We start from the raw sequence: 57671 nt of genomic DNA, 5'->3' as shown, positions 1-57671 counted from the left end.
AAATATGTGGATTATATAGATTCTGCTAAAAAGGAAGAAACACGAAAAAAACGAGTAGAGGATTCGATAAATAAGTTAATTAATAAAGAGAAGCTATAAATAAAGTCCCCAAATCCTATGTAGTACAAAGATTATTGATGAATAGTCTGTATAATAAAATCCCTGCAATACTATATTACAGGGATTTTAATAAGTTTTGGGTTGTATAAACTCTAGTTTCATTCCTTTAAAAGTACCTGGGGGGGACAAATTGTAAAAGGGAATCTTATGAAGCTAGAGTATGTATAGAGAATATTATTTAAACTACAACCTGGAATTTACTAGGTTGTAGTTATTCTATTTTAAGTTAAATAACTTTATATATTATCTTTTGTGGTTACAAAGAGTTGGTGATTCAATTAAAGTCGCAAACATATATTTATGAGTATGGTCATCTTCATCAGAAGTTCTTCCTTTTACAAAGTGAACATGTCTTCCATTGCCAACCGGAATAGCTGGTCCAGTTGTATCACAAATTTCATGAAAGTGATCATAGAAATCAGTATTTGTTTGAAGCTTATGGACGTGTGAGTTACGGTAAGGAATAGCTTCACCAGTTACCCCAGCAAATCGATGGTTATGAACTGAACAATCTTCAGAAGCTATTATTGTACTACCAGTATATTCATGAACATGGGTTTGCTCTTTGTGTCTACAAGAGTCATTAGAATTATTACTACAGTTATTGTGGTTCATATAGTTATCATTGGCATCATATTCATAATTAGAATAGTTAGGATAACATTCATAATTCTCATAGTCTTCATAAGCATCATTATAATTATTATAGTTACTATACATATTACTCATTTATTTCCCTCCAATACCTTAGAGGCATACTACATATTATGATTATTCTAATATATTGGTGACACCTTTATTATGATTTTTAAAAATATATTTTATTAAAAGATATATTTTTCTTATAAAACCTTTTAGATAATATTTTAGAGTGAAATGTAGCATAATTAAGATATATATTTTATTTCATTACTACTTTTAAAGTTTTGTTTAATATCAATTGAAGTAGATATTAGTTAAGTGAGAGGAGGAGTAGGTTTGAGTTCAATAATATATATACAGATTATAGGATTAATAATATTAATAATACTATCTAGCTTTTTCTCTGCATCAGAAACTGCCTTAATGTCTATTAGCAAGATAAGGGTTAGACATATGGTAGAGGAAAACATAAAGGGATCTAATAGAGTTAAGGAATTAACTGATAATCCTAGTAGCTTATTAGCATCAATTTTAGTTGGGAATAATGTTGTGAATATAGCATCATCTTCTTTAGCAACGGTTTTAGCTATTAATCTTATTGGAAGTAGAGGTGTGGCTATAAGTACTATAATAATGACTATAGTAGTACTTATTTTTGGTGAGATTACCCCAAAAACTTTAGCTTCACAAAATTCTGAGCAAATATCACTAAGAGTTGCAAATCCAATATTTATTGTAAGTAAGATGCTTAAACCAGTAGTTATCATAACTACTACAATATCAAAGTTCTTTATAAAATTACTTGGAGGGAAAAGTGATAGTAATAAACCATTTATAACAGAAGATGAATTAAAAACTATGGTGGACGTTAGTGAAGAGGAAGGTATACTAAAGTCAGAGGAAAAGGATATGATTCATAATGTATTTCAATTTGGAGACCTTTATGCAAAGGATGTTATGGTTCAAAGGGTAGACATAATAGCTTTAGATATAGAGGAAAGTTTGGATAAGATTATTTCAGTTATAAAGGAAGAAGGGTTTTCAAGAATACCGATATATTCAAATACTATAGATAATATAGTGGGGATATTAAATGTTAAGGATATTATATTTATGGAAGATACTAAGGGATTTAGTTTGAAAAACTATATGAGGGAAATAACCTATACCTATGAGTTTAGAAAGGTTACAGAGCTATTTAAAGATATGAATAAAAATAGGCAGCATATGGTAGTAGTCCTTGATGAATATGGTGGAACCGTTGGAATTGTAACTATTGAAGATTTAATAGAGGAGATAGTTGGGGATATAAGTGATGAATATGATGATGAAGAACCAGAAATATATGTGGTAAAGGAAGATGAGTATATAGTTGAAGGAAGTGTTAGAATAGAGGATATAAATGAACTTATAGGAACAAAAATTGAGTCCGAGGAATTTGATTCCATAGGTGGATTTATAATAGGTGTGCTAGGAAGATTCCCTAATATAAGCGAAGAAATAATTTATAGTAATTATAGATTTATAATTGAAGATATAGATAGGAATAGGATAAAGAAAATTAGAATATATACATAGGTTGGAGCAAATAAAGAATAGATATTAATAAAACTATACTAATATCTATTTTTTATTTATAGAATTTATACTGCTTATGTTGTAAAGCTGTTATAGAGCTAAACTAAGAGCTATAAGACCTTGTCCTACATAGTAACATAACAAGTTCAATGCTGTCATGTAAGATGGTGATTTTTTATGAAAGTATATAAAACACAAAATTAAATCAGATAAAAAGAAGAGACATGCACCTATAATTATAAGTATAGTACTTAAAAAGTTTTCATGGATTAAGGGAGTTAATGATAATGCCCTTGTAACCATAAAACTAATTATAATTGAATAAGTAACAACTAGTTTATAGGCTCCCTTAAAATCAAAGCCTTTTATTAGATTTAAAAATAGAATAGAGATTATTGAAATTAGAATAAATAATAGAACATGCCAAATTAGCACAGGGGTAAGAGTAGCAAAGGCTAAAGAAAAGAATATATGAGCAATAGAAAAACTAATTAATCCATATACAAACATTTTGCTTACTTCATCATCTTTATTAGTATTAAAGGCAAGGAATACATCTCCAATTAAAGATGTTATTAATGCAAAAAGTATAAATATGAAGTATTGGGTATTGAAGTAAAGAATTTTATAGCTAGATACGCATATAGCAATAAATAATAGACTAGTAATAGTCTTAACTATAGGCATTTTATAGCCATGAGGATGATAATTAAAGTATATTAGAAATCCTAGTGATATTAGCATAAATATAAAAAATGTAAGTGATAACATACTTAACCCTCCTTCAATAAAATACAAGTAATAAAATTATTATAGCATATGTTACATATAAGTAAAACAATGGAAAAGAAAATATTTTATTAATGGATATATTTGATTTAAAAAATGTATTGATTTTTTATAAATAATGCTTTAACATTAAGTTACATAGATTTCGAAAATGAGAGAGAGGTATTTTTGTGAGTGTCTAGTATTTAAAATAGTAATTAAATATTAATCTTAAAAATTTGGGTAGTATATACCTTTATTTGTTGTGGGATTAATTAAAACTATTAAAGATACAAGTCCACGAAATTTACCTTAGGATAGCTATAGCTATCTCTGTTAATGGCAAGTTTAAAGCTGTGGGAGTATCCATGGCTTTTTTTATTTTGGAAATCTATGAAGGATTTCATGGACTTAATAATAAGTAAAGGAATCGTGAAAATGAATATTAGTACATTGGAAAAATTACATTATAATAAAATAAAAGAAATTATTAAATCTTATTGTGTAAGTGGATTAGGAAGAGAGTTACTAGATAAACTTCAACCTAGTAATAATATTAAGCAAGTGAAAAGAATGTTAGAGGAAACATCTGAAGGTAGAAACCTTATTGATGCTTCTTATCACATGCCATTAAAGGGAATATTTAATATTGCTCCTTTGATAGATAAGATTGAAAAAGGCTCAGTGCTTGAACCATCAGAGCTAACAACAATAGATAATTTTTTGCGTGGATGCAGAAAGGTTAAAATTTTTATAGAAGATAAAGAAGGATATGCGCCAACTTTAAGTGCTTATGGTAAAAGTATCACAGAATTAAAATATATTGAAGAGGAAATAGAGACTTCAATTAAAGGAAGCATAGTGGATTCTAATGCTAGTAAAGAACTTAAGAGAATTAGACGACATATAGAAAGTTGTGAAGAAAAGATAAAAGAAAGGTTAGATAAGTTTATAAGAAGTAGTGCCAATAAAGAATATATTCAAGAATTTTTTATAAGTCAAAGGAATGGTAGATATACAATTCCTATAAAAGCTTCCTATAAGAATCAAGTTCAAGGATCTATTGTAGAAGTGTCTTCTAAAGGGACTACTGTATTTATAGAGCCAAGTTCTGTATCAAAGTATACTACGGAGTTAACTACACTAAAATCAGAAGAGGCCATGGAAGAGTATAGAATACTTGCAACATTAACTGATATGATATTTGAGAGGATTAAAGAGTTAAAGATAAATATAGAAGTCATTGCAGAATATGATATGATTATAGCAAAAGCAAAATATAGTAAAGATATAGATGGAATACAGCCAATTCTAAATAATCATGGATATATAAATATAATTAAGGGTAGATATCCATTAATTAAAAATGCCGTTCCGCTAGATTTTAATATAGGGGATGATTATAGAACCTTGATTATAACTGGACCTAATGCAGGGGGGAAGACAGTGGTGTTAAAGACAGTGGGACTTCTTACATTAGCTACGCAAAGTGGATTTCATATAGGTGCTGAATCAGGAAGCCAAATAGCCATATTTGAGAAAATATTTGTGGATATTGGAGACGATCAAAGTGTGGAAAACGCTTTAAGTACATTTTCATCTCATGTTAAGAATCTTAGTGGAATTTTAAAGGAGAGTAATAAAAATACCCTTCTTCTTTTGGATGAGATAGGAAGTGGTACAGAACCTAATGAAGGAGCAGCACTTGCTATTGCGATACTAGAGGAGTTTTATCATAAAGGATGCATTACCATAGCATCTACTCATTATGGAGAGATTAAGAACTTTTCTCAGAATCATCCTGATTTTGAAAATGCAGCCATGGAATTCCAAAGAGAGACCTTAGATCCACTATATAAGCTTTCTATTGGGAAGAGTGGAAATAGTAATGCCCTTTATATTTCAAAAAAAATGGGTATAGCTGACAAAATAATAGATAGAACAAGAAAATATATTGAAACTAAAAGTTATAACTATGAATTGTTAAGAGATAGCAAGATTAATAGAAATAAAGAAGTTGATAATTATAGTGAAGAATCCTATAACTATGAAAAAGGTGATAGGGTTATTGTTCTAGATAAGAAGTTACCAGGGGTTGTATATAAAGAAAAAGATGAATTTAATAATATAATTGTATTTTTAGATGGTGATTTTATTGAAGTGAATTATAAGAGGTTAAAGCTAGAGGTTAGTGCTACAGAGTTATATCCTGAAGGTTATGACTTAAATCAGATTTTTATAGCTTATAAGGAAAGAAAGTTAGAACATGATATAGAAAGAGGTTCTAAAAAAGCACTTAAAAAAATTAAAAAGGAATCCCAAAAGGGAATTTGTGAACAATAAGTAACCTTTGTATTCTTATAGAAAATATTGTCCATAATATAAAAAGATTTTGTTAATTAGTGGAGGAAATTATGGCAATAGAAAAAAGTTTAATTGAAGGATTTTTAAAACAGTTTGATACAGTTCCTTTTTCGGTAAAATATAAGGACGAAGGGAAATTTATTATAGGTGAAGGTGAACCTAAGTTTAAGATAGTTATAAGAAAATTACCTAATAAAACTGATTTGCTAAAAAGTACTTCTCTCGCTTTAGGAGAAGCTTATATGAATGGAGATATAGATTTAATAGAAGGAGATCTATACTATGCTCTTGATACGCTATTAAGTAACATAGATAAGTTTACCTTAGATATAAAAGGTCTTAAAAAGCTACTGCATACTTCTACTTCTTTAAAGCATCAAAAGGAGGAGGTATGTTCTCATTATGATATAGGAAACGATTTTTATAAGTTATGGCTTGATAAAACCATGAGTTACTCTTGCGCTTACTTTAAAAATGATAATGATACATTAGAAGAAGCTCAGATGAATAAAATATATCATATACTTAATAAGCTTAATTTAAAGGAAGGTATGAGCTTATTAGATATTGGATGTGGTTGGGGGTATTTATTAGTAGAAGCTGCTAAAAAATATAAAATCCATGGCGTTGGTATAACCCTTAGTGAAGAACAATATAAGGGGTTTTCAGAGCTAATTGAGAAGGAAAACCTAAGGGAGTATCTACAAGTTAAGCTTTTAGACTATAGAAAATTAAAGGATTCAGGTATGACCTTTGATAGAGTAGTTAGTGTTGGTATGATTGAGCATGTTGGAAGAGAAAATTACAGTTTATTCTTTGATAATGTAAGTAAAGTATTAAATCCTAAAGGTGAGTTTTTATTACACTATATAAGTAGTATCCATGAATCTCAAGGAGACCCATGGATTAAAAAATACATCTTTCCAGGCGGTGTAATTCCTAGTATAAGAGAAATAATGGATACTGCTTGTGAGCATAAGTTTTGTACTATAGATGTAGAAAGTTTAAGACTTCATTACAAGAAAACATTGCTTTATTGGTATAAAAATTTTCAAGATAATATAGATGAAATTAAAAAATTGGTAGATGAAAGATTTATAAGAATGTGGGAAATATATTTATGTTCTTGTGCGGCTTCATTTAATAATGGAGTTGTAGATTTACATCAAATGCTATTTACTAAAGGAGCTAAAAACGATCTACCACCTACAAGAGAATATATGGATAAATAATTTTAAAGAATAAAACGGCCAAGTATATCCTGGTCGTTTTGTTTTTAAAAATTTTAATAATACTATGAATAATTTGATTTCTTTTAGAGAAAGATTTAATTTTTTATAATGTGAGTTTCTATAATTTGAAGTTCTTTAATCAATTCTTGTCTAACAAAACCCTTTGTATTTACTGTGTCAGAGGTTATAAGGCGTACCTCGTACCATAAGGTTTCTAAAGCTTCAACTCCATCAAGAATTGCTACCCTTGAGTTAGATGGGATGGAGCGGAGTATAGGACTATTACTGAGAGGTGAGATATAAAGAGAGCACCGTTTTATTGTTTCACCAGTATTAAATCTAATAGGTCTAGAGTAAACTTTTAAAGTTTCATTTGGCTTATTAATAGTGTTTAATTGAGATGTTAAACTATTATTTTGTTTTGTTAGAACTCTTACTTGAATATTTTGTTTGTTATATTTATCATTTAAAAGATAATATAAAATTCCTAATCCACCAGAGGTAAGAAGTAGGACATAAATGAAAAAAGTTTTTATCACGAATGTACCTCCATAAAAGAGTTTGGTAGTATAAATATATTCCTTTTATTTATGAAATAGACTTAGTAAAATTAATAAGTAATATTAATAAAACTAGTAAAAGTTTAGTGATATAATTCTATGTGAGGAGTTGATGAATAAATGGCTAATACTAAAACTAATGTGATGAGGATACTAGATAATAGTAATATAAATTATAATATATATACATATGAGGTTAAGGATAGTGCTGTAGATGGAATATCAGTAGCCAATAAACTTGGAGTAGCAGTAGAGAATGTATTTAAGACTCTTGTTACAAAAGGCCATAGTGGAGATTTTTATGTATTCGTAGTTCCTGTGGCAAAGGAACTGAATCTTAAGGCGGCGGCAAAGCGTGTAGGAGAAAAGTCAGTAGAAATGATAAAAGTTAGTGATATGCTTAAGATAACGGGATATATTAGAGGTGGATGCTCGCCTATAGGTATGAAGAAAAATTATAATACTGTAATTGATGATTCATCCCTGAATCTAGATAAAATCATTGTAAGTGGTGGTAAAATTGGATTTCAAGTAGAAATAGCACCAAGGGATTTAATTCAGCTGATAAATGCTGAAACCAGTCCTATTGTGAATTAAAATATACATAAAAGAAATAAAGGTTGTCCTAGAAGATAATTTAATTCTTACTAAGACTACCTTTAATTATTACATAGCTAAAGAAAAACTAACATAATCTAATATAAAATCATCAGCTAAAGCTTTCATGTCATTGTGCTGCTCTAGGGAATGTTCATCATATACGCCTATAACCTTCATACCAGCTTTTTTAGCACCTTGAATGGCTGGAAGTAAGTCTTCAAAAACCATGCACTTATCAGGAGAAACACCTAATTTATTTGCTGCTAGAAGATATACATCTGGAAAATCTTTTCCCCTTTTTACCTCATTAGTTAAGGCTATTGTATCAAAATATTCATATATTCCATTAGCTTTTAAGCAAGCTTCTAAAAGTAAAGTGTTATTGCTAGTAGCCAATGCAATTTTTATATTATTTTCTTTAAGTAGGTTAAAAAATTCTTTAACACCAGGCTTTAGTTTCACTTTATTACAGTAAGCTTCATAAGCCATGTCATTCCAATGCTCTTTAATTTCTTCTAAGGTATAGGGTAAATTAAAGGAATTCTTAAAGTAAATAGCTACTTCATTAAAGCTAAGATGAGCAATGTCATTATTTAATGATGGAGGAACATCTAAATTATGTTTAGCTAGGTATTCCGTATCGATTTTATTCCATACCCACATAGAATCAACTATAGTACCATCCATATCAAAAATTGCAGCGTCTATATTTTTAAACATATATTATCACCCCCGCATATTAACATAACAAATAAAACTTTTAATGTAAAGAGTAATGAATATAATGTGGAAACTACCTTTTACTACTAATAAAAAAGTAATAAGAAAGAATGTAATAAAATTAAAAACATATAATGTATTAGTAAAATAAAGGGGGGAAACTATGGATCTTTTAGGTAAGTTTTGGGGGGTTATTTCGGTTATATTTACTTTAGGAGCATTGTCAAGAGTAGTATCTTTAGGGTTTTATAATAAGTTTATTAAAGGTTTGTCAAAGAAAAAACATAGAGGCATAATAAATAAAACTATTAACATAAATAATGTTTTAGAAGAAAACCATGGGGTGTTTGGAGTGGGTGCATTTATTTCTTCAATAATTCATATGTTAATAATGAATTATAAGGAAAGTTTTTCTTTTTGGGGAATTGCAACCTTTGTGTGTGTTTTAATAATGGTAGCTACTGGAATTATAAATAAATTTATTTATAGAGATAAGAGGGGCCAAATAAGAAAGTTTCATACAACTATAATATTAATATATATTGTTTCTTTAGTAATGCATATAATTTTCACCAAATGATATATTATTAAAAAAAGACATTGTTCTTATAGCAGATTTAAGGTCTAGTTACAAAACACTATCTTCCTATAGTAAATAAAAACATATATAGTAAAATAAAAAGGAACATGACATTCATGTTCCTTTTGGTCGGGGTGACAGGGATTGAACCTGCGACCTCATGGTCCCAAACCACGCGCGCTCCCATCTGCGCCACACCCCGCCGACAAAAATTATTATATGATATATTTAATAGGTTGTCAACATATTTTATGCAAAAAGTTTTGCGATATTATATATTATTTTTAAAAGGCCAATAAAAGGTATTATAAAATCAGTATATTGTAAATAATAAAAGATGTTACTGAATACAAAAAGTTTAATATATATTTACATAATATTATTGTCATTAAAAAAAGGAGGAGTACAAAAGATGAAGGAATATAGGTTTAGTAAGGCTTCTAAAAGATATATGAGAAAGCAATTGTCTAATAGTATACTTTTATCGAGTCTTTTACTCATAATTACAATAGGATTATTTATAAGGAACAATCTTTTTTATGGGAGATTTTTATTAGTGTTTTTTATAGTAGGATTAATAGTTACAGGTCTTGTTACTAAAAAAGTAAGAAGCATTGATGAGCTTAAATATATAAAAGTATATAAAGATAAATTTTGTATAAATAACAATATGAATGAAAAACCAAAAACTCTTTATTTTAGAGATGTAAATAAAGCAATGAGGGATAATAAAGGGATTATATTTTACGTGGGGAAAAGGGATTATAGAATATTATCTAGTTTTTTAGAGCAAAGTGAAGTTGATGAACTTTGGAAGAAGTTTTCCAGGTATAAATAGATATATTTACTATAATTAAATTCTATAGATTAGATTATGAGCATAGGTATATATTATTCTTAAATTAAGGGGGAGCATAAATGAATAAAATGAATCTTGCTACTTTAGGAGTAATTATATTAGTTATTTTGGGATTAGTGTGGATTATATGCTTTGATAATATTGATAATAGTAGCCATGAAATAATTAATAAAGAAAGAGAAATTATAAATTATGATGAGATAAAGGGAATTTGGTTATCTTATTTAGATTTATCAGCTATGCTTAAGGGGAAAAATGAAAATGAATTTAGAAAAAATATATCACAAGCAATAGATAATGTAGAATCTATGGGGTTGAATACTTTAATTGTACATGTAAGACCTTTTTCTGATGCCTTATATCAATCTAAATATTATCCATGGTCTATATATTGTTCGGGCATAGAAGGTAATGCTCCGGGATATGATCCTCTTCAAGTTATTATAGAGGAAGCTCATTTAAGAAATATAAGAGTAGAGGCTTGGATTAATCCCTATAGAGTTAGAAGTGATAGTGTTAAGTTGCCACTGTCTTTGGAGAATCCTGCTAGCAAATGGATAAAAGATGGTAGTGATAATATAATAAAATGTAATGGTGGAATATATTATAATCCTGCCAAAGAAGAAGTTAGGCAACTTATAGTGAATGGAGTAAAAGAAATAGTGGAGAACTATGAAGTTGATGGAATACATTTTGATGATTATTTTTATCCATCTAGTGATGTGTCTATAGATAGTAAAGCTTATGGCGAGTATACAAGTTCAGGAGGAGATTTAGATTTAGAGAGTTGGAGACGTGAAAATGTTAATATTCTCGTAAGGCAGGTTTATTCAATTGTTAAAGAGATAAGCCCAGAGGTAGTCTTTGGAATAAGTCCACAAGGCTCTATGGATAATAACTATAATAGCCAATTTATTGATGTGAAGAAGTGGATTCAAAACCCTGGATATATTGATTATATTTGTCCACAAATATATTATGGCTTTTTAAATGATAATAGCAATTTTCAACAAGTTATTGAAGAGTTTGATAGTCTTGTTGCTGAATCTACAGTAAATTTATATATAGGTTTATCTGTATATAAAGTTGGTAGTGAAGATACTTGGGCAGGTAATGGAAAGGATGAGTGGAGAAATAGTACAGATATATTAAAAAGACAGGTGGAAGCTTCAAGAAAGTTAAAGAAGTACAAAGGAATATTACTATTTAGGTATGACTCTTTGTTTAATCCATCATCAAATGTAAAAAGTCAGATACAACAGGAGAGATCAAATTTAAAATCTTTATTTAAGTAAAAAAAGAAAGGGGTGACTATTTATAAGTCACCTCTATAGTTTTTTCTATACTTCCTATGCCACCAACTTTTATTAAATAGTCATTATTAATAGCTTCACCCGTGCAGATGATTTCACTTGGATTATTCATGTAATAACCTTGTTCGCAACATATGGTTAGTTTATCTTTAAAATCAAGTATGTTATGTTTCATTATGTATGCACATAATGCGCCATTAGATGTGCCAGTAGCACTTTCTTCATCGATACCTACACTAGGACCGAAATTTCTAGTTGCAACAGTGCTTTTAGAATTTTCAGTTTCTAAAGAGAAGGCATGAAGACCTACTAAATTTAAGTTATCTGTGTATTCTTTTAGGCCTTGAAAATCTGGATTTATTCTTTTTAGAGCATTTAGAGATTTAACTGGGAACATTATATCTTTAAGCCCTGTAGAAATTATCATAGGTCTTAATGCATGACCTTGGATTCCAGCATCTTCTAAGGTTATTCCTAATATATCACAAAGTTCTTTTACATCATCAATATATGAATAGAACTTAGGATTAGTTTGAGTCATAAGCACATAGGCAATTTTTTCATTATCAAAATAAATTTCTATGTCTAAAATACCGGCAAGAGTTTTTTGTTTTAATTTTACTGGACTTGTACTTGGTTTGATAAAGCCTAATTTAGCTAAGGTATAGAAAGTGGCGATGGTAGCATGACCACATAAATCAACTTCTGTTGAAGGGGTAAAAAATCTAACCTCATAGTCATAATCGTCACATTTTGATTTTATCACAAAGGCAGTTTCGGAAAGTTTTACTTCTTTTGCGATAGCTGCCATGTCATTAGAGGATAAGTCATCACAATCAATAACTACACCAGCCTTGTTTCCACCCATATCATTGTGAGTAAAGGCATTAACTATGTACACAGTTTTATTAAAGTTTGATTTCATTTTGTCACCTCGTTTATATATTAAAAATATAGCTATCTTAATTAAAGGATAGCTATATTAATTGGTATAAGATAAAATTAATTAGCTAGATACATTTCACCAACAACATTTATATCTCCAGCACCTACGGTAATAATAAGATCACCATCCTTGGCCTTTGATTTTAAGTGATTAACTATTTCTTCAAAGCTATGATAGTTTATTGCATCAACTCCTGTAAGTCTTATAGCATCGCCTAACTTTACTGAGTTAACAATTCCAGTATCTTTTTCACGAGCAGCGTATATATCTGCTAATAATAAATGCTTTACTCCATTGAAGGTTCTTACAAAGTCATCAAAAAGAGTTATAGTTCGAGTGTAGGTATGAGGTTGAAATACCACATATAAATCTTTATGAGGATAATTTTTACAAGCACTAAGAGTAGCTTGAATTTCTGTTGGATGATGAGCATAATCATCTATTACAGTAACACCATTTTTAGAACCCTTAAATTCAAATCTTCTATGAGTTCCTCCAAAATTAGATAATCCTTTAATTATAGATTCATTAGAAATGTTAAGAGCTAAGGATGTACATATAGCAGCTAAAGAGTTAAGCACATTATGTTCTCCAGGCACATTTAAGGCTATAGGAAATAACATATGGTCATTTTTATATAAATCATAAGAACCACAACCAAGAGAATTATAAGTTATATTTTTAGCTTTATACTCACCATTATTTATTCCGTAAGTCATTATAGTACATTTATGATTATTTAATATATCAGAAACGTTACTATCATCACTATTGCATACAAGGAAACCATCATCTGGTATGATATCTATAAATTTATTAAAAGTATCTTTTATGTGATTTATATCCTTATAAAAATCTAAATGGTCTGCATCTACATTTAATATAATTCCTATATAAGGATGAAATTTTAAGAAAGATCCTTTATACTCACAAGCTTCAGTAACAAAGTAATCACTATTTCCAGCAAGAACATTACCCTCTATAACATCTAATTCTCCACCTACTAATATGGTAGGATCCACTTGTTCTTCAATTACAATGTGGGCAAGCATTGAAGTTGTGGTTGTTTTGCCATGAGTACCAGCAACAGCTACATTATATTTATGGCCAAGCATAATTCTGCCTAAGAATTCAGCTCTATCCATCATAGGAAGGTTTAGTTCAATTGCCTTTTGAAACTCAGGATTATCATCACTGATAGCAGCAGTGTATACTACTAAATCTGAATCCTGTATGTTATCTGCACTGTGTCCTATATATATATATGCACCTTTATTTCTAAGTTTTTCAACCATATTTGAATTTTTCATATCTGAACCAGATACAGTATATCCGTTTTTAAGTAGAATCTCAGCAAGACCACTCATACTAATGCCACCAATACCAATAAAGTGAACTTTTTTATTTTTATCTTGTAAAAAATCAAAACTCATATAATAACAACTCCTATATAAAATATAATACTACATTCATGAATTTGTATATTAAAACATAGTTATAGATCAACCTAATAACCATTGTATGTGTATAAAAATAAATGAATACCTAATATAAATTATATACAAAAATCTATATAAAAAACACATATATTTTAGAAAGCTTCGTAAATTATATATCTATAGGAAAAATGAATGAAAATATCCAAAAAATTTAAAAGAAAATTCAGAAAAAGGCTTTTCGGATAGAAATAAATATGTTAAAATAAAAACAAAGTTAGAGATGGTTTTTAAGTATAATAACTAATTATATTTATTAAGTATCTAAGTGGAAATAATAGATGTTTTCTAAGTGTATGTATATTTAATATCAATTACAATAACTACTAGGCCATAAGGCTAGTAGAAATTTTCTGGAGGAGTGTGTTAAAATGTTAACAATTGGTCTGAGAGAATATGTAAATTGGCAACTGAATATTAATGGTGAAGAAGAGGATAAAATGCTCAATACTTGTGAAGAGAATGATATCATGGGTATGGAGTTTGAATATTTATTGTGGCAATTTAGCTTGTAAATTGCCAAATCTATTTTAAAGTCCCTATAATAATCGTGAAAAAGTCCTTAGTTTAGACTAAGGACTTTTTTATTATGTAATTATGTTAAAAAGTTGTGCTGTAAGTTTTGTAATTTGCAAAGAGTATTAACAATGGAGAAGATGATTACTCCAGCTAAGTTAGAAGTGATATTATCTTTATCAAATCTAGGTGCCACTTCACATATATCAAAGGTTATAACCCTATTTGACTTTAAAATATGTTTAAGTAGTTTTATAACTATTTCTGGGTTTAGACCTAAGGTTTGCGTAGAACTAACCCCTGGTGCAAAAGAGGCAGAAAATACATCTGAGCAAATAGTTACATATATATAATCTTGGTTTCTCATAAAGGTATTTAGCTCTCTTAAAAGTTGCCAACCATCACTATATAGGATGTCTTTCGCAAGGGTGTATTGAACACCTAGTTTTTTAGCGGTTTTAAATAGATCCACTGTATTGCTGTGCTGTTGTATCCCAATACAGAAATAGGAGAAATCCATGTTTTTATCATGACAAATATCAGAGATTTGTTTAAACATAGTTCCAGAACTTCCCTCGTTATTATATGGTCTAAGATCGAAGTGAGCATCAAAATTTATAATTCCGATTCGAGGTTTACAAGATATTTTATCCAGATGAGATAGAGCCCCATTATAGTTCCCAAAGGCTGTCTCATGTCCTCCTCCTAGAACTATAGGAAAAATATTCAGATCTAGTAACTTAGACACGCAGTCGCTTAAAAGCTTTTGCCCTTCAGCAAGAGAAATGTCCTCAACTATGATATCTCCGGCATCAAAAATTTTTACCGATTGATTAAAAGTACAAGGTAGATTTGAAAGCTCTTTTCTGATGGATATAGGACCATTCATGGCACCTATACGACCTTTATTTTTTTTTACACCTTCATGGCAACAAAAGCCTAAAAGTGCAAAATTTAGTCCATCAAGAGGCTCAAGATCATCTCTTCGAAGATCAAGAGGTGTTATCCATTGATGCCATCTAAAAGCATCAAAATTATCGTCACTGTCTATTCTTCCTTGCCATAAGTTTTCGTTCATAGGTTCATAGTTTTTAATAAACATAAAATCACCCCACAAGTAACTTCTTAGTAGTATTATACGTTTTCAGTATAAGTCAAAGGAGAGATATTATCAATGTTATATGTAAAATAGTAGTTATATTTTATTTGTTTTTGAATATACATATTTAAAGATAAAGAGATATGCAGTGAATTAAAAGGTATTGATAATAATTTTTAGTAATGAAATAAAATAATATTGACAATTGAACGTATGTTCGATATCATGTAAATATGAGAACAGATATGGGGGTTAAAGAATGGGAAACAAAGATTTATTCATTGAGTTAAAGTATAAGGCAGATGGGCAAGGACTTGAAGGTATAAATTTTTTAGAAGATGATAAAGAAATAGGTGGTCAGAAATACATGCTTTGTGGTGGAGTTTTAAATAAGAATGGAGGAAAACTTTTATTTAAAGCTAGAAATATACAAGAAGCTAATGAATTTACAAAAAGGAATCCTTTGACTTCGAAAATGGTGGCATGTAGTTGATAGATATTATAAAATAATATTGAAATTAAAGGCTATTTCAAAATGAAGATTTATTTAATCTTTATTTTGAAGTAGCTCTTTTTATTTACAATGAGGATATTTTTTTGCTAATTAATCTGTGATTAACATAAAAGATGAATTTATATTGTTTTAAATAGTATATTAAAGAAAATAAAAAAAGTAATTGTAATATAGTAATAAAACAGATAGAATAAAGGTGAATAATAAAGGCAAAAATAAAGATAAAATTCGGAAAGGTATAGTTTGTATGGAGAAAATTAAGCATAAATTTAATAGAAACCAAAGGGTTATTGGTATAACAAAAGTTTTAACAGAAAATCCTAATAAGGTTATAACTTTAAATTTATTTACAGAGAAATTCAATGCAGCAAAATCTACTATTAGTGAAGATATTGTTATAGTTAGAGAAGTAATAGAAGGTTTATCCATGGGAAAGATAGAAACAGTAGCAGGTGCTGCAGGTGGAATAAGATTTATAAATGAAAAATCAAATGAAGATAGAAAACAGTTTTTAGAAGATTTGTGTGAAGCACTAAGACAGCAATCTAGAGTTGTTCCGGGTAATTTTCTATATATAACAGATATAGCATATAATCCAAGTATTATTCAAAATTCAGCAATAATATTAGCTAGTAAATTTAAAGATATGAACGTGGATTATGTAGTTACAATAGAAACTAAAGGTATTCCATTAGGTTATGAGGTTGCAAAACAATTAGGAGTTCAGCTTGTTACAGTACGTCATGATACTAAGTATACAGAAGGTACTACAGTAAGCATAAATTATGCTTCTGGTTCAAGCAATAGACTTCAAACTATGACATTATCAACAAAGTCTATGAAGAGAAGTAGCAGATGTGTATTTGTAGATGACTTTATGAGAGGTGGAGGAACTGCAAAGGGAATTAAAGAGCTTTTAAGTGAATTTGATAGTGAATTATTAGGTAGTGGTTTTTTAATAGATAATGTAGAAGTTAAGGATAAGCTGGTAGATGATTATATTTCATTAGTAAATTTTTATGGTATTGGAGAAGATGGAATTGCGATTGTTAGTCCATCTAGTGAAAAAAACGAATAAGTTACAAAAAAATATGGAAAATGTTTCGACAAATAGAAGGATTTACAATGCATTAGTAGAATAATACATGAAAGCACATCTTGGAGGTGGAATTTCATGATAATTACAGACGTTAGAATTAGAAAAATTACCACAGAAGGAAAAATGAAAGCTATAGTATCTATAACTTTAGATAATGAATTCGTGGTTCATGACATCAAGATAATTGAGGGTCAAAGTGGTAATTTTATAGCTATGCCTAGTAGAAGAACTCCTGATGGAGAATTTAAGGATATAGCTCACCCAATTAATACAGAAACAAGAGAGAAAATTCAAAAATCTATACTTGACGAGTATGAAAAAGTAAAAAATGAAGAGCAAGTAGAAGATGAAATAGTCTAATTATAAAAAGGAGCGTAGCACTCCTTTTTATTTTGTGTATCGTTAATAGTATATCGTTAATATATATTTTCATGTAAAAAATATACTTTGGTTGAAAAAGTGTAACAGTTTCAATATAATAGTATAGAAGTAGTATATAAAAATAATAAATATGATAGATTAATATTGAAAATTTAATAAATATTAGTTTTAAATTATTATAGAATAATTTATCAGGAAAGACTAATTACATTTTAAATGAAGAGGTGTATGAATTGTATAAATGTGCTATAATCCTTGCTGCTGGCGAAGGTAAAAGAATGAAATCTAATACTCCTAAGGTTCTACACAAAGTTTGTGGAAAAGAAATGATAAACCATGTTATAGATAATATAAGAAAGTCCGGAGTAGAAGAAGTAAGTGTGGTTATTGGAAAAGGTGCTGATAAAGTTAGAAAAGGCACTGAAAGTAGAAATATTTTCTACTCAGTTCAAGAAGAACAATTAGGTACTGGGCATGCAGTAATGTGTGCAGAAGAATTTTTAAAAGGTAAAAAAGGTTCAGTATCTATATTTGTTGGAGATGGGCCTCTAATAACAGAAGAAACAGTTACAAAGCTTACTAAATATCATGAAGAACAAAAATGTAGTGCTACAATATTGACATCTATAATGAGTGACCCTCTAAAGTATGGAAGAATAATTAGAAATTCTCAAGGAGAAGTAGAGAAAATTGTAGAGTTTAAGGATTGTAATGAAGAAGAAGTAAAAGTTAATGAAATTAACTCAGGGATGTATTGTTTTGATATAGACATATTATTAAATACCTTAGGTAAACTTAATAATAATAATAATCAAGGTGAGTACTATTTAACAGATGTAATAGAAATATTAAAAAATGAAGGTAAGAAAGTTGGAGCTATTGCTGTTGATGTAGAAGAAATTACAGCAGTAAATTCAAAGGTAGAGCTTTCTGTTGCTAATGATATAATGAGAAGTAGAATAAATAGAAACCATATGGATAATGGTGTTATAATTATGGACCCTAGAAGCACCTATATAGAATGTGATGTAATTATAGGTCAAGATACGGTTGTATATCCAGGGAATATCATAGAAGGAACTACGGTAGTTGGTGAAAATTGCGTATTATACTCAAATAACAGAATAACTAATAGTATAATTGGTGATGATGTAACTGTAGAAAATTCTGTAGTATTAAACAGTAAGATTGGAAATAATACTACAGTTGGACCTTTTGCGTATATAAGACCAGAAACAACTATAGGTGAAAATGCAAGGATAGGCGATTTTGTTGAAATTAAAAAATCATCAATAGGTGACGGAACTAAGGTATCTCACTTAACTTACATAGGAGATGCAGAAGTGGGAGAAAAATGTAATTTTGGGTGTGGAACTGTTGTAGTAAATTATGATGGAAAAGCAAAATATAAAACTACAATTGGAAACAATGTATTTATAGGATGTAATACTAACTTAGTATCACCAGTTGAGGTAGAAGATAATACTTATATTGCAGCTGGATCAACAATAACCGAGAAAATACCAGAGGGCTCCTTAGCTATAGCAAGAGCTAGGCAAATAAATAAAGAGAACTGGGTATATGATAAAAATAAAAACAAATAAAATTTTAGGAGGACTACATAAATGATAAGCCATGGAAGAAACATTAAAATCTTTGCAGGAAACTCATATCCAGAATTAGCTGCTGATATTGCAAACCGCTTAGGGCTTTCTGTTGGAGAAAGTCAAGTTACTACTTTTAGTGATGGTGAGATTGCGGTAAATATTGGAGAAACTGTTAGAGGACTGGACGTATTTGTTATACAGCCAACTAGTGCCCCAGTAAACAATAATTTAATGGAACTTTTAATTATGATTGATGCACTTAAGAGAGCATCAGCAGGAAGAATAACGGCGGTTATTCCTTACTATGGATATGCACGTCAAGACAGAAAGGCAAAGGCAAGAGATCCAATTACAGCAAAATTAGTTGCTGATTTAATTACAGCAGCAGGAGCAGATAGAGTTTTAACTATGGACTTACATGCAGCTCAAATACAAGGATATTTCAATATTCCAGTTGATAATTTAGTGGGTTCACCAATACTAAGTGATTACTTTATAGAAAAAGGATTTAAAGATTGTGATGATGTAGTTGTAGTTTCACCAGATCTTGGTAGTGTTACAAGAGCAAGAAAGTTTGCTGATAAACTAAACGCTCCAATAGCTATTATAGATAAGAGAAGACCAAAGGCTAATGTAGCTGAAGTTATGAATATAATCGGTGAAGTAAAAGGTAAAAAGGTTATACTAATAGATGATATGATAGACACAGCTGGAACTATTTGTAATGGTGCTAATGCTTTAGTTAAAATGGGTGCTACTGAAGTATATGCTTGTTGTTCACATGCTGTACTTTCTGGTCCAGCCATAGAAAGACTAGAAGCATCGGTGATAAAAGAGCTAGTTATGCTTGATAGTATTCATCTACCACAAGAAAAAATGCTTGATAAGATAAAAATATTATCTATAGCACCGTTATTTGCAGAAGCTATTAGAAGAATATATGAAGAAGTTTCTGTAAGCAAGCTTTTTGATGAATAATATTAAATATTATATGTATTCATAATAAGTTTGGACAGTAATTTGGTTTTATTTAGGGGAGGAAGTTTTTCTTCCCCTATTTTTAGTATAAAAAGGAATGTTTTCACCATAACTTTATAAATATTTTGTTAAAAATATTAATTTTAATGAGAAAATACTTGGACTTAAAGTTATTGTTATATAATATTATAAAAGATATTATGTAGAAATTATATTCGTAAATTAAATAAAATATCTTAAGTATTTAGGAGGGATATCAATGGAAGGTAATTTAGGAAAGATATTAGTTGTTGATGATGATAAAAATATATGTGAAGTAATAAAGATGTATTTGGAGAATTCAGGATACCATGTTAAGGTGGCCAATGACGGAAGAGAGGCTCAAGAAGCATTTACTAGTTATAAACCTGATTTAGTGCTTTTAGATGTTATGTTACCATACCTGGATGGCATAGATGTGCTAAAGTGGATAAGAAGGGATAATGAAACACCAGTTATAATGATAACTGCAAAAGGAGAAACTTTTGATAAAGTTTTAGGACTTGAGCTTGGAGCAGATGATTATATAGTAAAACCCTTTGAACCTAAGGAACTTATGGCTAGAGTTAAGGCTGTTCTAAGAAGATATACTGCAGAGGGTGATAGTAAAGAAACATTAACCTTTGATAATTTAGTTATAGATATAAATTCATATAATGTAACATACATGGGACATGAAATTAAAATGCCACCTAAAGAGTTTGAATTATTACACTTCTTAGCAAGTAATAAAAACAGAGTATTTACAAGAGAACAACTGCTTTGTGAAGTGTGGGGATATGATTATCCAGGAGATTCAAGAACTGTAGATGTTCATGTGAAGAGATTAAGAGAAAAAGTATCAGGAGGAGATAATTGGCAGTTAGAAACTGTTTGGGGAGTTGGATATAAATTTGAGGTGAAATAGATGGTGAAAAATAGCTTATTTTCTAAAATGGTTGTTACTTACACCATTATAATTACAGTAAGTTTTACTATTTTAGCTGCATTTCTTTCCTTTTGGTTTCAAGATTATTTTATAAAGACGAGACAAAGTGATCTTACTAGACAGGCAGATATAATTGAAGGTATTGCAACAAAATATTTAACTGGGGCATCATCATATGAAGAATTAACTACAAATATAAAGTTTATATCAACATATATAAATGATGATATAGTTCTCGTAGATAGTAATGGATATGTTTATTCAGTTACTAACATTAAATATACTCCACTCATAGGGAAACAGATTTTTCATGATGATTTGGAAAATATAAACAATAGTGATTATATAGATGCTTTTAATGAGTATGGAGTTTATATGGATGAGAAAGTATACGTTATGATGAAAGTTGTAAAAGATGCTAAAGGGCAATCTATGGGAGCCACTTTATTTAGTGTATCAACAGATATTTTAGATAAATCACTTTCTAATGTTTATCAAATTATTTGGTTATCTGCAGTTTTCGCTGTAATTGCTTCTTGTATCGTAATTTATTATTTTTCTCAAAAGATGATAGTTAATCCGTTATCAGAAATGAGTGGGGTTGCAAGAAAAATAGCTCAAGGAGATGTAGATAAAAGAGTTGAAATTCATTCTGATGATGAAATGGAGGAGTTTGCAAATGCATTTAATGTGATGGCAGACTCGCTACAAAAGGTAGAACAAAATAGAAAAGAGTTTATTTCAAATGTTTCTCATGAGTTAAGATCTCCAATGACATCTATAAAAGGATTTATAGGTGGAATTTTAGATGGAGTAGTTCCTGATGAAAAGCATAAGTATTATCTAAATATAGCCTATGAAGAAATACAAAGATTAACAAGACTTATTAATGATTTACTTGATTTATCAGCAGTGGAATCGGGTACTTATAAGCTGGAGAAGGTACCTGTGGACATTAATGAAATAGTGAGAATATGCATATTGAGAAATGAAAATAGAATAAGAAATAAAAATTTGGATGTACAGGTATTTTTTGAAGGAAGTGAACTCTGGGTACTTACAGATGGAGATAAAATAACACAAGTTATAACTAATCTTTTAGATAATGCTATTAAATATGGAAAAGAAGATGGATTGATACAAATATCCTGTAGAAAAAAAGGTAAGAAGGCTAATATATCAATTTTTAATGAGGGATCTAATATAGATGAAGAAGATATTAAACATATCTGGGAAAGATTCTATAAAGTTGATAAATCAAGAACACAAAAAGTGAGTACAGGATTAGGGCTCTCTATAGTTAAAAAGATTGTTAGCTTACATGATGAAGAAATATGGGCGTGTAATAAAGAAAATGGAGTTGAATTTATATTTACTTTACAATTAGCAAAGAAGAGTATGTAATAATCTTAAGAAGCTAAGAGGAAGGAGGCTATTATGAGCAATTTTAATGATGATTATAAGGATGTTAAAGCAAAAATAACCTTTAACAAAATTAAGAAAAGACGTAAAGGTAAAATTGTTGCAATTACTATATTTTGCTTATTTGTAGCCTCCTTAGGTGGGGCTGTTACAGCTTTAGTGGTAAACACTGAAAACGAAAATTATTATGTTCAAGGTAATAATAAAGACGAAGAAGTTAATACCACTAATTCAAAGCTTCAATCAGCTGCTCACAAAGCAGCCCAATCTGTTGTTTCAATTATTAAGGTTATTGCAGATGATAAGTGTATAAAAGAAACTAATGTAGGAGTAGGCGTTGTCATAGAAAATGGACAATATGTTATAACTAGCTATTTAGGTATTGAGGATGCAACCAGTGTTAAAGTGAAGTTACACAATGACATTGTATATAATGCATCTATAATAGGATTTGATAGTATTTATGATATTGCTATGATTAAAATAAATGGAGATGCATTACAACCTATGACTATAGCTAAGAATTCTACTAAGATTGAAAAGGGAGATAGAGTTATTAGTGTAGGAAATCCTCTGGGTAAATCTTTTAATGAAAATATAGAGGTAAGTACGGTGTTAAATACTAGAGAAAATATAGTATTTAAAAATAGAGAAACTAAAGTAGCTGAGTCTTTAAGAATGATAAAGACTTCAGTTATTCCTAAGTTTATCAATACTGGAGCAGCTTTATGTAATTTGGATGGAGAACTTATAGGAGTAAATAATACTACTATGACATATCACAATGAATTTTTAAAAAATAGTTTTTATATTTCCGCAGAGGATCTAGAGCCTATTACCTATGGAATTTTAGATAAGCAAGATTCTCTTATTAACCATATGGGAGTTTATGGGGAAGAGGCTATTTCCCAAAGTGAAAATGGTATTGATGGAGTATATGCAAAGGAAGTTACAAGAAATGGTTTAGCTTATGAAGCTGGAATTAGGCCAACAGATATAATTGTTGAAGTGAATGGTATGAAAGTTAATACTGTCAGTGACATAAATTCTATAATGAGTAAATTTAAAAGTGGAGAGACAATAAAATATAAAGTATTCAAAAATGGTGATTATGTTGACTTTAAAATAAAGATTTCAGAGTAATATATAAAAAGTAGCATTTAGGGATGCTACTTTTATTTTATTTTAGGTAAAACTTCTAGTATAATAGTCAAAGAAGATTATTTTTATGTTAAGAGATATTATGTTATAGAATATATTGGAGGTAATTATGTATTTAGTTGTGGGATTAGGAAATCCGGGAGATAGATATGATAAAACAAGACATAATGTAGGGTTTGATGTAGTTGATATGTGTGAAAAAAAGTATAACTTTAGTATAAATAGGACAAAATTTAAAGGAGTATACGGTGAGAGTAGTATAGCCAATGAAAAGGTTATATTTTTAAAACCTCAAACTTATATGAATTTAAGTGGAGAAAGCGTTAGAAGTATAATAGACTTTTATAAAATACCAGTAGAAAATATTATAGTTATATACGATGATATTAGTCTAGAAGTTGGAAGACTTAGAATAAAGGGAAAAGGAAGTGCAGGCGGTCACAATGGTATTAAGAATATAATTTCTCATTTAGGTACTGATAGTTTTTCAAGGATTAAAGTTGGAATTGGAGAGCCAGCCTATGATTTAGTTGAGTTTGTTACAGGAAGATTCTCTAATGAAGATAGAGAGATTATTGAAAAATCTTTTGAGGCAGCAGTGGATGCAGTATCAGTGATCATAAATGAAGGAATTAATCAAGCAATGAATAAATTTAATTCTTTTAATGCAGGAAAGTAGTAAATAGTTTAAGAGGTGATATTTTGAGACTAAAAGGAGTAATGACACCTTTAAAGTTAAGTAGTGAATATAGAGATATAAAGAGATATATAAATGAGGAAAAGTATCCATTAGGCATACATGGTCTTTCGGAATCTGGTAAGAGCTACTTACTATATGGTGTTTATGAAGATATAGAAAAAAGTATGCTAGTGCTAACTCATAATGACATGGAAGCTAAAAACATATATGAAGATCTTAGCTTTTATTGTAATGATGTATATTATTTTCCTACGAGGGAGGTAACTTTTTACAATGTAGAAGCTGTATCAGGGGACTTGAGATGGGAGAGGCTGAAAGTATTAAATAAGATTCTTCATGAGGGAAAATGTATTGTTGTAACTTCTATCGAGGCTTTAGCAGCATCCTATGCTCCTGTAGAGCTATTCAAGAAATTTTCATTTGAAATTTCTTTAGAAAGTACCATAGACATAAGAGAGTTGAGCGAAAAACTTGTACAATGTGGTTACGAAAGGTGTAGTGTTGTAGAAAACATAGGTCAATTTTCAGTTAGAGGGGGGATTATAGATGTTTATCCTCCTATTAGTAGCATGCCATTTAGGATTGAGCTTTTTGATGATGAAGTTGATTCCATAAGAACTTTTAATAAAGACAATCAAAGAAGTATAGATAAAGTAGATAAAGTAGAAATATTTCCAGCTAAAGAGATAATTCTTACAGAAGGGGTTATAAATCTTGCAAAAGAAGAAATTAGAAAGGAATTAGATGGAGCTATATCAAGATTTAATAAATCTAAAGATAAGGATGCTTTAGAAAGAATAAATTCTACGGTTAAGACAAATTTGGAGAGTCTTGAAGAAACTTGGACCTTTGAAACTATTGATAGCTATATTCCTTATTTTTATAAAAATAAAACTACATTTTTAGACTACTTTAAGGATAGTTTAGTTGTAGTGGATGATGTAAATAGGGCTATGGGTAAGTTGGATAGTGTATACTTTGAATTTGAAGAGAATTATGAAAATTTTCTAAGTAGAGGTAACATTTTACCGAAACAAGGAGAACTACTAATACCTAAAGAAATGATTGGAGAAATTTTAGAAGTGAGTAAAACTATAACTTTACAGAGTTTAGGAACTGCTTCTAATGCATTAAAACCAAGAAATTTAATAGCATTTTCTCAGATTACAATTCATGATTATCATGGACAGTTAGACATGCTTATTGAAGATATAATAGAGAAAAAGAAAAAAGGATATAGAACTTTAATTTTATCTGGTACAAGAACAAGGGGAGAAAGATTAATTGACACTTTAAGAGATAGAGGGATAGAAGCTACTTATAAAGACCTAGTTTCTAGCATTCAGCAAGGGGAAGTAGTGGTGACCTTTGGAAGTTCTATTAAAGGATTTGAGTATCCTGATTTAAAGGTATGTGTTATATCAGACTCCGAAGTTTTCGGTCAATCTAAGAGGAAAGCCACAAGAAGAACTACTAAAAAAGGTGCAGGAAAAATAAAAAGCTTTACTGATTTAAAGCTTGGTGATTATGTGGTACATGTGAACCATGGAGTTGGTGTATATAAGGGTATTAATCAATTAGATGTACAGGGAAATAAAAAAGATTATTTGGTTTTAGAATATAATTCAGGAGATACTTTATATGTCCCTGTAGAGCAATTAGATTTAGTACAAAAATATATTGGCAGTGAAGGCAAATCACCCAAAATAAATAAATTAGGTGGAAGTGAATGGGCAAAGGCTAGAAGTAAAGTAAAAAAATCTGTTGAAGATATTGCTGAAGATTTGGTTAAGCTTTATGCTATCAGAAATACTTTAAAGGGGCATAAATATGCCAAGGACACCCCTTGGCAAAGTCAGTTTGAAGGAGAATTTCCATATGAGGAAACCCCGGATCAGTTAACTGCAATTGAAGATATTAAAAAAGATATGGAAAGCGATAAACCTATGGATAGGCTTCTTTGTGGGGATGTTGGATATGGGAAAACCGAGGTTGCGCTTAGAGCTGCCTTTAAGTGTGTTATGGATGGAAAACAGGTAGCTATATTAGTACCTACTACAATACTAGCAGAGCAACACTATAAAAATATGTTAAAAAGGTTTTCAGATTTTCCTATTAAAATAGGAATGATTAGCAGATTTAGAACTGCGTCTCAAGTTAAAGAAACTTTAAATGCTCTAAGAGAAGGAAATTTAGATATTATAGTAGGTACTCATAAGTTGCTTCAAAAGAGTGTGGTATTTAAGGATCTAGGTTTATTAATTGTAGACGAAGAGCAAAGATTTGGGGTTAGTCACAAGGAGAAGATTAAGGAAATAAAGAAAAACATAGATGTATTAACTTTAAGTGCTACTCCTATTCCTAGAACCCTACACATGTCTTTAACAGGAGTTAGGGATATAAGTATAATAGAAACTCCTCCTGAAGAAAGATATCCTATTCAAACTTACGTTGTAGAATTTAATGATCAACTTATAAGAGATGCAATAATTAGGGAAATGAACAGGGGAGGACAAGTATTTTTTGTATATAATAGGGTTGAAACTATAAGTGATATGGCAACATATTTGCAAAAGTTGGTCCCAGAAGCTAGAGTTGCTATAGGTCATGGTCAGATGACCGAAAGAGAATTGGAAAAGGTAATTATAGATTTTGTAGATAAAAAATACGATATACTTTTAAGTACAACTATAGTAGAGACTGGTATAGACATTCAGAATGCAAATACTATGATAATAGCAAATGCAGATAAGATGGGATTATCTCAACTATATCAATTAAGGGGAAGAGTAGGGAGAACCAATAGAATAGCATATGCTTACTTTACTTATACTAAGGATAAGGTTTTAACAGAGGTTGCAGAAAAAAGATTAAAGGCAATAAAAGACTTTACAGAATTAGGCTCAGGATTAAAGATAGCTATGAGAGATTTAGAAATAAGAGGTGCAGGGAATATAATGGGAGCAGCTCAATGTGGTCATATGTCTGCTGTTGGATATGACTTATATTGCAGAATGCTTGAAGATGCAGTAAGCATTGTAAAAGGTGAAGTAGATAAGGAACCTATTGAAACTACAGTAGATATGAAAATTGATGCATATATTCCTAGTAACTATATACAGGATGAAACTCAAAAAATTCAAGTATATAAAAAGATTGCATCTATTGAATCCTATGAGCATATGTTAGAGGTTATTGAGGAGATTGAAGATAGATACTCTAATATTCCAGAAAGTGTTTATAATTTAATGAATATAGCTTATTTAAAGGCAATTGCTAGAGAAATTGGGGTTTTAGAGATAAAGGATACTGGAATTCAAGTACAGATAACCTTTAAAGACAAGTCATACTTAACTTCTGAAATGGTAAAATATATACTAGACAATTATAAGAGACAAATCACATTTAAAATGGGAGATGTTCCAGTTCTAGTGTATAAGAGTAAGGATATTAATAAAAAGGAGCTATTAGATATACTTATAAATATTATTAAGGATTTATCAACAATGAGTAAATAGATTTAGCTACTATTTATTTAATAGTATTTTTATGGTAAAATTGAATAGCAATAATAACTAAAAAAACCGAATGGAGGATAATAAATTGATAAAATTAAAGAAGATTTTAGCTGGTCTAATGGCGTCTACACTAATGCTTTCAGCAGTGGGGTGTGGAATGATAGAAAAAACAGAGGCAGGTATTAATAAGACAGTAGTTGCTAAGGTTTATAAAGAAAAGATAACCTTAGGAGAAGTGGACAGTAGGTTAAGTACGGTTTATGAGCAAGTAAAGGCTCAGTACGGAGAAAATTATAAAGAAAATTCAGAGGCTATGGAATATATAAAGAAGCAAAGATTAAGTATACTAGATACTATGGTTAATGATATTGTCATAAAAAATAATGGTGAAAAGCTTGGAGTAGTGCCTTCTGATGAAGAAGTTCAGACTAAGGCTAAAGAGAAACTTGATGAGATAAAGAAATCCTTTAAAACTGATGAAGAGTATAAAAGTGCTCTTAAAACAGCTGGAGTTACAGAAGAGAGCTTCTTAGAAGAATTAAAACCAGCAGTAATATCTAATGCTGTATATGAAGAGGTAGTTAAAGATGTTACTGTTACAGATGATGAAATAAAGACTTATTATGATAGTAATCCAAATTCATATACTGAAAGTCCTAATAAAGTTAGGCCAGCACACATACTAGTTAAGACAGAAGAAGAAGCTAAAGACGTAATTGCAAGATTAGATAAAGGTGAAGATTTTGCTAAGCTTGCTACTGAAAAAGGTACAGATGCTACAAAGGACAAAGGTGGAGACTTAGATTGGATTGAATATACTAGCAATCAGTATGATAAAACTTTCTTAATGGCAGCTATAAGTCTTAAGAAAGGGGAATATACTAAGGCTCCTATATCAACTCAATTTGGATTTCATGTTATAAAGTGCTTAGATAAAGAAGAGTATCCTGTTAAGCCTTTAGAAGATGTTAAAGGAGCGATTAAGGATGTTCTATTAGAACAAAATAAATATAATGTGTGGGTAGAAAAAGTAACTGCTTGGCAAGAAGAAGCTAAAATAAAATTATATGAAGATAAACTAAGTTAATAATTGGTAGAAAGAGATTGATGTCATATTTGGCATTAATCTTTTTTTATTTTTTATTAATGAAAAAATTTCTAGGATGTATAAAATTTGAGTTAAGAAGGATAATAATAGCATTAATACTATTTACATAAATAAGGAGGATATTTAATGAAAGCTACAGGAATAGTAAGAAGAATAGATGACTTAGGTCGTGTTGTAATACCAAAAGAAATTAGAAGGACATTAAGAATTAGAGAAGGAGATCCGCTGGAAATATTTACAGATAGAGAAGGGGGAGTTATATTAAAAAAATATTCACCAATAGAAGAATTGAGTGAGTTTTCTAAGGAATATAGTGAAGCGCTACATCAAACTATTGGTAATATAGTGATAATCTGTGATAAAGACTCAATCATATCTGTAAGTGGTGGGACAAAGAAAGATTATTTAGATAAAAAGATTAGTAATGAAGTAGATAAAATTATGGAAATGCGTAAGGCTACTCTTCTAGATAAAAACTCTCAGGGACTAATACCTATATGTGATGGAGAGACAGCAGATGAATATACAACACAAGTTGTAGCACCAATAATTGCAGAGGGAGATACTGTAGGTACAGTAATTATAGTTTCAAAAGAAAATGTAAAGTTTGGAGAACTAGAGTTAAAGCTTGCGGAAACAGCAGCTTCATTCTTAGGAAAACAAATGGAACAGTAAATGTTAAAAAGCATAAATATCTATAAGATAAAATTAAATAAAGAGTATAATATGTAATTATTGCCATAGGATTGATATTGATCACATCTTATGGCAGATTTTTCATTGTTAAAGAAGTTAAAGTTAATTGATATTAGGTATATATTATATGCATTAAGTAATAAAATGTTTCTCATCAAAATACTTATTAACTATACAAAGTATTTTAGGAGGAAGTATGAAAAAACAATCGCTTTTAAAAGGAACTATGATTTTAGGAATAGCTACTATTTTTGCACGATTTTTAGGTTTGTTTTTTAGAATACCAATACAAGGATTAATTGGTGACCAAGGGATGGGATATTATCAGATGTCATACCCTATATATATGACTTTTGTAGCAATAGCATCAGGAGTACCTATTGCTATGTCAAAATTAATATCAGAGTATAATGCACGCAACGATACCAATGCTGTTAAACAGGTACTTAAGGATACTCTTAAAATAATGATTCCACTTGGGATAATAATATCATTTTTAATGTTGTACTTTGGAGATAATATTATAAATATCTTAAGGTGGGATAATAAATCATATCAATCCTTTATGATTATATCTTCAGCACCTATATTTGTATGTATTATGTGTACATTTAAAGGATATTTCCAGGGACTTCAGAATATGAATAATACTGCAATATCTCAAATTATAGAACAGATAGGTAGGGTAGTTTTTGGCGTTATATGTGCATATTTATTACTTCCTAAAGGAATTGAATATGCAGCAGCAGGAGCCGCATTTGGAACGGTAGCTGGAGGATTGCTGGGAAGCATTTACTTGGTAATAAAATATTTATTTGTTAGATCAAAGTCTTATAAATTAAAAGTGAAAAGGAGTAATAAAATACTATCAAACTTAGTACAAGCAGCATTTCCTATATCCGTAGGAGCTGCAGTTGGAACTATTATGGCTTTAATTGATTCTATAATAGTACCTCAAAGACTCTTGTTAGCAGGTTATACTATTCAAGAAAGTGCCATATTATATGGTCAATTTACAGGTAAGGCTATGACTCTTCAAAATATCCCACTGGCACTTTCTATTGCTCTATGTTCAGCTTTAGTACCTATAATATCAGAGGTATATTCTATGCATAATCAAAATGAATTATACAGAAGGGTAAACATGGTATTTAAGTTATCTTTTGTTATAGGTATTCCAAGTGCATTAGGGTTATTTTATCTTTCAAAACCTATTATGGGATTAGTGTTTATGGGGGATGTAGCAGGGCATGAAATACTTAAATTATTATCTTTATCAATACCATTAATTATAATAACACAGACTACTACATCGCTTTTACAAAGTTGTGGTAGATATATGAAACCGGTATATTATCTTGCTATAGGGTGTCTATTTAAGGTAGTCATTACCTATGTTTTAGTAAGTAACTCTAGATTTAATATATATGGTGCAATAATTGGAAGTATAGTTGGATATGCAGTAACTAGCATTTTAAACTTGAAAGAGGTTAAAAAATTGCTCAAAGTAAAGATAAACCTATATGAAGTAGTTATAAAACCTTTATTTGTGTCATTAATTATGATAATATCTGTTGTTTTTATATATAATAATGTCTATAATTATACACAGAGTAATGGAATATCTTGCTTAATAGCTATTTTCCTTGGTGTAGTAATATTTGGAATACTATCGATTGTATTTAAAATATTTACCATTGAAGATATAAAGGGAAAGCTCATTAAAAACTAAAAGAGGAGTAGATTCAAATGATTACAGTGGTTGGTTTAGGACCTGGTTCTAAAGATGCTTTAACCATAGGTGTACTAGAAATTTTGAAAAGTAATAAAAATATATACTTTAGAACAGAAAAACATCCTAATGTTAAATACTTAGAATCTATGGGTGTAAAGTTTAATACCTATGATAATTTTTATGAAGAATATAATAATTTTGATCATATATACAAGGCAATTGCAGAGGATCTTATAAAAATTTATCAGCAAGAAGGAGACTTAGTATATGCAGTTCCAGGTCATCCCTTAGTTGCAGAAAAATCTGTAACTATATTATTAGAACTCTGCAAGGAGAATGGAATAGAAGCTAGATTAATGCCATCAGTAAGCTTTGTAGATGCAGTTATAGAGAGCTTAAGGATTGATCCAATAGAAGGGGTAAAAATAATAGATGCCTTTGATATAAGGGAACAGGTTATGGATAAGAGATTAGGAGTAATAATAACCCAGGTGTATAACAAATTTATTGCTTCTGAAGTGAAGTTAGCTCTATGTGAATATTATAGTGATGATAGTGATATATACTTTGTAAGAGCAGCAGGCATACAAGGAGAAGAAAGTATAAGAAAAATTAAACTATATGATTTAGATAGACAAGAGGATATTGATTACTTAACTTCCATATATATTCCTAAAGATCTTAAAGGTCCTAAAGATTTTAAGGATTTAATTAATGTGATGTCTACTCTTAGGAGTGAAAATGGATGTATGTGGGACTTAGAACAAACTCATGAATCTTTAAAAAGAGGTTTAGTTGAGGAATGTTATGAAGTTATTGAAGCTATAGACGAAATGGACGATAATAAACTTATTGAGGAGTTAGGAGATGTACTTTTTCAAGTAATATTCCACGCTCAAATTGGTAAGGAGGAGGGTTATTTCAACATAAATGATGTAGTAGCAGCTATAACTGAAAAAATGATACGTAGGCATCCACATATATTTTCAGATGTAAGAGTTAAAAATACAGATGAAATATTGGAGAATTGGGATGAAATTAAAGTTAAAGAAAAGAAATTTACTAGCTATACCGATGAATTAAAACATGTTCCACGTTGTATGCCCGGACTTATTAGAGCAGAAAAGGTTCAAAAAAAGGCTGGTAAGGTAGGGTTTGACTGGGATGACGTAGAACTAGCTATGGAGAAAGTTATAGAAGAATTACAAGAGATAAAAGATGTATATAAAAATTCAGATGTGTCAAAAATACAGGAAGAGGTAGGAGATTTAATCTTTGCCACAGTAAATATTGCAAGACTTCTTGACATTGACCCAGAATTTGCAGTAAATTATACTATAGATAAATTTATAAAACGCTTCCAATTTATTGAGGAATCTGGCATTAAAAAGGGTATTGACATGAAAGAAATGACATTAGAAGAAATGGAAACCCTTTGGAGTGAATCTAAAAAGTATAATTTATCAACAAAAAGATAAATTTTTTTCAAAAAAAAGAAGGATTCTAGGTAACTTGTAAGAATATTGTAAGTATTATTTTATGTAATTAAAATATAAATTACGTAAAATTAACATTAAGGAGGTACTATTGTGAACAAATCAGAATTAATAGCAAAAATGGCTGAAAAGTCAGGACTAACAAAAAAAGATAACGAGGCGGTATTAAAAGCATTTATAGAGAGTGTTGAAGAGGCTCTTGAAGGTGGAGAGAAAGTTCAACTAGTTGGATTTGGTACTTTTGAAACTAGAGAAAGAGCTGCTAGAGTAGGAAGAAATCCAAGAACAAAAGAAGAAATACAAATACCAGCATCTAAAGTTCCTGTTTTCAAAGTTGGAAAAGAATTTAAAGACATAGTAAATAAATAATTACTTGAAAAAGCCTAGAAATGTTCTGGGTTTTTTCTTCTATTCAAAGGGATACAGGATAAAGTATAATTTCATTAAAATTTTTATATAGTTTAAGGAGGCAACTATGAGATTAGATAAATATTTAAAGGTTTCTAGAATAATTAAAAGAAGAACTGTTGCTAAAGATGTATGTGAAAATGGTAGAGTATCCATAAATGGAAAAGTAGCAAAACCAAGTACTACTATAAAAGAAGATGATATAATAGAAATTCAATTTGCTAATCAATTATTAAAAGCGAGAATTATAAATATTGCTAATCATGTTAATAAAGAAGAGGCTAAGAATATGTATGAAATAATCAGTGGGGAAGAGGATAAGGAATAAATAGAAGCATAAAATATTTTTTAATGAATATATCTTTATAGAAAGCTAATATATTTTTAGGTTTAAGGGGGATATTATGGAACCAAATAAAGATATGTCATTAGAAAATAAAAAGAGTTTTATTGCGTTAGAAAATAGAAAAAAGATGACTTTAGATGGAGTTTTAGAAATATTAAGCTTCAATGATGAACAGATACTTATAATAACTGTGTTGGGAGATATGGATATCAGAGGTGAAGAGTTAAAGATGACCAAGCTAGATGTTCAAAATGGAGATGTGGTAATAACGGGGAAAATATCTTATGTAGTATATACAAGTGAAGAAAAGAGACCAAAGAAGCGAAATAGCATTGTTTCTAAAATATTTAGGTGATTGAGTTATGATATTTGATATGGGTAGGCAAATAGCATTGTTTATATTCTCCTTACTTAGTGGAATGCTAGTTGGTATTTTCTTTGATGTATATAGAGTAATAAGAGGTTTTGAAGAGCCAGGAACCATCATAACAGCAATACAGGATATGCTATTCTGGATATTAACTGGCATTATAGTATTTATTTTTATGATGTATACAAACTATGCTTACATGAGCTTTAATGTGTTTGTATATAATTTAATTGGATTATTTATATACTTTAAACTATTTAGTAATATATTTATATTAGCATACGGAAGCATATTAAATGCCATATTAACGTTTTTTAGAGTAATATTTTATTATATATTCTATCCTATAAGAATTATTTTCAGCAAAATAACAAAAAAAATATAAAATTTATAATATTAAGGGTTGAAGAAAATAAAAATTCAAATTACAATATAGCTATAGGTTAATTTGACTACTTGAAAATAAAACCTATGACATGTTACTATTTGTAATAAGGAAGGAAAATCGATATGAAGAAATTCAGCATAAAAAAGATAGGTCTTTTACTTATAGCTCTTTACGTAGGCTTTACATTTATAAATCAACAAATAATAATGTTTAGACAACATAAAGATATTGATAACTATACTTCGGAGTTACAAGCAGCACAAGAAAAGAATCAAAAGTTACAGGATGAGATTAAACTATCACAAGATAGTCGGTATATAGAAAAACTTGCAAGGGAAAAGCTTGGGTTAATTAAAGAAGGAGAATCTCCTGTAATAGACAGTAAATAAAGTGAAAGTTACTATGACTAATTATTATTAGTTATAGTATATATAAATTTAAATTATAAATTTAAGGAGGGTCTTTTCAATATGACCTTAAAGGCTGGAAGCATTATAGAAGGTAAAGTAGTTAATATCACAAACTTTGGTGCATTTGTTGAAGTGGAAGGGAAAACAGGCTTAGTTCATATATCGGAAGTATCTGATGTATTTGTTAAGAATGTACATGATCATTTAAAAGAAAATGATGTGGTTAAAGTTAAAGTCATTTCTGTAGATGATAATGGTAAGATGAGCTTATCCATAAAGCAAGCTGGTACACCAAAAAAATCTTTTAAACCCGTAGATATAGATTGGGAAAAGGAAAAATCTAAAACTACAAGTTCAGGAAGTTTTGAAGACAGGATGTCAAAATTCTTAAAAGATAGTGAAGAAAGATTTCAAGATCTTAAAAAACACCAAGATGGTGGAAAAGGTAGAGGATATAGCAGAAAAGGATATAATTAAGCTTTATACCGAAAGGATTAAAGAGTGCTTTTTAAGCACTCTTATTTATTTTAATGTCAGTTAAATTAAACCCTAGCTTTTTTAACATTTAGTTATAATAAGTGAAGAAGAAATAAATAAAAAATATAAAAAACTATATAAATACTGTTGACATAGTTAATAATATACCATATAATAAATATTGTCGCTGAAAGGTGATGACACAAATGCTGGAGTGGCGGAACTGGCAGACGCACAGGACTTAAAATCCTGCGGTGGTTAAACACCGTACCGGTTCGATTCCGGTCTTCAGCACCAAATAACGCGGGGTGGAGCAGTTGGCAGCTCGTCGGGCTCATAACCCGAAGGTCGTAGGTTCAAGTCCTGCCCCCGCAACCATAAAAGTGGATTGAATATATATTCAATCCACTTTTTTCTTTTAAATAAGATTATTTAATTTATAATAAAGTTTAATGAATTGAATTTATAAATAGATTTCAAAAATGAATATAAATATAAGTATATTAATTAATTATATTTATATGAAAAATATTTTCCCCATGAAACCTTTTATAATTATTATTCATGACATAAAAATATAATATACGAAGATAAGAAAATTAAGAGGTATAAATTTACTAAAGTCATACTATGAGCGGAATAACTTAATAATTTAGAACCATAAACTAAAAATGAAAACAGAGGTAAAATGGAGTTTATTGTAATAAATTTCCTTATGCGAGCCTCCATTAAATTACATTTATTTCCAATGGGTATTGATATAATTAACCTGTAAAAAAAATACAGGTGGGTGAAATTATTATGCAATATGGAGAAAATATTAGGACGTATAAAAGAGTAAAGAGCAGTATGGTTATTAGTAATGATAGGGATGGTGACGGAGCAAAAATAGTAGCGAAGAGTATTGTGTTTTTCTGTGTTGCTATATTAGTTAGTAGAGTAATAATGATAAACAAATCTGCACCTTTTGGGATTGCATTTTTACTTACAATACTATTCTTAGAGGATAACAAATTATCTTTATTTGTTGGACTGGGATCTATATTGGGCTACATAACTACAATAGGTGTAGTAGAGAATTCCTTAATGTATATAACTATAGTTCCAACTTTGGTTATAATATGTTTAATTTTAAATAGTTTTATAAAAAGGAATATTAAAAAGTTTGTTATTATAGGAGCAACTTTAATAATGATTTTTGCATATACTATGTTAGTGAATCAGTATACACTACTGTTGGCACTTGGAAATACTGCATTAGAAGGAGTAAGCATAATACCTGTTTACTTAATACTGGAGTATAGTATTAATAGTTTTAAAAACATAAGAACAAAGCATTTATTTTCAAATGAAGAAATAGTTTCTATGAGTATATTAATAGCTTTAATAATTGCAGGTACTTGGGGTATTAAAGTTTTCAATATATCAATTTTAAGTGTATTAAGCATTGCCGTTGTATCTATTATAGGTTATGTTTGTGGTACAAGCATAGGTGCTACAGCAGGAATTGCGATGGGTGTAATTGTGGGAATGTCTAGTCAGAATATTTTTGGTTATGCAACAGTATTGGGAGTATGCGCCTTGACTTCAGGGATATTTAGAGAAGGTGGAAAGTTGATTTCGTCTTTAGCATCATTTATCGTATTTTGCATAATGAAGATTTATATAGCTACTTATATACCTGAAGGAATTTCACAATTTATATTGGCAGAAGGGATTTTATCTACAGCGTTATTTATAGTTATACCTAATTGTATATATGAAACTATATCTGGGGAGTTAGATGTAGAGAAAAAAAGCAAAAGATACGAAGAAGGATATGCTAATAAAGTAAAAGGAATTTTCACAGATAGGTTAGATAAATTTTCTGAAGTGCTTCTAAATATGGCTGGTACGTTGAATAATTTAGCTGATAATGATAAGTTAGATATGAGTACTAAAAGTAGTGGGCTTATAGAGAATTTAGCTAATAGAGTATGTAATAGCTGTGATACATGTGGAATATGTTGGGGAAGAGAAATGATAAATACCTATAAGGCTTTTGGAGAACTTTTAGAAAGTGCTCAGAATAAAACTAACATTTTTCCACAGTTATTAGAAAAGAAATGTATAAGGAAGGCTTCGCTAATAAGAAATACAGAAGATATAATAAATAAATTTATTATAAGTGAAATGTGGAGAAGTAGATTAGCGGAGGGCAGAGAGCTAATTGCAAATCAATTCAATAACATGGCTAAGTCTGTAGATGAGATTATGGAAGAGTTTTCAGCAGACTTTAATGAAGATAAAGATTCAGAAAAAAAGATTATGAGAATTCTTGAAAAGTACGATATAGAAGCTGATGATGTATTTGCAATAAAAGACAAGAATGAAAGATTGAATATACAGATAACCTGTAATTCTTGCAATGGAAGAAATTTATGTATAAAAAAAATACTACCTTTAATTAATGACTGTGTAGATTATAAAATGAAATTAAAAGCCGACGGTTGTAAGATTAATCCTATTACTAATAAGTGTACAGCTATGTTTGAAGAAGTACCTAAGTTTGGAGTAACTACTAGCGTATCTAGGGCATGCAAAGATGGACAAACTATCTTTGGAGATAATTTTAACTTTGGAGAAGGATATGATGGTAGTTACATGATGGTTATTAGTGATGGAATGGGCTCAGGTCCACAGGCAGGAAGAGAAAGTAAGGCTGTAGTTGAATTAATTGAGAAATTTACAAGTGCGGGCTTTAGCAGAACTACAGCTATAAATACAGTTAATTCTATAATGAGCCTTAAATTTTCAGAGGATGAAAAATTCTCTACAGTAGACTTAAGTGCAATTGACTTGTATAGTGGAGAAGTAGATTTTATGAAGGTGGGAGCAGTAGCTAGTATTGTAAAGAGTGGTGATACCATAGATATTATTAAATCTAGAAGTTTACCTATTGGAATACTAGATGAAGCAGATATAGAAATTCATAGTAAGAAAGTAAAAAATGGTGATTTGATTGTTATGTTAACAGATGGAGTTACAGACTGTGATGAAGAATCTAGTGGAAAGATAGATTGGATATTGGATTATTTATGTAGAAATGATAATGTGAGTCCAGAGGAACTATCTAAGGGTATAATTAATGAAGCGAAGAGAATAGGAAAAAATAAGGTTAAGGATGATATGACAGTTATGGTTTCTAGAGTTCACACAGCTTAATTTGGATTAAGTAAATTGGAAAGTTAATTATAGCTAATTTATAATGGTTATAATAAAAAAGTGAAGAGGTGTGTAAACATTTCTTCATTTTTTTATTATATTTGTTTTAAAATTCTTACATTTATGATATTATGACTTAAAACTATATTTTTAGGAAGTGTTTTTATGGGAGATAAAGAGTGGCCGAAAGTACATAATAATAGTATGAGAAATCAAGTTATCAAAACTATTGAAGAAAATGGAATGTTAAATAAAGGAGACAAAGTTATAGTTGCATTATCTGGAGGTCCTGACTCTATAAGTTTATTGCATGTTTTGTCTACATTAATGAATGATTATAATATAAAACTATATGCAGCTCACGTGAATCATATGTTAAGAGGTAGTGAATCAGATGAGGATGAAGCTACTTGTAGAAGGTTTTGCAAAGAAAATCAAATTGAATTCTTTAGCAAGTCTGTAGATATAAATTTAATAGCTTGTGAAAACAACATCTCCACAGAGATGGCTGGTAGGGATGCTAGATATGAATTTTTTGAAGAGCTTCTAAAAAAGCTTAATGCAAATAAAGTTGCATTAGCTCATAATGTTAATGATCAAGCAGAAACAGTACTTATGAGGTTAATGAGAGGAACTGGAATAGAAGGGCTTATAGGAATTAAACCTGTAAGAGATAAAGTATATATAAGACCGATAATAAATGTGAGCAGACAAGAAATCGAGGGTTACTGTAAAGAAAACAATCTTCCGGCTAGAATAGATCAAACAAATTATGAGCCTATATATTCAAGAAACAAGATCCGATTAGAGTTGATACCTTATATACAACAAAACTTTAACGCGGATATAATTACAACCTTAAATAGAATGTGTGAACTTATCAAACGTGATGAGGATTATATTCAAGAAAATGCAATCAAAGTTTTTCAAAAATATTGTGATATAGGAGAAGATAAGGTTATAATATATAAAGATGTATTTTATCTTCATCCATCTTTAGTAAGTAGAGTGATAAGAAAAGCTCTATTAGAAGTCAAAGGGGATATAAATAATATTCAAAGCATACATATCGATAATATTATAAACTTACAAAAATCTGGTACAGGAAAGTTTACAATTGTTCCAAAAGAAATATTAATCAAGAATGTATACGGCAATATTGAAATAACAAGGCAAAAAAAACAATGTAAAGTTGATATAGATACTATTATAAATCTTAATATGGGTAATAATTATATTGAAGAGCTAGGACTTAAAGTATATATAAGATATATAGATAGTGACAAAAAAATGAATTTTAAATCTAATGATAACATAAAATATTTTAATGGTACTAATATAAAACATATAACATTAAGATTTAGAAGAAATGGGGATAGATTTTCTCCTCTTGGGCTGAAAGGTAGTAAGAAGTTAAAGGACATATTTATAGACTTAAAGATTCCAAGAGAAGAAAGAGATTTTGTGCCTCTGCTTTGTTTTGATGAAGATATTTCATGGATAATAGGATATAAAATAAGTGATAAATTTAAAATCCATGAAGGAATAAAAAAAATTATAGAAGTAAGTGTGGAAAGGCAGGAAAAACATGAATAAGGACATTAAAGAAGTTTTATTAACTGAAGAGGTTTTGACAGAAAAAATTAAAGAAATAGGGGCTGAAATATCAAAGGAATATGCAGGGAGAGATTTAATTGTACTTGGTATTCTAAAGGGTTCAGTAATGTTTATGTCTGATTTAATGAAAAACATAACTATACCATGTAAGATGGATTTTATGGCTGTATCTAGCTATGGAGACGCTACACAATCTTCAGGAATAGTAAAAATAATAAAGGATTTAGATTTTGAAATAAAAGGTAAGGATGTGTTGATAGTAGAAGATATTATAGATAGTGGAGTAACTCTTAAATATCTTATGAAATACTTAGGTGCTAGAAATCCAAGGAGTCTTGAAATAGCTTGTTTACTTAATAAACCTGAAAGAAGAAAGGAAGAACTAGATGTTAAGTATCTTGGTTTTGATGTTCCGGATTATTTCTTAGTAGGATATGGTCTTGACTATGCTGAAATTTATAGGAATCTTCCTTATATAGGAATATTAGATGAACACGTATATATGAAGTAGTAAAGTTTTATACTATATAGATATAATCTTATTTATTTTTAAAATAGAATAGAATAGTAGTTCATTAATAATTAATATTATTGATGTTGTAAAGGAAAAACTCATATGATAGAATTTTTAGTGATATTGAACCGTAGAGAGAGGGGGGCTTTAAATGAAAAAAATTTCTAGTGCAACAATTTGGTTTTTAGTATTAATACTAGTTATATTTTCTGCACTATCATTATTCGATAGTACAGGAACTTTAAAAGAAATAAGTGTAACAGAATTTGAAAAATATATGCAACAAAAACAAGTATCAGCCATACAAACATCATCTGATGGTACATCAGTAAGGGGTAAATTAAGTGATGGTACTGAATTCAGTGTAAATATTTTACAATCCAGGTATTCTCAAATACTTAAAGAAAATCCAAACCCTAATATGAATGAAAAATATGATCCACCTGCTACAGTTCCAGTTTGGATGAGAATTTTACCTACGCTTCTTGTGATAGGAATGGTAGTGCTATTTTGGGTAATGTTTATGAATCAATCTAATGGAAGCGGTGGCGGAGGCGGCCGTGGGGTTATGAGCTTTGGTAAAAGTAAAGCTAAGATGGCTGTACCTTTAGAAGGTGATAAAAAGGTTACCTTTAAAAATGTAGCTGGAGCTGATGAAGAAAAGCAAGAGCTCGAAGAAATAGTAGATTTTCTTAAAAATCCTAAGAGATATATGGAAGTAGGAGCTAGAATTCCAAAAGGAGTACTATTAGTTGGTCCTCCGGGAACAGGAAAAACTCTTTTAGCAAAAGCAGTAGCTGGAGAAGCTGGAGTTCCGTTTTTCAGTATATCAGGGTCAGATTTCGTTGAAATGTTTGTGGGAGTTGGAGCTTCAAGAGTTAGAGATTTATTTGAACAAGCGAAAAAGAACTCTCCTTGTATAATTTTTATAGATGAAATTGATGCTGTAGGTAGACAAAGAGGTGCTGGTATGGGTGGAGGCCATGATGAAAGAGAGCAAACATTAAACCAACTTCTTGTTGAAATGGATGGATTTGGTGTAAATGAAGGCATAATAATGGTAGCTGCTACAAATAGACCAGATATTTTAGACCCAGCTCTTTTAAGACCAGGTAGATTTGATAGACAGATAGTTGTTGGTGTGCCTGATGTTAAAGGAAGAGAAGAAATATTAAAAGTTCACTCTAAGAATAAACCTTTGAATGAAGATGTAGAATTAAAAATACTTGCAAAGCGAACACCAGGATTTACTGGGGCAGACCTTGAAAATCTAATGAATGAAGCTGCTTTATTAACTGTTAGAGCTAGAAGAAAAGTTATTACTATGGAAGAGTTAGAAGAGTCTATAACTAGAGTAATGGCTGGACCAGAAAAGAAGTCTAGAGTTATTAGTGAGAAAGATAAGAATTTAACTGCATATCATGAAGCGGGTCACGCAGTAGTATCTAAATACTTACCTAATTCTTATGCTGTACATGAAATTAGTATTATTCCAAGAGGTATGGCAGGAGGATATACTTTACATCTACCTAATGAAGATACTGCATATACATCTAAGTCTAAGCTTAGAGATGATATGGTTGGTCTTTTAGGTGGAAGAGTTGCTGAAGCGTTAATTCTTGGAGACATAAGTACAGGAGCTAAAAATGATATAGATAGAACTACATCAATAGCTAAGAAGATGGTTATGGAATATGGTATGACAGATGCTCTAGGACCTATATCTTTTGGAAAAGATGATGGTGAAGTATTCATGGGAAGAGACTTTGGAAGAACAAGAGATTTCTCTGAAGAGGTTGCATCTAAGATAGATAGAGAAATTAAAGCTTTAATTGATGAGGCTTATGAGAGAACAGAAACTATTCTTAAAGAGAATATAGATAAACTTCATGATGTTGCAAAAGCTCTACTTGAAAGAGAAAAGCTTACTGCGGAAGAATTTAATGCAATAATGGAAGGAAAAACTCTTGCAGAATTTGATGCGGAAAAAGTAGTGGTAGATTCTCCGAAAGAGGAAAATGATATTCCTGTAGAAGAAAATAGTATTAGTTCTAATGATAAGTTTAAGGATTGGAATGTAGAAGCTCTTAATGATGAAGTGTCAACAGATGAAAATCAGATAGAAGAAATTTCAAATAATGAGAGTAACACATATAAAGAAAGTTAATACATTGTTTTAAAAGCACAGCTATTGCTGTGCTTTTTTTATAAAAGTAATTATGTTATAATGAACTTGAAAATAGAAGCGTATTGAAGAAACTATTGAGACAACTATATTTATAGTTATCATAGCTTAATTTATTTCTGAATTTTGAAAAAAATAAAACAAATAAATATAATACTTGGGAGGTTAATTTATGAAAACTGATATTGAAATTGCTCAAAGTTCAAAGATGATACCAATTTTAGAGGTAGGAAAAACATTAGGTTTAACTGAAAATGATTTAGATCTTTATGGAAAGTATAAAGCAAAGATATCCCTAGATGTTCTTGCAAATAGAAAAGATAAGGGTGATGGGAAACTTATATTAGTTACAGCAATTAATCCAACTCCAGCAGGAGAAGGAAAATCTACAGTAACTATAGGACTTGGTCAAGCACTTTGCAGTTTAGGCCAAAATGCTGTTATAGCATTAAGAGAACCTTCATTAGGGCCAGTTTTCGGAGTTAAGGGAGGTGCTGCTGGTGGCGGATACGCTCAAGTAGTACCAATGGAAGATATAAATCTTCATTTCACAGGAGATATGCATGCTATTACAACAACAAACAATTTGTTATCAGCAGCTATAGATAATCATATTCATCAAGGAAATGAACTTCGAATAGATTCAAGAAGAATTATATTTAAAAGAGTTTTAGATATGAATGATAGAGCTCTTAGAGATATAGTAGTTGGTATGGGTGGTAAACCTAATGGATTTTTAAGAGAAGATGGATTCACAATTACTGTTGCATCTGAAATTATGGCAATACTATGTTTATCTAACAATCTTATGGATCTTAAGGAGAAATTTGGGAAAATACTTGTGGCATATGACCTTGATGGAAATCCAATATATTGTAAAGATTTAAAAGTTCAAGGTGCAATGGCTATGCTAATGAAAGATGCTATAAAACCTAATCTAGTACAAACATTAGATAATACGCCAGCAATAATTCATGGAGGGCCGTTTGCAAATATTGCTCATGGTTGTAACAGTATACTTGCAACTAAAATGGCGTTAAAGCTAGGAGATTATGCTATTACTGAAGCAGGATTTGGCGCAGATTTAGGAGCAGAGAAATTCTTTGATATTAAATGTAGGTATGGAGGATTAAAACCAAACTGCGTAGTTATAGTTGCAACAATTCGTGCATTAAAACATCATGGTGGAGTTAAAAAAGATGAATTAAATATTCCAAATGTAGAAGCATTATCTAGAGGTGTTGTGAATTTAGAGAAACAAATAGAAAACATACAAAAATTTAATGTTCCAGTAGTTGTGGCTATAAACAAATTCATATCAGATAGTGATGAAGAAGTTAAGTTCATAGAAGAGTTCTGTAAAGCTAAGGGTGTAGAAGTATCTTTGACCGAAGTTTGGGAAAAAGGAGCAGAAGGTGGAAAAGACTTAGCTAATAAAGTTGTTTCAACTATTAAAAATAAAGAAAGTAAATTCCAAGTATTATATAATGAAGAACTCGACATTAAAGAAAAAATAAAAGTTATTGCAAGGGAAATCTATGGAGCAGATGATGTTGAGTTTACAGCATCGGCTAAAAAACAGATTAGTGAAATCAAAAAATTAGGACTTCATAAAGTACCTATCTGTGTAGCTAAAACTCAAAATTCTCTTTCAGACAATCCTGCTTTATTAGGAAGACCAACAGGATTTAATATATCTGTAAAAGAAGTTAAATTATCAAATGGAGCAGGTTTTATAGTTGCTTTAACAGGAACTATAATGACTATGCCGGGGCTTCCAAAGGTTCCTGCTGCAAATAAAATAGATATTCATGAAGATGGAACTATAGAAGGTCTATTCTAAATTCTTTAAATTTAAATTAGATTATATATTAATTAGTTTAATAATTAATCAGATATAATTAAAAATTAAAATTTATTTACTAATCCTATGATTTTAATAGGATTAGTTTTTTTTATAAATTTTAATAGAGAGGAATTAAAATTTATTTAAACAGAATACTATAACTAAGATTATCTAAATTGTAGAAATTTTTAAATAAGAAATTCACAGAAAAATGAATTAAAACTTGCAATGAATATATACAAATGGTGTTAAATGTGTTATTATTATATACGGTAAAGTTAATATGTCAGGAGGCAGTAAAATGAATAAACTTGAAGTGTTTAATTCGCTTAAAGAGACATCACATTTAGGTGGTGGAGATAGTCAATTGCAAATGCAACACAACCTAAATAAACTTACAGCGAGAGAAAGAGTTCTTGCATTATTAGATGAAGGAACATTTGTAGAAATTGGTGCTCTTGTTTTAGACAATGGAGCCGGTGTAATTACTGGTCACGGAACTGTAAATGGTAGACTAGTATTTATATATAGTTGTGACTATACAGTTGAAGGTGGAACTTTTACAAAAGCTATGGGAAGAAAAATAATAAATATTCTTGATAATGCTGCTAAAATAGGTGCTCCTGTAGTTCAAGTTATTGATTCCATAGGTGGAAAATTAAATGAAGGAATAGAATTACTTGGTTCCTATGGATTAGTTTTAAATAAGTATGCTAAGTTAAGTGGTGTAGTTCCAAGAATATCAATTATTTGTGGTCCTTGTAATGGGATAACATCATTAATTGGTACAATGAGTGATATAGTGGTTGCTGTAGATGAAATAAGCGATTTAAGTGTATCTTCTTTAGGGAAGCTTACTGAAAAAGAAGGTAAATATGTGGATAAATCAATGGTGAGCAATGGAGTAAGTGCTAATAAAAATAGTAATGCGCACATAAATACTGCTACTGAAGAAGAAGCATTCCAAGTTGTGAGAAATATAATTTCTTATATGCCATCAAATAATTTAGAATTACCTACTGTTAGTAATGAAGATTTAAATTTAAATTTAAGTAAGCTAAATCTTGATGAAATGGTTGAAAAGGACAGTTATTCCTTAGATGAAATATTAAATACTATAACTGATGTAGATAGTATTATAGAGATATATGGAGGATTTGCTGCAAACTTTAGAACTGTACTGGGAAAAATCAACGGTTTGACAGTTGGAGTTATATTAAACTCTAGCAATAAAGAAATTGATAATTTAGGAGCAAATAAAGTTGCAAGTTTTGTAAAATTATGTGACAGTTTCAACATATCAATTTTAAGTTTAGTAGATACCAAAGGAGCATCAGTTTCTTTAGAAGAAGAAAATAATGGACTTGCTAAAAATATAGGAAAGCTTATGTATTCGTTAATTGATGCTTCAGTTCCAAAGGTTTCTTTAGTTATTGGGGAAGCATATGGCCTTGGATATGAAGTATTGGCTTCAAGAGAATCAGCTTTTGATGTTACAATGGCTTGGCCAACAGCAAAGGTATGTTTAACAAATCCAGAAGAATATATAAAAGGATTACACAGAGATGAGATATTTAACTCAGAGGATCATAAACAAGGGGAAAAAGATGTAATTGCTAAATATTATGATGAAGTAACAACTCCATATAATTTAGCTAAAATGGGAATTATAGATGATGTAATAAAACCAAGCGAAAGCAAGCAAAGGATATTTGCTATGCTAGATATGTTACAAAGTAAAAGAGAATTAAAATATCCTAAAACACATGGTAGTACACTAGTTTAGGAGGAATAAGATATGAAAGAAACATTATTCAGAAACTTCACTCTAGATAATTTATCCTTTGCATTAGGTGTATCTGCCATTGCTATGATAATAGTGTTTGGAGTATTAATAGCACTTATGCTAATAATTAAGTTACAGAGCTTTTTATTAGGAAGAGATTATAAAAAGAAATCCAATACTAATGATGAGCCTAAAGAAGAATCAATTACGGTAAGTGAAGTTGATAACACTGTGCAAGCAGTAGATATTAATAAAGAATATGAGTTAGTAGCAGCTATAATGGCATCACTATCTGCTCATACTGGTAAACCACTAGATGAACTAAATATAAAGAGTATAAAAAGGATTAATAATAATTCAAGTTGGAGAAGTGCTTCTATTAAATAGAAGCATTGTTAGGAGGATATTTCGTATGAAAAAGTATAATGTTACAGTTAATGGAAGTTTATATCAAGTAGAAGTAGAAGAGGTAAAGGGTGAATTTGCTACACCAGTAGCAGCAGTAGAACCAATAGCATCAGCAAAACCGGTACAACCAACACAACCAGTAGCTCCAGTGGCATCATCAACTCCAGCACAAGCTCCAGCTGCATCACCAGTTGCATCAACAGCAGATGGTGCAAAGGTAGAAGCACCAATGCCGGGAACAATAGTTAAGGTACTTGCAACTAAAGGGGCAACAGTTAAACAAGGAGAGGTTCTCTTTGTACTTGAAGCTATGAAGATGGAGAATGAAATAATGGCTCCAGCAGATGGAATTGTAGTAGAGATAAATGTAACACAAGGAGCCGCAGTTAATACTGGAGATATATTAGCTGTTATTGGATAATAGGAGGTCAACTTAAATGAATGTTTTTGAAGTAATTAAGGATTTGCTTGCCTCTTCTGGGTTTGCGGCCTTAACATGGCAGCAAGCAGTGATGATAGGAGTATCTTTAGTTTTCATATGGTTAGCAATTGGTAAAAAATTTGAACCTCTTTTGTTATTACCTATAGCCTTTGGTATGTTACTTACTAACATACCATTAGGTAATATCATGGCTGAGCCAGTAGGTAAGGAAGTAGGAGGATTGTTATATTATTTATCAAGAGGAGTTAAGTGGGAAATATTCCCTCCGCTTATATTCTTAGGGGTAGGAGCAATGACGGATTTTGGCCCATTACTTGCTAATCCATCTAGTGTACTTATGGGAGCGGGGGCACAATTTGGTATTTTCTTTGCTTTTGGAGTAGCTATTCTTTTTGGATTTACACCACAAGAAGCTGCATCTATAGGAATTATAGGAGGAGCAGATGGTCCTACAGCTATATTCTTAACTAATAAGCTAGCAGGACATTTACTAGGACCTATTGCAGTGGCAGCATATTCATATATGGCACTAGTGCCACTTATACAACCACCAATAATGAAGGCTCTTACAACTAAAGAAGAGCGTAGAATAAAAATGGGACAACTTAGACAAGTTAAGCAAATAGAAAAGATTGTATTTCCTATAGTTGTAACTATAATGGTAACTTTATTATTACCATCCTTATTGCCATTAATAGGAATGTTAATGCTTGGCAACTTATTTAAGGAGTCTGGAGTAGTTGGAAGACTTTCAGATACTGCACAAAATGCCCTAGTAAATATAGTTACTATATTTCTTGGACTTTCTGTTGGAGCAACTGCAACAGCAGAGGCCTTTATAAATCCTAAAACCATAGGAATAGTTATAATTGGAGTGGCTTCCTTTGCTGTAGCTACAGCAGGAGGAGTACTTGTAGGTAAAATCATGTGTAAATTAACTAAAGGTAAGATAAACCCATTAATTGGATCTGCTGGAGTGTCAGCAGTACCTATGGCAGCTAGAGTTTCTCAAGTTGTAGGTCAAAAGGAAGATCCTACTAACTTCTTACTTATGAATGCTATGGGAGCAAATGTATCTGGAGTTATAGGAAGTGCAGTTGCAGCGGGTGTATTATTAACCTTATTCGGATCTTAATATTAAGTTAAATTGTAAATAGTTTATAAAAAAGGTATGTACTTTTAAAATAAAGGTATATACCCTTTTTTATTTGATAATAATAAAAAAAAGGAGGCGATTATTATGAAGGATATAATGATTCAATCTCTAATTGAAAAAGAAAATGAGATTATTAAAAGTTATAAAAGTTATCTGACAAACATAACTGTTCAAGAAATTGACAACAAGGCACAGGACTCTATTGTAAGACATAATAATCATGTAAAGACTTTAAAAAATATTATAGGGAGGTAGGGGCCAATGTTCAATGGTGAGGATAAGGAAAAAAATATTAGAAGAAATTATATAAACAAGAAAGAGGAAAATTTAAAAAAGTTATATCTTAATATTTTGAATAATTCTGATGATGGAACATTAAAAGAAGAATTATATGAGATTTTTAAAGATGAGTTGGATATAATAAATAGTAATAATCTAATATAAAACATAATAGAGTAGTCTAGAGTGGTATTACATAAAATTCATTAACACATTAAGTAGTATTAACTTAAAAAAGTTAATTAAATTATATAGTTAAAGTGTTAAATGTGTTATAATAATTAGGAACATTTAAAAAGCAGCTTAAAAGCTGCTTTTAATTATATAGAGGTGACATGATTATGATATTCGTATTAGACGTAGGAAATACTAATATAGTATTAGGTATTTATAAGAATGAGGAATTAATAGTTGAGTGGAGATTATCTACAGATAATAGAAAAACTTCTGATGAATATATGATAGAAGTAGCACAGCTTTTTGCTTACAACAAGCTAGAGGTTAGTGATATATCAGGAGTTATTATTTCATCAGTAGTTCCCAATATAATGTATTCCCTAGAACATATGGTTAGAAAGTTTTTTAACAAAAAACCTCTAGTAGTAGGGCCGGGAATAAAAACTGGAATAAATATAAAATATGACAATCCTAAAGAAGTAGGAGCAGATAGAATAGTTAATGCAGTAGCAGCTCATGAAATGTATAAAAAACCATTAGTTATTATAGATTTTGGTACTGCGACTACTTTTTGTGCAGTAGCTGCTAATGGAGATTATATAGGCGGAACTATATCGCCAGGTATAAAAATATCCTCAGATGCTTTATTCCAAAGAGCTGCTAAACTTCCAAGAGTAGAGCTTATAAAACCAGAAACAGTTATTTGCAAAAATACAGTAGCTAGTATGCAAGCAGGTATTGTATATGGTTATATAGGTCAAGTTGATTTTATCGTAAGTAAAATTAAAGAGGAAATGATAGCATTAGGTGAGGAAAATCCTATGGTAATAGCTACAGGAGGTCTTGCTAATCTTATAGCTGAGGGATCAAAATCTATAGATAAAGTTGAACCATTCTTAACTTTAGAAGGACTTAGAATTATATACGAGAAGAACAGAGAATAGGTGATAGAATGAAAATTTCAAATATAAGCTTCGAAAATCCTGTATTTCTAGCTCCTATGGCAGGAGTTACTGATATAGCATATAGAGGTATATGTAAAGAAATGGGATGTGGACTAGTTTATACAGAAATGGTTAGTGCAAAAGGGTTATATTATAATAGTAAAAATACCGGAACCCTTATGAGAATAAGTGATGAAGAAAAGCCGGTTGCATTACAGATATTTGGAAGTGAGCCAAAGATAATGTCATTTGCTTGTGAGTCTATTCAAGGTATGGATGGAGTTGCTATTATAGATGTAAACATGGGATGTCCAGTACCAAAGATAGTTAAAAATGGAGAAGGTTCTGCTTTGATGAAAAATCCTAAGCTTGCTGGCGAAATTGTTAAAGAAATGAAGAAGTCTACAAATAAGCCTATTACAGTAAAGTTTAGAAAGGGTTTTGATTCAAATAACATAAATGCTGTGGAGTTTGCTAAATATTTAGAAGATGCAGGAGTAGATGCTATAACGGTGCATGGAAGAACTAGAGAGCAAATGTATGAAGGTAAGGCGGATTGGGATATAATAAAGCAAGTAAAGGAAGCTGTTTCTATACCTGTCATTGGAAATGGTGATATTTTCGAGGCAGAAGATGCTATAAATATGAGGAAACAAACTAATTGTGATGGTATAATGGTAGCGAGAGGTGCTATGGGAAATCCTTGGATATTTAAAGAGATAAAACAAGGAATTGATGGAAATGATATAGTGAGGCCTACTGATGTAGAAAGAATAGATATGTGCATGACTCATTTGAATAGAGCCGTAAAGTTCTTTGATGAAAATAAGGCTGTAAGAGAAATGAGAAAACATATAGCATGGTATATTAAGGGATTAAGGAATTGTACCGAAATTAAAGATAAAATCAACTCTGCTATATCCTATGATGAAATGTATGATTTATTAGAAAAATATAAATTAAATTATGAAAAGTGGTATTTTTAATATAAATATACCTTCATTGACAAGGGATTGCAGCTGTTTTATAATTAATCAAAGATTATAGAGACTATATATGATACAATTGAGTATTTATAATGATATAGAATTATTTAGTAAGATTGAAGGGGAGAGAAAAATGAGCGAAGCTAAAAAATACGTGATGACTTACGAAGGAATAAAGAAGCTTGAAGATGAGCTAGAGTACTTAAAAACAGTTAAGAGAAAGGAAATAACAGAAAAGATAAAGGTTGCTTTAGGATATGGAGATTTAAGTGAAAATTCAGAGTATGACGAAGCAAAGAATGAGCAAGCATTTGTTGAAGGAAGAATTATTCAACTTGAAAATATGCTAAGAAATGCATCTGTGGTAGATGAAAGTGAAATTCCTAAAGATATGGTTAGTATAGGAACAAGTGTAAAAGTGTTTGATTATGAATTTGATGAAGAAATAGAATTTTATCTTGTTGGCTCTGCTGAAGTAGATCCTTATGAAAATAAAATTTCAGATGAGTCCCCTGTTGGAAATGCGCTTATGGGGAAAAGAACAGGAGACATTATAGAAGTATCAACTCCAGATGGAATTAACAAGTATAAAGTATTGGAAATTAATAGATAATCATAAATGAAAAACTAGGAGGAATGGTCTATGGCTACAGAAGTTAACAATGATAATTCACAAGAAATTGTAGTAGATAATGAACAATTACAAGCTCAAGAAGCTGAATATAATGAACAAGTAATGATAAGAAGACAAAAACTAGCTGATCTTCAAGCCCAAGGAAAAGACCCTTTTGACGTATATAAGGTTGAAAGAACTCATGAGGCTCAAGAAATAAAGGATAGCTATGAAGAACTTCAAGAAACAGAAGTTACAATTGCAGGAAGACTTATGTCTAAAAGAATTCAAGGAAAAGCTGGATTCTGCGATATTCATGATAGATCTGGTAAAATGCAAGTATATATAAGACTTGATAGGGTTGGAGAAGAACAGTTTAAAGATGCAAAAACTTTTGATATAGGTGATTTTTTAGAAGTTACGGGTATACCATTTGTAACAAAGACAGGAGAAACTTCTGTTAAAGCTAGCAAAGTAACTTTAATTTCTAAATCATTAAAACCACTTCCAGAAAAATGGCATGGACTTAAAAATCCAGATTTAAAATATAGACAAAGAGAAGTAGACCTAGTAATGAATAAAGATGTAAGGGATACTTTTATTAATAGAATAAAAATTATAAAAGCTGTAAGAGAATTCTTAGATAATAGAGGATACTTAGAAGTGGAGACTCCTATTTTATCTCCTATAGCTGGAGGAGCAGCTGCAAGACCATTCGTAACTCATCATAATACCTTAGATATAGATATGTATTTAAGAATTGCTACCGAGTTATACTTAAAAAGATGTATAGTTGGTGGACTTGAAAAAGTATATGATATGGGTAAAAACTTCAGAAATGAAGGAATGAGTATAAGACACAATCCGGAATTTACAATGATAGAATTATATGAAGCTTATGCTGATTATAACGATATGATGAAAATAACAGAAGAATTAGTTGCATATGCTTGTGAGAAGGTTCATGGTAGCACTAAAGTAAATTATCAAGGAACTGAAATAGACTTTACACCACCATGGAGAAGAATTACTATGATTGATGCTGTAAAGGAATATGCAGGTGTAGACTTCAATGAAATTAAGACAGATGAAGAAGCTAGACAAATTGCAAAAGAAAAACATTTAGAATTTATAAAGGAATTAAAAGATTGTACAAAGGCAGATATATTAAATGGTTTATTTGAAGAATATGCCGAAGAACATTTAATTCAACCAACATTCCTTTGTGATTATCCAGTAGAAATATCACCATTAACTAAGAAAAAACGTGGAAATGAAGCATTTACTGAGAGATTTGAAGGATTTGTTTATGGTAGAGAAGTTTGTAATGCTTATTCAGAACTAAATGATCCTATAGTTCAAAGACAAAGATTTGAACAACAAGCAAAAGAAAGAGAGCTTGGAGATGATGAGGCTTATCTAATTGATGAGGAATTCATGAGTGCTCTTGAGGTAGGAATGCCTCCAACAGGTGGACTTGGAATTGGTATAGATAGAATAGTAATGTTCTTAACTGATTCAGTATCCATCAGGGATGTTATACTATTCCCAACAATGAAACCTCTACAATAATATATAATTTTAAAATTAATTTTACCCAAAAATTATTACATATTAAAATAATTTTTGGGTAAAATGTTAAGGTGCTAATTTAATATATAATATAATTAAAGAGATATTAAATAATTATTGCATATTAAAAAGATTTTTGGATAAAATATTAAAGTATTCATATAATGTAAGCAAAAGAAATTATTTTTTTAATTTTATAAAATAGTGTTGAAATTTACATTAAATATGCTATAATCTAGATATGAATTAAATATTCCGCGATAGCTCAACGGTGGAGCACTCGGCTGTTAACCGATAGGTTGGAGGTTCGAATCCTCTTCGCGGAGCCATTTTTTATAAGATAACTTACGGCGGGCTTTTAAGTCGGCTTATTTTGTTATAGTAAACAATATAACAAAATAATATTTTAATTTTATTTTGAATTATAATATGATGTGAGGATAATAATATTAAAAACTGAATAATAACGATGATAAAGAAAAGTAGTAATAAAGATTTTAAAGAGAGATGATGGCGGGTGTAAATCATTAAATCAATATTATGAAGGGAGCTTTTGAGTTAGTGATAAATTTTAAAGATGAGCTTTAGCTAATAAGGGTGGAACCGCGGATTAATTTCGTCCCTTAATTGGTTAAAGTTTTTTTATTTACAAATATTAATTTGTAAATTGCAATTAATAATAAAAACATTGATGGAGGTAATGAACATGGCAAAACAATTAACTATGGATAAAATGGTAGCTTTATGTAAAAATAGAGGATTTATATTTTCTGGGTCTGAAATTTATGGAGGACTTGCGAATTCATGGGATTATGGTCCTTTAGGTGTGGAATTTAAAAATAACGTTAAAAAAGCATGGTGGAAAAAGTTTGTTCAAGAAAATCCTTACAATATAGGTTTGGATTGTGCAATATTGATGAATCCAGAAGTTTGGGTAGCAACAGGTCATGTAGGTGGATTCTCTGATCCATTAATGGATTGCAAAGAATGTAAGGCTAGATTTAGAGCTGATAAGTTAGTTGAAGATCATATGGTTTCAGAAGGCGCAGAAGTAGCTGTAGCTGATGGATGGACTAATGAAGAGTATAAAGAATATATTGAAAAACATAATGTGGTTTGTCCAAAGTGTGGGAAAATGAATTATACAGATATAAGAAAGTTTAATCTTATGTTTAAAACTTTCCAAGGCATAACTGAAGACAGTAAAAATGAAATATATTTAAGACCAGAAACAGCTCAAGGTATTTTTGTAAACTTTAAAAATGCTCAAAGAACATCAAGAAAGAAAGTACCTTTTGGAATAGCTCAAATAGGTAAATCTTTCAGGAATGAAATTACTCCAGGTAACTTTACCTTTAGAACAAGGGAGTTTGAGCAAATGGAACTTGAATTTTTCTGTAAGCCAGGAACTGACTTAGAGTGGTTTGAATATTGGAAGGAATATTGTAAGAATTTCTTATTTAACTTAGGAATGGGTAAGGAAAATCTAAGGTTTAGAGATCATGAAAAAGAAGAACTATCATTCTACAGTAATGCTACTTGTGACATAGAGTTTTTATTCCCATTTGGATGGGGTGAACTTTGGGGAATAGCTGATAGAACAGACTATGACTTAAAAAGACACATGGAACATTCAGGAGAAGAGCTATCTTATCTAGATCCAACTACTAATGAGAAATATGTACCATACTGTATAGAACCATCATTAGGAGCTGATAGAGTTGCATTAGCATTCTTGTGTGAAGCTTATGATGAAGAAGAACTAGAAGGTGGAGATGTTAGAACAGTGATGCATCTTCATCCAGCATTAGCACCATTTAAGGCTGCGGTACTTCCACTTAGTAAGAAATTAAGTGAAAAGGCTCTTGATGTATATGGAATATTATCTAAAAAGTTTAATGTGGATTATGATGAGGCTGGAAGTATAGGAAAGAGATATAGAAGAGAAGATGAAATAGGAACACCATTCTGTATTACTATTGACTTTGATACTATAGAAGATGAGAGTGTTACAGTAAGGGATAGAGATACTATGGAACAAGTAAGAATGCCAATAAGTAATCTAGTGTCTTATATAGAAGAAAAAATGGAATTTTAATAGAAGTCTATATAGATTTAAAATAGCTCTAGGCATTAATTTGCTTGGAGTTATTTTATAGTAAAGAATATAGCAAGTTGAATATGTAAAGTAAAAATATATTGGTATGATAAATTAAGGGTGTTTAAAAAATGTATTGTAGTCTAAAATTTAAATGAATATTGTATTTAAAGGTTTATTAATGGAGATTTATATAAATGGATAAAAAAATAACCGGATTTGCATCCGGTAAAAAATAGGGTTTAATCATGGGGATATGTTATGTGCAATGTTAAACCTTTGGGGAAAAGTTTTAACACCTTTACTTACGGCACAGACAGATTATATCATATTAAAAAACTCATAGCAATAGCTTTTTTAAAAAAATAATAAATTAAATTGAAAAAACATTGGAAAGTTAGTGAATTGAAGGGGAAAATAGGCGAAAATAAAGAAAATAGGGGAACTTTTGCAATAAATAGAATAAGTATTTTTCATAGAGTTTTTTTAAGTCTGATGTAGTGATATAATTATAGTATAGAAGTAAGCTAATATATGGCGGTACTGGAGGAATAAGAATGAAAAGAAATTTTAGTGAGTTTAAGAAGTTTATTAAGGATAAAAATGTAGCAGTAGTAGGAATAGGGGTAAGCAATATACCACTTATAGATTTCCTTGTTGGTTTAGGAGCTAAAGTAACTGCATTTGATAAAAAGAATATAGAAAAATTTAAAGAAGTTGTAGACAAGTATCAATGCAAAGGAGTTAAATTTGAATTGGGAGAAGGATATCTATCTAATTTGCATGGTTTTGATGTTATCTTTAAAACCCCATCTATGAGAATTGATAGTAAAGAATTAACTATAGCCAAAAATGAAGGTGCATATATAACATCCGAGATGGAGGAGTTTTTAAGATATTGTCCTGCTAAAATATACGGTATAACAGGAAGCGACGGAAAAACAACAACTACATCTTTAGTATATAGTATTTTAAGTGCGGCTGGTTTCAAAACTTGGGTTGGAGGGAATATAGGTACCCCATTATTCACAAAAATAGAAGAAATATCACCAGATGATAAGGTTGTTCTTGAGTTATCAAGTTTTCAACTTATGACTATGGATACATCTCCAGAAGTAGCTTTAATTACAAATTTATCACCTAATCATTTAGATATGCATATAGATTTACAAGAATATATAGATTCCAAAAAGAATATATTTAAATATCAAAATAAAGATAACCTGTTGGTGTTAAATGAAGATAATGATGTTACAAGAAATATTAAAGGGGAAGAAAATGGGCGTCTTTATACTTTTAGTAGGAATAGTGTTATAGAAAATGGAGCGTATTATAAAGATGGAGTTCTTTTTGCTAGAGGTAAAAAGGTATGTAATAAAAGTGAAGTATTGCTTAAAGGTATGTATAATATAGAAAATTTATTGGCAGCCTTCGCTCTGATAGTGGATGATGTGGATGTAAAGTATATGAGAGAAGTCGCAATTACTTTTAAAGGTGTAGAACATAGAAATGAATTTGTAAGAAGCTATAGAGATGTAGAATATTATAATAATTCTATAGCGTCAAGTCCTACTAGAACATTAGCAGGTATAAAAGCTTTTGAAAAACCGGTAGTATTAATTGCTGGAGGACGTGATAAAAAAGTTCCTTTTGATCCATTAGCATATGAAGGATATCCATATATAAAATCATTGATCCTGCTTGGGGAAGCTAAGGAACAAATTAAAAAAGTTTTTGACAAATTAAAAAATGAAAAAGGTATCCATGTTGATATTCATATGGTTGATACGTTAGAAGAAGCTGTAAATAAAGCAGTAGAAATATCAGTAAGTGGAGACATAGTTGCATTAGCTCCGGCATGCACAAGTTTTGATATGTTTGAAAACTTTGAGATTAGAGGAAATAGGTTTAAAGAAGTGGTTAAGAATTTAAAGTAATAGAACATTATTAAAAAAAATATATATCTATAATACTTTATATTAACCTAATAATAGAAAGATATATTCCTAGAACGCAGTTTTGATTTACTGTTTTCTAGGAATTTACTTTTTAAATCATAATGTCAATTGATTTGTAAAGCTTACTATAAGAAGATTATATTAGCTTGTTAGGTTAGTTATAAGTAATAATGACACACTATTGTACTTCACATTTTAATATCTATTGTAATCTGGTTATACAAATAGGAAATTTCCTTGAAACCCGCATGGATAGAACAACTATTTAACTAGTTATATATATAACTAGTTTTCAATTTATATAGGTAACTATTTATTCTAAATCTATATACTCGGAGTGGTTTATAAGATTTTACTGATGAAAAACATATAATTAATTAGTAAAATAGGCCATATCATAAATAAATTAAAAAACTTAACCAAGTGTATCAATGCATGTAAATTAGAGAAAAAATAAGAAATTTAGAGAAAATAAAGGATAATTTATATATATAATCACATAGGCTAAGAAGTGAAAGCCAACCCTATGATATTATAAATCTCGTCACTAAGTGATGCGAACTTCAAAGTTCAAATCTAGATAACTTTAAAGATGGATTTAAAGAAAAAAAGTTTTAAAAAAGTTTAAAAAGTTATTGACATAACAAAATGATGGTGATAAAATTTAAAAAGTAGTCAGTCAGCAGATTGATGAAAACCAAATGGTCTTTGA

Annotated in this window: 54 protein-coding genes, 4 tRNA genes and 1 other annotated feature (1 of these 59 running past the window's edge); of the genes, 50 read left to right on the top strand and 8 right to left on the bottom strand. The window is 30.0% G+C overall.

Going from position 1 to position 57671, the window contains the following annotated elements; translation table 11 throughout:
- Positions 1-99, top strand: the final stretch of a protein-coding gene (locus B2S02_RS10855; RefSeq protein ID WP_346848823.1) for a YdeI/OmpD-associated family protein. 357 nt of this gene lie to the left of the window's left edge; 99 of the gene's 456 nt are visible here — the last part of the coding sequence; its start codon lies beyond the left edge, outside the window; it ends in the stop codon at positions 97-99.
- 264 nt (positions 100-363) lie between these two features.
- On the opposite strand, the gene B2S02_RS10850 is transcribed toward B2S02_RS10855, so the two are convergent.
- Positions 364-735, bottom strand: a complete 372-nt coding sequence (locus B2S02_RS10850; RefSeq protein ID WP_346848872.1) for a YmaF family protein — start codon at positions 733-735, stop codon at positions 364-366.
- A gap of 363 nt (positions 736-1098) precedes the next feature.
- Between B2S02_RS10850 and B2S02_RS10845 the strand changes: the two genes are divergently transcribed.
- Positions 1099-2340, top strand: coding sequence for a hemolysin family protein (locus B2S02_RS10845; RefSeq protein ID WP_346848824.1), 1242 nt, complete (start codon positions 1099-1101; stop codon positions 2338-2340).
- A gap of 90 nt (positions 2341-2430) precedes the next feature.
- Here B2S02_RS10845 and B2S02_RS10840 read toward each other — a convergent pair whose 3' ends face one another.
- Complete coding sequence (locus B2S02_RS10840) at positions 2431-3111, bottom strand: lysoplasmalogenase (RefSeq protein WP_346848825.1); 681 nt, start codon at positions 3109-3111, stop codon at positions 2431-2433.
- A 435-nt stretch (positions 3112-3546) separates the two neighbouring features.
- Here B2S02_RS10840 and B2S02_RS10835 point away from each other — a divergent pair, with 435 nt between their 5' ends.
- Together B2S02_RS10835 and B2S02_RS10830 are read left to right on the top strand one after the other, a co-directional pair.
- A complete protein-coding gene (locus B2S02_RS10835; RefSeq protein WP_346920738.1) occupies positions 3547-5451 on the top strand; it encodes an endonuclease MutS2 in 1905 nt (634 codons plus the stop codon).
- A gap of 71 nt (positions 5452-5522) precedes the next feature.
- The gene (locus B2S02_RS10830; protein ID WP_346848826.1) at positions 5523-6704 is read left to right on the top strand and encodes a cyclopropane-fatty-acyl-phospholipid synthase family protein; all 1182 of its coding nucleotides are present in this window, start codon (positions 5523-5525) and stop codon (positions 6702-6704) included.
- Between the two features lie 95 nt (positions 6705-6799).
- Here B2S02_RS10830 and B2S02_RS10825 read toward each other — a convergent pair whose 3' ends face one another.
- Positions 6800-7243 carry a hypothetical protein gene (locus tag B2S02_RS10825; protein ID WP_346848827.1) on the bottom strand — a complete coding sequence of 148 codons (444 nt, stop codon included), beginning with the start codon at positions 7241-7243 and terminating at the stop codon, positions 6800-6802.
- 141 nt (positions 7244-7384) lie between these two features.
- On the opposite strand from B2S02_RS10825, the gene ybaK reads away from it, so the two are divergent.
- Positions 7385-7861 (top strand): Cys-tRNA(Pro) deacylase, encoded by a 477-nt coding sequence (gene ybaK / locus B2S02_RS10820; RefSeq protein WP_346920698.1) that lies wholly within the window; start codon positions 7385-7387, stop codon positions 7859-7861.
- Positions 7862-7930: 69 nt separating this feature from the next.
- Here the strand turns inward: ybaK and B2S02_RS10815 are convergent, their stop codons facing one another.
- The gene (locus B2S02_RS10815; protein WP_346920697.1) at positions 7931-8584 is read right to left on the bottom strand and encodes an HAD family phosphatase; all 654 of its coding nucleotides are present in this window, start codon (positions 8582-8584) and stop codon (positions 7931-7933) included.
- A gap of 163 nt (positions 8585-8747) precedes the next feature.
- Between B2S02_RS10815 and B2S02_RS10810 the strand changes: the two genes are divergently transcribed.
- Complete coding sequence (locus B2S02_RS10810; RefSeq protein ID WP_346848830.1) at positions 8748-9164, top strand: hypothetical protein; 417 nt, start codon at positions 8748-8750, stop codon at positions 9162-9164.
- 126 nt (positions 9165-9290) lie between these two features.
- On the opposite strand, the gene B2S02_RS10805 is transcribed toward B2S02_RS10810, so the two are convergent.
- Positions 9291-9366: transfer RNA gene (locus B2S02_RS10805), tRNA-Pro, on the bottom strand.
- Between the two features lie 210 nt (positions 9367-9576).
- Here B2S02_RS10805 and B2S02_RS10800 point away from each other — a divergent pair.
- Positions 9577-10002, top strand: coding sequence for a hypothetical protein (locus B2S02_RS10800; RefSeq protein ID WP_346920696.1), 426 nt, complete (start codon positions 9577-9579; stop codon positions 10000-10002).
- A gap of 80 nt (positions 10003-10082) precedes the next feature.
- Positions 10083-11318: a glycoside hydrolase family 10 protein gene (locus tag B2S02_RS10795; RefSeq protein WP_346848832.1), complete on the top strand. Its 1236-nt coding sequence runs from the start codon at positions 10083-10085 to the stop codon at positions 11316-11318.
- 16 nt (positions 11319-11334) lie between these two features.
- Here B2S02_RS10795 and B2S02_RS10790 read toward each other — a convergent pair whose 3' ends face one another.
- Positions 11335-12261: a PhzF family phenazine biosynthesis protein gene (locus tag B2S02_RS10790; RefSeq protein ID WP_346876355.1), complete on the bottom strand. Its 927-nt coding sequence runs from the start codon at positions 12259-12261 to the stop codon at positions 11335-11337.
- Between the two features lie 77 nt (positions 12262-12338).
- Positions 12339-13715, bottom strand: coding sequence for a UDP-N-acetylmuramate--L-alanine ligase (gene murC / locus B2S02_RS10785; RefSeq protein ID WP_346848834.1), 1377 nt, complete (start codon positions 13713-13715; stop codon positions 12339-12341).
- 434 nt (positions 13716-14149) lie between these two features.
- Here murC and B2S02_RS10780 point away from each other — a divergent pair, with 434 nt between their 5' ends.
- Positions 14150-14293, top strand: coding sequence for a hypothetical protein (locus tag B2S02_RS10780; RefSeq protein ID WP_156964321.1), 144 nt, complete (start codon positions 14150-14152; stop codon positions 14291-14293).
- An 80-nt stretch (positions 14294-14373) separates the two neighbouring features.
- Here the strand turns inward: B2S02_RS10780 and hutG are convergent, their stop codons facing one another.
- Positions 14374-15396, bottom strand: a complete 1023-nt coding sequence (gene hutG / locus B2S02_RS10775; protein ID WP_346848835.1) for a formimidoylglutamase — start codon at positions 15394-15396, stop codon at positions 14374-14376.
- 256 nt (positions 15397-15652) lie between these two features.
- Between hutG and B2S02_RS10770 the strand changes: the two genes are divergently transcribed.
- From B2S02_RS10770 to murD, 41 genes are all read left to right on the top strand, one after another.
- The gene (locus B2S02_RS10770) at positions 15653-15886 is read left to right on the top strand and encodes a hypothetical protein (protein WP_346848836.1); all 234 of its coding nucleotides are present in this window, start codon (positions 15653-15655) and stop codon (positions 15884-15886) included.
- Positions 15887-16154: 268 nt separating this feature from the next.
- Positions 16155-16985 (top strand): pur operon repressor, encoded by an 831-nt coding sequence (gene purR / locus B2S02_RS10765; protein WP_035132520.1) that lies wholly within the window; start codon positions 16155-16157, stop codon positions 16983-16985.
- A gap of 96 nt (positions 16986-17081) precedes the next feature.
- Positions 17082-17366 carry a septation regulator SpoVG gene (spoVG, locus tag B2S02_RS10760; RefSeq protein ID WP_035132518.1) on the top strand — a complete coding sequence of 95 codons (285 nt, stop codon included), beginning with the start codon at positions 17082-17084 and terminating at the stop codon, positions 17364-17366.
- Between the two features lie 254 nt (positions 17367-17620).
- Entirely contained in the window at positions 17621-18991 is a 1371-nt protein-coding gene (gene glmU, locus B2S02_RS10755) for a bifunctional UDP-N-acetylglucosamine diphosphorylase/glucosamine-1-phosphate N-acetyltransferase GlmU (RefSeq protein WP_346876356.1), read from the top strand.
- A 21-nt stretch (positions 18992-19012) separates the two neighbouring features.
- Positions 19013-19972, top strand: a complete 960-nt coding sequence (locus tag B2S02_RS10750) for a ribose-phosphate diphosphokinase (RefSeq protein ID WP_035132514.1) — start codon at positions 19013-19015, stop codon at positions 19970-19972.
- Between the two features lie 259 nt (positions 19973-20231).
- On the top strand, positions 20232-20918 hold the full coding sequence (locus B2S02_RS10745; protein ID WP_346876357.1) for a response regulator transcription factor: 687 nt from the start codon (positions 20232-20234) through the stop codon (positions 20916-20918).
- Between the two features lie 3 nt (positions 20919-20921).
- Positions 20922-22343 (top strand): HAMP domain-containing sensor histidine kinase, encoded by a 1422-nt coding sequence (locus B2S02_RS10740; RefSeq protein ID WP_346848874.1) that lies wholly within the window; start codon positions 20922-20924, stop codon positions 22341-22343.
- Positions 22344-22376: 33 nt separating this feature from the next.
- The gene (locus B2S02_RS10735) at positions 22377-23504 is read left to right on the top strand and encodes a S1C family serine protease (RefSeq protein ID WP_346920695.1); all 1128 of its coding nucleotides are present in this window, start codon (positions 22377-22379) and stop codon (positions 23502-23504) included.
- Between the two features lie 127 nt (positions 23505-23631).
- Positions 23632-24201: an aminoacyl-tRNA hydrolase gene (pth, locus tag B2S02_RS10730; RefSeq protein ID WP_346848840.1), complete on the top strand. Its 570-nt coding sequence runs from the start codon at positions 23632-23634 to the stop codon at positions 24199-24201.
- Between the two features lie 23 nt (positions 24202-24224).
- Complete coding sequence (mfd, locus tag B2S02_RS10725) at positions 24225-27740, top strand: transcription-repair coupling factor (RefSeq protein ID WP_346876358.1); 3516 nt, start codon at positions 24225-24227, stop codon at positions 27738-27740.
- Between the two features lie 85 nt (positions 27741-27825).
- Positions 27826-28827 carry a peptidylprolyl isomerase gene (locus B2S02_RS10720; RefSeq protein WP_346848842.1) on the top strand — a complete coding sequence of 334 codons (1002 nt, stop codon included), beginning with the start codon at positions 27826-27828 and terminating at the stop codon, positions 28825-28827.
- Positions 28828-28974: 147 nt separating this feature from the next.
- Positions 28975-29523: a stage V sporulation protein T gene (gene spoVT, locus B2S02_RS10715; protein WP_035132504.1), complete on the top strand. Its 549-nt coding sequence runs from the start codon at positions 28975-28977 to the stop codon at positions 29521-29523.
- Between the two features lie 217 nt (positions 29524-29740).
- Positions 29741-31276: a polysaccharide biosynthesis protein gene (locus B2S02_RS10710; protein ID WP_346876359.1), complete on the top strand. Its 1536-nt coding sequence runs from the start codon at positions 29741-29743 to the stop codon at positions 31274-31276.
- 17 nt (positions 31277-31293) lie between these two features.
- Complete coding sequence (mazG, locus tag B2S02_RS10705) at positions 31294-32757, top strand: nucleoside triphosphate pyrophosphohydrolase (protein WP_346876360.1); 1464 nt, start codon at positions 31294-31296, stop codon at positions 32755-32757.
- 111 nt (positions 32758-32868) lie between these two features.
- Positions 32869-33144 (top strand): HU family DNA-binding protein, encoded by a 276-nt coding sequence (locus B2S02_RS10700; RefSeq protein WP_035132498.1) that lies wholly within the window; start codon positions 32869-32871, stop codon positions 33142-33144.
- Positions 33145-33250: 106 nt separating this feature from the next.
- Positions 33251-33511 carry an RNA-binding S4 domain-containing protein gene (locus B2S02_RS10695; RefSeq protein ID WP_346848845.1) on the top strand — a complete coding sequence of 87 codons (261 nt, stop codon included), beginning with the start codon at positions 33251-33253 and terminating at the stop codon, positions 33509-33511.
- A gap of 76 nt (positions 33512-33587) precedes the next feature.
- Positions 33588-33884 (top strand): sporulation protein YabP, encoded by a 297-nt coding sequence (gene yabP, locus B2S02_RS10690; protein ID WP_346848846.1) that lies wholly within the window; start codon positions 33588-33590, stop codon positions 33882-33884.
- A gap of 7 nt (positions 33885-33891) precedes the next feature.
- A complete protein-coding gene (gene yabQ / locus B2S02_RS10685) occupies positions 33892-34284 on the top strand; it encodes a spore cortex biosynthesis protein YabQ (RefSeq protein WP_035132492.1) in 393 nt (130 codons plus the stop codon).
- A gap of 125 nt (positions 34285-34409) precedes the next feature.
- The gene (locus tag B2S02_RS10680) at positions 34410-34676 is read left to right on the top strand and encodes an FtsB family cell division protein (RefSeq protein ID WP_035132490.1); all 267 of its coding nucleotides are present in this window, start codon (positions 34410-34412) and stop codon (positions 34674-34676) included.
- An 81-nt stretch (positions 34677-34757) separates the two neighbouring features.
- Positions 34758-35174 carry a S1 domain-containing RNA-binding protein gene (locus B2S02_RS10675; protein WP_035132487.1) on the top strand — a complete coding sequence of 139 codons (417 nt, stop codon included), beginning with the start codon at positions 34758-34760 and terminating at the stop codon, positions 35172-35174.
- 208 nt (positions 35175-35382) lie between these two features.
- Positions 35383-35471, top strand: a tRNA-Leu gene (locus B2S02_RS10670).
- 5 nt (positions 35472-35476) lie between these two features.
- Positions 35477-35552: transfer RNA gene (locus tag B2S02_RS10665), tRNA-Met, on the top strand.
- 423 nt (positions 35553-35975) lie between these two features.
- Positions 35976-38378, top strand: coding sequence for a stage II sporulation protein E (gene spoIIE, locus B2S02_RS10660; RefSeq protein ID WP_346876361.1), 2403 nt, complete (start codon positions 35976-35978; stop codon positions 38376-38378).
- A gap of 165 nt (positions 38379-38543) precedes the next feature.
- The gene (gene tilS, locus B2S02_RS10655) at positions 38544-39974 is read left to right on the top strand and encodes a tRNA lysidine(34) synthetase TilS (RefSeq protein ID WP_346848848.1); all 1431 of its coding nucleotides are present in this window, start codon (positions 38544-38546) and stop codon (positions 39972-39974) included.
- A complete protein-coding gene (hpt, locus tag B2S02_RS10650; RefSeq protein WP_346848849.1) occupies positions 39967-40506 on the top strand; it encodes a hypoxanthine phosphoribosyltransferase in 540 nt (179 codons plus the stop codon). Before tilS ends, hpt begins: the two co-directional genes overlap by 8 nt.
- A 154-nt stretch (positions 40507-40660) precedes the next feature.
- Positions 40661-42676, top strand: coding sequence for an ATP-dependent zinc metalloprotease FtsH (gene ftsH, locus B2S02_RS10645; RefSeq protein ID WP_346848850.1), 2016 nt, complete (start codon positions 40661-40663; stop codon positions 42674-42676).
- 190 nt (positions 42677-42866) lie between these two features.
- A complete protein-coding gene (locus B2S02_RS10640) occupies positions 42867-44537 on the top strand; it encodes a formate--tetrahydrofolate ligase (RefSeq protein WP_346920694.1) in 1671 nt (556 codons plus the stop codon).
- 304 nt (positions 44538-44841) lie between these two features.
- Positions 44842-46326 carry a carboxyl transferase domain-containing protein gene (locus B2S02_RS10635; protein WP_346848852.1) on the top strand — a complete coding sequence of 495 codons (1485 nt, stop codon included), beginning with the start codon at positions 44842-44844 and terminating at the stop codon, positions 46324-46326.
- 12 nt (positions 46327-46338) lie between these two features.
- Positions 46339-46713, top strand: a complete 375-nt coding sequence (locus tag B2S02_RS10630; protein WP_346848853.1) for an OadG family protein — start codon at positions 46339-46341, stop codon at positions 46711-46713.
- A gap of 25 nt (positions 46714-46738) precedes the next feature.
- On the top strand, positions 46739-47155 hold the full coding sequence (locus B2S02_RS10625) for a biotin/lipoyl-containing protein (protein WP_346879124.1): 417 nt from the start codon (positions 46739-46741) through the stop codon (positions 47153-47155).
- Positions 47156-47171: 16 nt separating this feature from the next.
- On the top strand, positions 47172-48311 hold the full coding sequence (locus B2S02_RS10620; protein WP_346920693.1) for a sodium ion-translocating decarboxylase subunit beta: 1140 nt from the start codon (positions 47172-47174) through the stop codon (positions 48309-48311).
- 105 nt (positions 48312-48416) lie between these two features.
- The gene (locus tag B2S02_RS10615) at positions 48417-48587 is read left to right on the top strand and encodes a hypothetical protein (protein ID WP_346879126.1); all 171 of its coding nucleotides are present in this window, start codon (positions 48417-48419) and stop codon (positions 48585-48587) included.
- Positions 48588-48593: 6 nt separating this feature from the next.
- On the top strand, positions 48594-48776 hold the full coding sequence (locus B2S02_RS10610) for a hypothetical protein (RefSeq protein WP_346848856.1): 183 nt from the start codon (positions 48594-48596) through the stop codon (positions 48774-48776).
- 176 nt (positions 48777-48952) lie between these two features.
- Positions 48953-49732 carry a type III pantothenate kinase gene (locus B2S02_RS10605; RefSeq protein WP_035130756.1) on the top strand — a complete coding sequence of 260 codons (780 nt, stop codon included), beginning with the start codon at positions 48953-48955 and terminating at the stop codon, positions 49730-49732.
- An 8-nt stretch (positions 49733-49740) separates the two neighbouring features.
- Positions 49741-50718 (top strand): tRNA dihydrouridine synthase DusB, encoded by a 978-nt coding sequence (gene dusB, locus B2S02_RS10600; protein ID WP_346879127.1) that lies wholly within the window; start codon positions 49741-49743, stop codon positions 50716-50718.
- Between the two features lie 133 nt (positions 50719-50851).
- Entirely contained in the window at positions 50852-51331 is a 480-nt protein-coding gene (greA, locus tag B2S02_RS10595; RefSeq protein WP_346848858.1) for a transcription elongation factor GreA, read from the top strand.
- Positions 51332-51397: 66 nt separating this feature from the next.
- Entirely contained in the window at positions 51398-52903 is a 1506-nt protein-coding gene (gene lysS, locus B2S02_RS10590) for a lysine--tRNA ligase (protein ID WP_414632264.1), read from the top strand.
- Between the two features lie 254 nt (positions 52904-53157).
- Positions 53158-53232 (top strand) — tRNA-Asn (locus tag B2S02_RS10585).
- Positions 53233-53363: 131 nt separating this feature from the next.
- Positions 53364-53530 (top strand) — a binding site (T-box leader).
- 79 nt (positions 53531-53609) lie between these two features.
- Positions 53610-55001, top strand: a complete 1392-nt coding sequence (locus tag B2S02_RS10580) for a glycine--tRNA ligase (RefSeq protein ID WP_346848868.1) — start codon at positions 53610-53612, stop codon at positions 54999-55001.
- Positions 55002-55379: 378 nt separating this feature from the next.
- Complete coding sequence (locus B2S02_RS10575) at positions 55380-55502, top strand: hypothetical protein (protein WP_346879129.1); 123 nt, start codon at positions 55380-55382, stop codon at positions 55500-55502.
- A 56-nt stretch (positions 55503-55558) separates the two neighbouring features.
- On the top strand, positions 55559-56938 hold the full coding sequence (gene murD, locus B2S02_RS10570) for a UDP-N-acetylmuramoyl-L-alanine--D-glutamate ligase (RefSeq protein ID WP_346920692.1): 1380 nt from the start codon (positions 55559-55561) through the stop codon (positions 56936-56938).
- The last annotated feature ends 733 nt before the right edge of the window (positions 56939-57671 follow it).

It is taken from the genome of Clostridium sp. UBA7339 (assembly GCF_002470865.1).
GTDB classification, from domain to species: Bacteria; Bacillota; Clostridia; order Clostridiales; family Clostridiaceae; genus Clostridium_J; species Clostridium_J sulfidigenes.
Note: the sequence above shows the minus strand (reverse complement) of the source record. Positions and strands in the feature narration are given on the sequence as shown.

Coding starts and splice junctions, on each gene's coding strand:
- B2S02_RS10850 (WP_346848872.1), bottom strand. CDS start 735: ATGAACCACAATAACTGTAGTAATAATTCTAATGACTCTTGTAGACAC.
- B2S02_RS10840 (WP_346848825.1), bottom strand. CDS start 3,111: ATGTTATCACTTACATTTTTTATATTTATGCTAATATCACTAGGATTT.
- B2S02_RS10835 (WP_346920738.1), top strand. CDS start 3,547: ATGAATATTAGTACATTGGAAAAATTACATTATAATAAAATAAAAGAA.
- B2S02_RS10830 (WP_346848826.1), top strand. CDS start 5,523: ATGGCAATAGAAAAAAGTTTAATTGAAGGATTTTTAAAACAGTTTGAT.
- ybaK (WP_346920698.1), top strand. CDS start 7,385: ATGGCTAATACTAAAACTAATGTGATGAGGATACTAGATAATAGTAAT.
- B2S02_RS10815 (WP_346920697.1), bottom strand. CDS start 8,584: ATGTTTAAAAATATAGACGCTGCAATTTTTGATATGGATGGTACTATA.
- B2S02_RS10810 (WP_346848830.1), top strand. CDS start 8,748: ATGGATCTTTTAGGTAAGTTTTGGGGGGTTATTTCGGTTATATTTACT.
- B2S02_RS10800 (WP_346920696.1), top strand. CDS start 9,577: ATGAAGGAATATAGGTTTAGTAAGGCTTCTAAAAGATATATGAGAAAG.
- B2S02_RS10795 (WP_346848832.1), top strand. CDS start 10,083: ATGAATAAAATGAATCTTGCTACTTTAGGAGTAATTATATTAGTTATT.
- B2S02_RS10790 (WP_346876355.1), bottom strand. CDS start 12,261: ATGAAATCAAACTTTAATAAAACTGTGTACATAGTTAATGCCTTTACT.
- murC (WP_346848834.1), bottom strand. CDS start 13,715: ATGAGTTTTGATTTTTTACAAGATAAAAATAAAAAAGTTCACTTTATT.
- B2S02_RS10780 (WP_156964321.1), top strand. CDS start 14,150: ATGTTAACAATTGGTCTGAGAGAATATGTAAATTGGCAACTGAATATT.
- hutG (WP_346848835.1), bottom strand. CDS start 15,396: ATGTTTATTAAAAACTATGAACCTATGAACGAAAACTTATGGCAAGGA.
- B2S02_RS10770 (WP_346848836.1), top strand. CDS start 15,653: ATGGGAAACAAAGATTTATTCATTGAGTTAAAGTATAAGGCAGATGGG.
- purR (WP_035132520.1), top strand. CDS start 16,155: ATGGAGAAAATTAAGCATAAATTTAATAGAAACCAAAGGGTTATTGGT.
- spoVG (WP_035132518.1), top strand. CDS start 17,082: ATGATAATTACAGACGTTAGAATTAGAAAAATTACCACAGAAGGAAAA.
- B2S02_RS10750 (WP_035132514.1), top strand. CDS start 19,013: ATGATAAGCCATGGAAGAAACATTAAAATCTTTGCAGGAAACTCATAT.
- B2S02_RS10745 (WP_346876357.1), top strand. CDS start 20,232: ATGGAAGGTAATTTAGGAAAGATATTAGTTGTTGATGATGATAAAAAT.
- B2S02_RS10735 (WP_346920695.1), top strand. CDS start 22,377: ATGAGCAATTTTAATGATGATTATAAGGATGTTAAAGCAAAAATAACC.
- pth (WP_346848840.1), top strand. CDS start 23,632: ATGTATTTAGTTGTGGGATTAGGAAATCCGGGAGATAGATATGATAAA.
- spoVT (WP_035132504.1), top strand. CDS start 28,975: ATGAAAGCTACAGGAATAGTAAGAAGAATAGATGACTTAGGTCGTGTT.
- B2S02_RS10710 (WP_346876359.1), top strand. CDS start 29,741: ATGAAAAAACAATCGCTTTTAAAAGGAACTATGATTTTAGGAATAGCT.
- mazG (WP_346876360.1), top strand. CDS start 31,294: ATGATTACAGTGGTTGGTTTAGGACCTGGTTCTAAAGATGCTTTAACC.
- B2S02_RS10695 (WP_346848845.1), top strand. CDS start 33,251: ATGAGATTAGATAAATATTTAAAGGTTTCTAGAATAATTAAAAGAAGA.
- yabP (WP_346848846.1), top strand. CDS start 33,588: ATGGAACCAAATAAAGATATGTCATTAGAAAATAAAAAGAGTTTTATT.
- yabQ (WP_035132492.1), top strand. CDS start 33,892: ATGATATTTGATATGGGTAGGCAAATAGCATTGTTTATATTCTCCTTA.
- B2S02_RS10680 (WP_035132490.1), top strand. CDS start 34,410: ATGAAGAAATTCAGCATAAAAAAGATAGGTCTTTTACTTATAGCTCTT.
- B2S02_RS10675 (WP_035132487.1), top strand. CDS start 34,758: ATGACCTTAAAGGCTGGAAGCATTATAGAAGGTAAAGTAGTTAATATC.
- spoIIE (WP_346876361.1), top strand. CDS start 35,976: ATGCAATATGGAGAAAATATTAGGACGTATAAAAGAGTAAAGAGCAGT.
- tilS (WP_346848848.1), top strand. CDS start 38,544: ATGGGAGATAAAGAGTGGCCGAAAGTACATAATAATAGTATGAGAAAT.
- hpt (WP_346848849.1), top strand. CDS start 39,967: ATGAATAAGGACATTAAAGAAGTTTTATTAACTGAAGAGGTTTTGACA.
- ftsH (WP_346848850.1), top strand. CDS start 40,661: ATGAAAAAAATTTCTAGTGCAACAATTTGGTTTTTAGTATTAATACTA.
- B2S02_RS10640 (WP_346920694.1), top strand. CDS start 42,867: ATGAAAACTGATATTGAAATTGCTCAAAGTTCAAAGATGATACCAATT.
- B2S02_RS10635 (WP_346848852.1), top strand. CDS start 44,842: ATGAATAAACTTGAAGTGTTTAATTCGCTTAAAGAGACATCACATTTA.
- B2S02_RS10630 (WP_346848853.1), top strand. CDS start 46,339: ATGAAAGAAACATTATTCAGAAACTTCACTCTAGATAATTTATCCTTT.
- B2S02_RS10625 (WP_346879124.1), top strand. CDS start 46,739: ATGAAAAAGTATAATGTTACAGTTAATGGAAGTTTATATCAAGTAGAA.
- B2S02_RS10620 (WP_346920693.1), top strand. CDS start 47,172: ATGAATGTTTTTGAAGTAATTAAGGATTTGCTTGCCTCTTCTGGGTTT.
- B2S02_RS10615 (WP_346879126.1), top strand. CDS start 48,417: ATGAAGGATATAATGATTCAATCTCTAATTGAAAAAGAAAATGAGATT.
- B2S02_RS10610 (WP_346848856.1), top strand. CDS start 48,594: ATGTTCAATGGTGAGGATAAGGAAAAAAATATTAGAAGAAATTATATA.
- B2S02_RS10605 (WP_035130756.1), top strand. CDS start 48,953: ATGATATTCGTATTAGACGTAGGAAATACTAATATAGTATTAGGTATT.
- dusB (WP_346879127.1), top strand. CDS start 49,741: ATGAAAATTTCAAATATAAGCTTCGAAAATCCTGTATTTCTAGCTCCT.
- greA (WP_346848858.1), top strand. CDS start 50,852: ATGAGCGAAGCTAAAAAATACGTGATGACTTACGAAGGAATAAAGAAG.
- B2S02_RS10580 (WP_346848868.1), top strand. CDS start 53,610: ATGGCAAAACAATTAACTATGGATAAAATGGTAGCTTTATGTAAAAAT.
- murD (WP_346920692.1), top strand. CDS start 55,559: ATGAAAAGAAATTTTAGTGAGTTTAAGAAGTTTATTAAGGATAAAAAT.